Source organism: Vicinamibacterales bacterium (assembly GCA_036012125.1).
Taxonomy (GTDB): Bacteria; Acidobacteriota; Vicinamibacteria; order Vicinamibacterales; family UBA823; genus UBA11600.
The window spans coordinates 1-57,671 of the sequence record DASCOS010000025.1 but is presented as its reverse complement, the minus strand read 5'-3'; the positions used below and the strand labels follow the sequence as shown (position 1 = coordinate 57,671).

Here is a 57,671-nt window from a genome sequence, read left to right as displayed (position 1 = left end):
AAGCTAGTGAGGCTGCTACGGGATGAAGCACGGGTGCTGTGATGGGGCGTGAGCACATTAATTAGCATCCATTGGATGCCAAAATGATTCTTGTTATTGCCGAGCAGAGGGATGGAGCGCTAAACCGCGGGAGTTGGGAAGCTCTAGCGGGAGCGCAGCAGATTGGTGGCAAGGTCAAGGTTGCGATTCTCGGTGTCCGTTTGGACAGAACTGCAGAAGAACTTGCCACGGCTGATGTGGCCGAGGTACTTGTACTCGATAAGGATGCGCTTGAGCAGTACACGGCCGATGGCTTTGTACGTGCCCTAACCTTGCTAATCGAAGCTGAGTCGCCTGAGCTTGTTGTATTTTCCCATACCTATCAATCTAGAGATTTCGTGCCAGCGCTGGCCGGGGCACTCGACCGCGCTCTAATCACCGATTGTGTTTGTGCGGTGCGTCGGGACGACAACCTGATCTTCAGTCGTCCTATGTTTCAAGGTAAGTTGATGGCTGACGTGGTGGCCCTGGGGCCGCCGCCACACATCGTTACGTTCCAAAATGGCGCGATCAGCGCGGATACTCTTGTTTACGGTGACACCTCAGCGCCAAGACGAACTGTTCCTGTGATTTTTGAAGCCGCCGCACTGCGGCAGCGCCCGGAGCCTGCATTTCAAGAGGCAAAACAGGTGGTGGATCTATCGCAGGCAGACCGGATCGTCGCGGTCGGCCGAGGTATTAAAAGCGAAGAGCATCTCCAGTTGGTTCAGCGTCTGTCTGCCGTGCTGGGTGCTGAGATTGCAGCTTCACGCCCGATTTGCGACATGGGCTGGCTGCCGATGGACCGTCAGGTAGGAAGTTCCGGCCAGACGGTGGCGCCGACTCTCTATTTTGCAGTTGGTTTGTCAGGTGCGATCCAGCATGTTGTAGGTATGAAGGGCGCTAGGACGATCGTTGCGATTAACAAAGATGCTGATGCGCCTATTTTTGAGATTGCAGACTATGGTGTGGTGGGTGACTTGTTCGAAATTGTGCCTGCAATAATTTCTGAACTGGAGAGTTTACCTTGAGGCGCGAAACGGTTGAGGTCGACGTCCTGATCGTCGGTGGTGGCCCAGCGGGCATATCTGCAGCCTTGCATCTGGCACAGTTGCAGAAGTCTCGGGGTGGCACCCCACTGGCCATTACCGTGCTGGAGAAGTCTAGGGATAGCGGGTCACACATGTTATCTGGTGCTGTGTTCGATCCAAGTGCGCTCCACCATCTTCTTCCAGACTTTGAATCACTCGGCGCACCGCTAGGGCCAGCGGTGCACGAGGATCGGCTCTTGTTCTTGACTGAGAAGCGCGCGATCCGGTTCCCTTTCACGCCGCCTCCACTCAAGAACCATGGTTGTTACATTATCTCTTTGAACCGGTTTGTAAAGTGGCTAGCTGAGCAAGCGGAGTCTTCCGGCGTAGATGTGATTAACGGTTTCGCTGCTACTGAGGTGCTTTATAACGGCGACCGCGTCGTGGGTGTCCGTACAGGTGATCGTGGAGTTGATCGAGGGGGTGAACGAAAGTCGAACTTTGAGCCCGGAGTTGACATTCGTGCTGCGGTAACGATTTTTGCTGATGGCGTGCGAGGAAACTTATCAAAGACGGTCTTGCGACGGTTTCGGCTTGACGCTGCTTCGCAACCCCAAAGTTACGCTCTTGGGATCAAGGAGCTCTGGGAGGTCCCGACTGGTAGGGTCAAACCCGGGACTGTAATGCACACCCTCGGATACCCACTCCGTTCCGAGGAGTTCGGTGGTGGCTTTATATATGGCTTGGCACCTGACCGGGTGTCCCTAGGTTTCGTGACCGGTCTCGATTATCAAGATCCCTTGTTTGATCCACACATGGCGTTCCAGCGGTTAAAGTGTCACCCCTTGTTATCAGGTCTGCTTGCTGATGGCCAATTGTTAAGGTACGGAGCGAAGGCTCTGCCGGAGGGTGGGTGGCATGCGGTGCCGAAATACTACATCGACGGTGCATTACTGGTTGGCGATGCTGTGGGATTTCTGAACTCTCTGCGTCTAAAGGGGATCCATCTTGCAATGTGGACAGGCATTTATGCGGCGCAGGTGGCACTCGATGCTGTGCTGGCAAGTGATCCATCGGCTGTCAGGTTGCAGGCGTTCCAGACCTTAGTCGATGATGGCCCTGTTCGACGAGAAATGTATCCTGTACGCAACGTACATCAGGGTTTTGGGCATGGACTAATAGCTGGACTTGCTTTTGCTGGACTGTCGTTACTAGCACGGGGTTGGTGGTTCCGCGATCCGGTGCCGAATCTTATCGGTCATAAGCGAATGCAGACGATGGCGGTTTACCATGGGCTGAATGGAGCGACTCGTAACTCCATTAAAGCCCCTGTTGACCGAAAATTGACGTTCGATCGCCTAACAAATGTACATTTTTCAGGAACGCGCCACGAAGAAGACCAGCCAGCACACCTATTAGTTCAAGACTTAGATATCTGCCGTACACGTTGTCGTGAAGAATATGGGAACCCCTGTATTCGGTTCTGTCCGGCTAACGTATATGAGATGGTGGAAGTTGGGGACGATTTACGGTTGCAGATTAATGCATCAAACTGCGTTCACTGCAAAGCTTGTGACATCATTGATCCGTATCAGATCATCGACTGGGTTCCGCCGGAAGGTGGAGGAGGTCCGCAGTACGACGGGATGTGATGTTTGATCGAGTAACTGTATTTCCGTTGGTGCGAGAGTAATGGAAGGTTCGCCGACTCGCCGACTAACGTCATGGCAGCGAGCCAAGGCCGCTGGGATCGCGGCCTTGGCGTACCCTCTCATTGCATTACTCGGCGTGACGCTCAGGTGGCGTGTCAGTGGAATTGAGCATCTTGACGAGATTCGAAAGAGTGGACGACAACCAGTTATGGCTTTTTGGCACGGCCGTATCCTCTCGGCCACCTACTATTTCCGGCGGCGTGGCATCGTCGTGATTACCAGTGAGAATTTTGATGGTGAATGGATTGCTAGGATCATAGAGCGGTTCGGTTATGGGACGGCACGTGGATCGACCTCTCATGGCGGCCAACGCGCGCTACTATCCTTAAAGCGCGCCTTAGTAGAGGGGAAGCCGGTTGGCTTTACTGTCGATGGGCCGCGTGGGCCAACTGGTTCTGCACAGCTAGGCGCTGTGTGGTTAGCGGGTGCCACGGGTAACCCCCTGCTCCCGTTTCATCTTGAAGCGGACCGGTATTGGATGGCGGGAAGCTGGGATCGGACGCAGATTCCGAAGCCTTTCAGTCGGGTTGCTCTCGCGGTGGGCCCGTCGATCGATGTGCCTCAAAATGCTGACGAGCACACACTCGAAACGAAGCGTTCTGAGCTTGAGCGGGCGTTACATGGGCTCACCGATACGACGAACCAACTCCTGGAGGCTTCGTGAGTGAAACATCGTTAGTGTTGTTCGCATCTGAACGATTCGCTGACCATGTTACGCCGCCAGGACATCCTGAGCGCGTTGGACGTGCTGAGGTAATGCAGAACGTAGCAGAAGGATTTGTCCGTGACGGTGGCAGAGTAATCGAACCTCGTCCGGCAACCGATGCAGAACTGGTGGCTGTTCATGCCTCCACTTACATTGAATCGATTGCGGCAACGTCGGGTCTCGCTGTTAAGCTCGATCCCGATACCTATACCTCACCAAGGTCGCATGAAGTCGCGCGTTTAGCTGCCGGAGCGACTGTAGAGGCTGCCTCTCATGCGATGGCTGACGGGAGCCCCGTGCTCGCGTTGGTGCGCCCACCAGGCCACCATGCCGAAACCGACCGAGCGATGGGCTTTTGTTTCTTTAACAGCGTAGCTGTGGCCGCCGCGCACGCTCTAGATAACGGTGCATCAAAGGTGGCGATTGTTGACTACGACGTTCATCATGGCAATGGCACGCAGTGGATGTTTTACGACAATCCACAGGTCCTTTATGTTTCTACGCACCAGTATCCTTTTTACCCTGGGACGGGTGCGATTGCTGATATCGGGCGAGGCGCGGGTGAGGGCAGAACCTTGAATGTACCTCTTCCGGCCGGCGCAACTGACGCCGACTACGAACTAGTGTTCACGCGCCTCGTCCTACCGGCATTACGGGCGTTTTCCCCTGACCTTTTACTTGTTTCGGCTGGATACGATGCGCATGAGCGAGACCCACTTGCCGGTATGGAGGTCACAACCGAAGGCTATCGTGCGATGACACGTCATTTACGAATCATTGCGGACGAAGTGAGTGGTGGTCGTCTGGCGTTTGTGACCGAGGGTGGCTACGATCTTCAAGCTCTTGATGAGTGTCTTGACTCGACAGTTGCTGTTCTTCGTGACCCGTCCATCGGTGAAGCACCGTCGTTCAAGGGTGCAACCGACCGTGCGGAAGCGGTGATGGAGGATATCATTTCGCTGCACCAACCACACTGGCCGAGTGGCGTCTGGTGAAGTAGCGAATAAGGTGAATGTCAGTGCATCCAGTTCAACGGTGCGTAACTAGGGGCCTACGCTATAATGGCGGCATGGCGGATGGTCGTCTCCGTCACTTATTGATCGTGGTAACGAGTTTAACTATCTGGCGTTCCATCGACCCGAGCGGCACCGGCTGATCGCTTGTGCATTACGCCCATCGAGTTACTGCCGGCAACCAGGTTTGCCGGTTCACGCGTATGGCCCCAGTCGTGTCCGAGTATTCCCCGCAGACAATTGAGAAGAAGTGGCAACAGCGTTGGGCTGAATGCCGGACGTTTGAGGTAGAAGCAGATTCCTCTAAGCCAAAGTTTTATTGCTTGGTGATGTTTGCCTATCCGTCGGGTCATGCGCACGTCGGGCACGTCCGTAACTACATGATTGGCGACGTGGTGGCTCGGATGAAACGAATGCAGGGCTACCACGTAATCCATCCGTTCGGCTGGGACGCCTTTGGTCTTCCAGCCGAGAATGCCGCCATTCAAAACAAGGTACACCCTAGGACGTGGACGCTAGACAACATTGCTCACATGAAGGGACAGTTGCAGCGGTTGGGTATTAGCTATGCGTGGGAACGAGAGATAGCTACCTGTCTTCCCGATTACTATCACTGGAATCAGTGGATCTTTCTGAAGATGTTCGAGCGTGGTCTGGCGTATCGTCGGCGTTCTACAGTTAATTGGTGTCCTAGCTGTCAGACGGTCCTGGCCAACGAACAAGTGACCGAAGGGCACTGCTGGCGTTGCTCGTCTGCTGTGGCTGCACGTTCACTTGAGCAGTGGTTCTTACGTATTACCGAATATGCGGACCGATTGCTCGACGGCATTGACCGTCTAACCGAATGGCCAGAAAAGGTGCTGACGATGCAGCGCAACTGGATCGGTAGATCGGAGGGTGCGCGCGTTCGGTTCCTTTTAACCGGTGACAAGGTAGCACCAATTGATGTTTTCACGACGCGTCTCGATACAATTTACGGTGCTACCTTTGTAATATTAGCTCCTGAGCACTCGCTTATTGACGAAATCGCAACCTCTGCAAGGAAGCCCGAGGCATTCCTCGAACGTATCCGCCGTTTCCGGGCTCAGGATCGAACGGCCAGACTTACCGGAGAAATCGAGAAGGAAGGTTTCGATACGGGTCGGCGAGCCACTAATCCTTTTACGGGTGAGGATGTCCCAGTGTGGGTGGCGAATTTTGTCCTCGGTGAGTATGGAACTGGTGCAGTCATGGGTGTTCCCGCACACGACCAACGTGATTTCGAGTTTGCGCAGAAGTACGACCTGCCAATTCGGGTAGTCGTTCAGCCAGTTGAGAACGCGGCCTCACTCTCGGCGCTTGAGGAGGCCTATGTGGGTCAAGGCAGGCTGGTAGCTTCGGAAGAGTTTTCGGGTTTGCCGTCAGCCGAGGCTCGAGACCTGATGACACAAGCGGCAAATGCTCAAAACATCGGCGAAGGTACGGTGCAGTACCGTCTGAAGGATTGGGGAATCTCACGGCAACGCTATTGGGGTACGCCGATTCCGATTATCCACTGCGAATCCTGTGGATTGGTTCCGGTTCCCTGCGACAAACTTCCGGTTGAATTACCGAACGTGACGGCGTTCAGCGGCCGAGGCGACTCGCCACTGGCACAGGTGCCAGAATTTGTTAATACGCCATGTCCGACGTGTGGTGCCGACGCTCGACGTGAGACAGACACCATGGATACGTTTATTGACTCATCATGGTACTACTATCGCTACTGTGACCCGCATAACAAGGTGCTGCCGTTCGACTCTGAAGCTGTAAACTACTGGACGCCGGTCGATTTTTATAGCGGAGGTGTCGAGCACGCCATCCTGCATCTGATCTACTCTCGGTTCTTCTGCAAAGTAATGCACGATCTCGGACTCGTGGAGCACGATGAACCATTTACACGGCTTCTTACCCAGGGGATGGTGCTGAAGGACGGTGCCGTGATGTCAAAGTCGAAGGGTAATGTTGTGGATCCTGACGACATGATGGCAACTTATGGTGCGGATACGCTCCGGCTCTACGAAATGTTTGTTGCTCCTCCCGAGAAGGAAATCGAGTGGACCGACACCGGACTTGAAGGTAGCTTTCGTTTTTTGAACCGTGTGTGGCGACTGGTGGAGCCACTGGCTACACGGGTGCGTGAAGCTGGGCAGCCGCCGGCCAACCTGAATGACGCTGAACGCGCTATCCGCCGTAAGACGAATGAAACGATCCAGCGGGTGTCTAGGGATCTTGACCCCCGTGTCCATTTAAATACGGCCGTGTCGGCACTTATGGAACTCGTGAATGATCTGTACTTATTCTGTGATGAGGTTGGGTGCGGTCCGAGAGTACGGCGGTCGGCGACTTCGGACATCCGCCCGGAAACGGCAGCTGTACTCCGTGAGGCGATTGAGGCGCTCGTGCTGTTGATCGCTCCGTTTACCCCGCATTTCGCTGAGGAGCTCTGGGAGCGATTAGGGCACTCGGATGGTCTTATTGCGGCGCAGTGGCCAAAGTTCGATCCAACGGTGGCTAGAGCCGACACATTGGTTGTGCCAGTGCAGGTCAATGGAAAAGTACGTGCTCGATTAACGGTCGAAGCTGGCCGGAGTGACGCCGACCTTGAGGCTGATGTTCTCGTCGACCCTCAGATTCAAATACACCTTGCCGGTAAAACTATAGTGAAGGTGATTGTTGCTCGCGGCCGCCTTGTTAACGTTGTCACAAAATGATCTGGGTGATGAAGAAGATGTCCAGGTGCACAACTAGTGTGAGAGGTCACAGATATTTTGTTCTGGTGCTTCTTGTTAGCGTTCTGAGCTCAGGTTGTGGCTATGCCTTGGCCGGCCGAGGCTCATTCTTGCCCGATTATGTTGAAACGATCGGTATTCCGCTCTTCGAAAATAATACGGCCTTTTTCGAGATGGAGCAGGTCTTAACTGAGGCAGTACGAACGGAATTCATCGGGAGGGGCAGCTATCAAATAGTGCCTCAGGAGGACGGTGTCGACGCGGTTCTCATCGGGCGTGTTGTGTCGATCAACTTACAGCCATCGAGCTTCACGGACCAGCAGCAAGCGGCCCGGTACACTTTCACGCTCACTTCCAGTATTGTGTTGCGCGATTTACGGACAGAGGAAGCAATTTGGGAGAACGCTTCGCTTGTCTTCACTGAGGAATATGATGTTGCGACGGGTGGCGGCGCGCTCGACGCAAGTGCATTTTTTGGCCAGGATACAAATGCGCTTGAGCGCATGGCCAGCGATTTCGGAACTACAGTTGTCACCTCGATTCTCGAGGCTTTCTAGCTGACTTTATCTATGGCGGCTTCCACCCCGGCCACCGTTCGCAAACAAATTGCCTCGGGTAAGACAGGCCCGATCTATCTGATTATCGGAAGCGATGAGGATGAGAGAACTCGTCTGGCTCGGGAGTTTGCTGATGTTGTCGAGGAAGAGCTTAGACCATTTAACGTTGAGCGGCTCTACGGTGGGGAAACGGAACCAGCGAGGTTACTTCAGGCCGTCCACATGTTGCCGATGCTCGGACCGCGTCGCATTGTTATCGTATCGCAGGCTGAGCTTGTACTTTCCCCGAAGAAGGCGGTCGTCGACTCGAAGCGCGATCTCGAAGCCCTCGAGCAGTACGTTCAGAACCCTTCGCCTCAAGTTACGGTCATCTTTGAATCTGGCGATCTCGACAAGCGGCGACGGGTGGTAAAGGCGCTACTGAAGCACGCCACTGTCGTGACCTTCCCTGGGATTAAGATGGAGGATGGCGCGCAGCGTTGGGTGTGTAATGAGGTGAAGCGGCTTAAGTTGTCTATGGATGCCGAAGCGGTGCGGGCATTCATTGCCAGAACGGGTGCAGACCTACCGAGGCTGAGGGCGGATTTTGAGCGCTTGGTAATCTATGCCTCTGGACAGGCCACGATTGGACGGACCGACGTTGAGGCTGTTGTTGGACCAGCTGTCTTGCAGGACAACTGGGCGATAACGCGAGCAATTGAACAAGGTAAGGCAGGCGCCGCGTTGAGGGAGCTCGCTTTATTATTTAATGCCGGGGTGATGCCTCTTCAGATTCTTGGCCAGCTCGGGTGGTTTGTTCGCGAGAGGTTTGCGTCCAGTAAAGTCAAGGCAGCGGTAGACGCGCTATATCGAACCGATCTGGCCCTAAAGAGCTCTAGGGGGGACGGACGCATCGTAATCGAGCAACTTGTACTGGAGCTCTGTGGGGTCCGCCGTAACTTACGCCGAGGTTGAAAGGTTTGCTAGTTGCTTTGCCAAGCGCGACTTGTAGCGATCGGCTGTGTTGTTGTGAACGATGCCCTTACCGGCCATCTTGTCGATCAATGACACTGCACTCCGGAACTCAGTTTTGGCCGCGCCAGTGTCTCCGGAGCCTAGCGTGGCCCGAATTGACTTCAGCACGGTGCGTAATTGTGTTCGTTGCTGTCGGTTCCGCTCACGCCGTTTGATATCTTGCCGATGCGCCTTAACCGCCGACTTATGGTTTGCCACGAGTTTAGTCCCCAAGAAACTTAGCGTTTGAGCACGCTAGTAAACACGCATTATATCACTGGATGGGTCATCGAAGCGCCCTCTGTTCACCGAGACCGGTTTCAGGGCTTTCCGCTTTTCAGTTGACGGAGGTATCGGCGTTCCCGTTTTGTTGGTGCTATGCCGGACCGGGCTGGAGGGTTAGCACGGTTGGCTAGCCGAACCAATTCCCGCAATTTCGCTTCCTCCTCAGACGGAGGTGGTGTGGCGTCTTCGTAGAGGGTTCGCGCTTTGGTTTTGGCTACGTAACGTTCTCTTAAACCCTTCACAATTACCAGTTGTTGCTCTCGAAAAGCACGCGTGATGGCAATGCGATCTCCAGGAGAAACTTCTCGATGTGGCTTTGCGCGCTGGCCATTGACATCAACTTTACCGCCCTTACAGGCTTGTTGCGCCGCAGACCGTGTTTTGAAGAGGCAGGCGATATCCAGCCAAACATCAAGGCGAAGGCGAGCGGTCGTCGACTCGACGCTTGTGGTCACGGCTTGAGATGAAACTGATCGCCGACCAAAGAGTCGCGATGCAGCACTTGCACGCTCCACTTGCGTCTGGTCACAGCCAAATTGAACGAAAATGGTGTTCGCATCACTCTTTACTGTCTAGGAGACCGCGCACGACGTTTTCACTCTCGGATAGCATGTGGTCGATTTGTCGTGGATCCTTGCCGCCGGCTTCAGCGAAATCAGGTCGACCACCACCTCCACCCCCGCTCACGAGCGGCGCTAGCGCTTTAACGACCTGTCCAGCAGGTATACGAGTCTTAAGGTCAGACGTAACACTGACAATGATTGCCACCCGCCCGCCCGCTGTGGCTGAGGCAAGAATCACAAGGCCCGATTTGATGTTGCCCTTTAACTGGTCGGCGAGGGTGCGGAGCGAGTTTCTATCTAAGCCATCGGCTCGTCGTATTAACAGCGTAACGTCGTCAACGTTGATGCGGGTGTCTGTTTCAGATACCAGTTCCAATTTCATTTTTAGGGCGTTCACATCTCGTGCCAACTGTTTCGTCTGAGCTTGTTGCTCTCTAAGTGCATCCACGGCACGAGCTTCTGGTGAGCTGAGTTCCTGAAGGATCCCATTAAGCAAGGAACGTCTGGCCTGATGCCGTTGGATAGCAGGTGCTCCCGTCACTGCCTCGATCCGTCGGATGCCAGCCGCAGCGCCGCTTTCTTGTTCAATCATGAACGAGCCAATTTCTCCTGTCGCGCCACAATGCGTGCCTCCACAGAGTTCTTTACTGAATTCGGAAATCGACACCACGCGTACACGGTCGCCATATTTCTCTCCAAATAGAGCGATCGCGCCACTGGCAATTGCCTCATCCGTAGATTGCTCAATCGTGTCAACGGGGGTGGCAACCAGGACTTGTTCGTTGACGAGGCATTCGATCTCCTCGATTTCAGTCTGGCTGAGCGGAGTCGGATGAGTGAAGTCGAACCGAAGTCGTTCCGGCGCGACGAGTGAGCCAGCCTGGGTAACGTGGTGACCAAGCAACTTCTTGAGAGCGGCGTGAAGGAGGTGGGTCGCCGTGTGATTTCGCTGGATTGCACTACGACGCGGTGCATTGACGACTGCCGACACCACGTCACCTTGACTCAGGGTGCCGGCGACCACACTTATCCGGTGCACGCGAGGGAATGAGCCCAAGCGAATCATGTCCTCCACGAGGGCTTTTGTCTTGCCGTCATGAGACATGATATGGCCCGTGTCTGATACTTGGCCTCCAGCTTCGACATAAAACGGACTGCGGTCGAGTGACAAATATCCCGTGTCACCCGCATCCAGTTGTGGACAAGGGGCCGGCGCGTCGTTCCACAGCATGAGGATCGTGCTGCTGTCGACTCGCGTTGTCTCGTAGCCCTCGAAGCGGTCCTGAGTACCCAGTAGATTCTTATCGAGGGCCTCGGAGGTCCAAAAGGTATCCCTGTCATCCTGTTTCGGTTTGAAGCCGCTCGCAGCACGAGCTTGGTCACGCTGTTTTGCCATGAGACGTTCGAATCCTTCCCAGTCGATCGAGAGCTGCCGCTCACCGGCGAGGTCCTCAACGAATTCGGCCGGTAACCCGAGAGAGTCGTATAGGCGGAAGACATCCTCACCAGTCACGCGACGGTTACTTGTCTCTGCGCGGTCCAGCACTTCCTCAAGCTTTGAGAGTCCAGCGTTTAATACCGAATCGAAACGATCTTCTTCCCTTCGCACTACTTTGGCGATCATGTCACGGTTTTTCGAGAGAGCCGGATACGTATCACCCATCTCTTCTACGACGACATCAACGAGTCGATGGAGACTCGGTTCAGTAAGACCTAACTTCTTACCGTGTCGCATGGCTCGTCGCATGATCTTGCGCAGCACATAGCCTCGCCACTCGTTGGATGGTGTTACCAAGTCATTTATCAGAAAGGTCATCGCACGAAGATGATCGGCAATAACGTGCATCGATACATCAGTCTCCTGCCGCTTACCGTATGGCGTGCCAACCAGACCAGCGATGCTTTGAAGAAGAGGTTGAAACAGGTCGGTGTCATACACTGAGTCAACGCCCTGCAATACGGCAGTCGCGCGCTCGAGACTCATGCCAGTGTCAATTGAGAGCATCGGGAGCGGTTTCAATGTCCCGTCATCCTGCCGGTCGAATTCCATGAACACATTGTTCCAGAGTTCGATGTAGGTGTGGCAGCTGCATGCTGTACCGCGACAACTGGTTTCGGGACACTTCGGGTCATCGCCTAAGAAGAAGTGAATTTCAGAGCACCGACCGCAAGGCCCAGTGTCACCCATCGCCCAAAAATTGTCGGCCGCGCCCCAAGCATCTATGCGGTCCGCTGGAAGAAATTTTTGCCAAATGTTGTACGCTTCATCGTCTTTCGGCGCATTCTTATCTCCGGAGAAAATTGTCACACGCAGTCGAATAGGGTCGAGTTTCCATTCCTTGGTCAGTAGTTCCCAAGCCATGGCGATGGCTTCAGATTTGAAGTAATCACCGAATGAAAAATTACCAAGCATCTCGAAGAAGGTGTTGTGGCGTGGAGACTTACCCACGATATCCAAATCGTTGTGTTTTCCGCTGACACGCATGCACTTCTGCGAAGACGCTGCCCGTGTATAGTCGCGTTGCTCTCGGCCCTGGAGGACTGATTTGAACTGATTCATTCCAGCGTTTGTGAACAGGAGAGTCCGATCGTCAATAGGAACTAAAGACGCGCTTTCAACGATTTGATGTTCATGCCTAGCGAAGTAGTCGAGGAAACTACGTCGAGTGTCGCGTGCGGTCATAACGTCATTTTACAGCGATCTGCTCAAGGTTATGCTCAGGGGCTGACAGCTGTGTTATTCCTTGATGTTCGTTGCATGCGCTGCTAGTGCGGGGACGATTAGCGAAGTGGGAAATCCCTGCTGCTGGAGAGAACGGTGCAATCGGCGTAAATGTGCGGCATCCTGAATTGGGCCGTCGAGTCGCTTCGCTAACGCACGTGCCAGCACCTTGGCCTCATCCACGTCAGCGAAAGTGACCTCGACAGCCTCGTGGGCAATATCCTTATTAATCCCCCGCGCAACGATTTCCTGAAGGATACGGCGCCGACCGCGTGCTGTTAGTCGAACGGCTGTTCGGGCATATGCGAAGGCCGTGCGTCGGTCATCTAGGGCTCCCTCTTGGCGTAAGCGATCAAGAGCTTCCTCAATTGTTTGAGTTTCAAAGTTACGCTTGCGGAACCGCTCTCGGAGTTGCATTTCAGACAACTCTCGCCTAGCGAGCAGATTTAAGCCGAAGGTGTACGGGTCCGTCGGAGTGCGAGAGGGCACGCAATGTTCACCGGCTGGATTAAAGGTCGATAATTGATTAACTAGTGACTACCTTTATTCGTTCATGCCACGTCGTTTGGAAATAAGGTTCGGCGTTACGATTCCATTGTGACTCAACTAATACTCGTCAATTGACGAGCCTTAACCATACATCGCCGTTTTTTCAGGGTGAATATTAGCGTCTCAATTTTCGGTCTTCACTGTCGTCCGTTTTGAAAGGTTCTTGTTTGCCTCATCAGTGTAAACAGGACGCAACCATCCCTTCTCGTCCGAAACCCGACCATTAACGATATCGAAGAAGGTGCGTTGGATCGCTTCAGTGACTGGACCCCGTGAACCTAAGCCAATTTCGACCTTATCGACAGATCGAATTGGGGTCACTTCAACGGCGGTACCTACAAAGAAAAGCTCGTCTGCGATATAAAGCATTTCACGCGGAATCGCCTGTTCGATAACCGTAAAGCCAAGGTCTCGGGCAATCGTTATGATTGAATGACGCGTAATCCCGGGTAGAATCGACGACGCGACCGCCGGTGTATAGAGCGTATTCTCACGTACGATGAAAAGGTTCTGACCGCTGCCTTCACTTATCGTACCGTCGGGGTCAAGCGCGATTGCTTCACTGTAGCCGTTGACCACAGCTTCCATCTTAATTAGCCCGGCGTTCGCATAATTTGCTGTGGATTTAGCTAGTGCCGGGAAGGTATTCGGCGCGCTCCGAGACCACGAGCTGACACAGACGTCGACACCGTTGGTAATGCTCTCCTCACCTAGGTATGCGCCCCATTCCCACAGCATGATAGTGGCTTCGACCGGACACGGCATCGGGTTCACGCCGAGTGTGTCGTAGCCCCGGTAGATGAGTGGCCTGATGTAGCAGGCGCGATACTGGTTAGCTCGAATTGTGTCGAGAACCGCGTCTTCCAACTGTTCCTGTGACAGCGCATATTTCATACGGTAAATCTTGGCTGAGTCCACAAGCCGGCGCATGTGCGCGTCAAGGCGGAAGCAAGCTGGGCCACGCTCCGTGTCGTAACACCGTGCACCCTCAAACACGCCACTACCATAATGGACCACGTGTGAGGCGATGTGAATCTTGGCGTCGGCCCAGTCGACCAAGGACCCGTTCATCCAGATCTTGCCGGTGCCGGTGAATCCCATGGGAAACTCCTTGGAGCGAAGAGGAGTGGTGAGTGTGTTCTAAACACGCTCAAGAATCATATTAAGTGTAGCACTACGGCTCGATCTCTGCACCGCAGAACGGACACCCTGATGGGGTACCACGCCCGCCCGGAAGCGGTTTGCTACAGTTGTAGCAGAACTTTGGCGTTGGTGTCACCCGTATTCCAATCGAGGGGGTGATTCGGCTGGCTTCAGAGGTGGATGGTGTGTGGGAGGCTTTCGGTCGAGATTCAAATGACCTCTCTTCGTTCAGGGCAGCGTGTAATTCACTAGCCCGTTGGTAGCGGTTGGAAATCTCCGGCGCCATAGCGCGCATGACAATGTCGCTGACTGGAGTTGGAATTCTCTTGTTTCGCAATCTCGGAGCGGTGACAAGCTTGCCGCTCATCAGTTTCTCGAGGTCCGATGGAGTAGGGGTATCGTAGGGAAGAGTCCCTGTCAGCATTTCGTACATCGTTACGCCTAACGAGTAAATATCCGAAGCGAAAACTGCTTTACCGTAGAACTGTTCCGGCGCCATGTAGGGTGGACTACCGATGATAGTTGTCCCATGGGCTGCGGCTTCTAGGTACCGAGAGGTGCCGAAATCAAGGATCTTCACAACGTCGGTGGTCGAGATGAGCACATTGCCCGGTCGGAGGTCACGGTGTAGAACATTTTGCTGGTGTGCATGGTCCACCGCTTTACAAATCTGCCTTATGTATTCGAGTGCGTGACCGACTTCAAGTGCGCCATTTACTGTAATCAGATCTTCAAGTGTTTCACCGGGGACGTATTCCATCACGATGAAGAATACATTGTCTTGTTTTTCGGCGGTCGTGATCCCGACCACGTTGGGATGGTTGAGGGTGGCGAGTAGCCGAGGTTCTTGAAGCTGTTTACCGAAATCAAGATTCTGTCGATGAGGAACTTTAAGGGCAACCTGCTTATCGATAAAAGTATCGTTAGCTAGGTATACTGTGCCGAATCCGCCGCTGCCCAGCGTTTTGAGAATCTTGTACTTACCAAGTGTTTGACCACGAACCAGCATCCTGATAGGGAGTATAGCGTGAAACCAGTGATGTCTTGATGGTTTGACATAGGTCTTGCAACAGGGTCTTTCTGTCTCATCGAGCACTATAATCTTTCCAATGCGGTCACGCTTCTTTGCGCCTGACTTGAAACAAGTCGGTGAGGCTATTGTGCTCTCGCTAGACGAATCCAGGCACCTTTGCCAAGTCCTACGCCTTGGCGTCAAAGACGAAATACGCGTGTTCGATGGTCAGGGTTCCGAATACTTGGCCCGAGTAGAGAGTGTGGGGCGCTTGGGTGTAACCGTCCGGCTCCTTGAGCCAACAGTTCCGGCGCCAGAGGCTTCCGTCACTATTACGTTGGCGGCGGTAGTGCTAAAAGGCCGGAGGTTCGATGTTGGTGTTCGTGAAGCCACAATGCTTGGTGTTTCGGTCGTTCAACCACTTCGGGCAACACGCCAGGCTGTGCATGGGCCGTCGATTCTTCGGAGCGGGGGTGTTGCCAGGTGGCAGCGAATCGCCGTGGCGGCAGCTAAGCAATGCGGTCGGGCCGTGGTTCCTGAGATACGCGAAGTGGCGACGGTCGAAGCGTTCACGTCCACCGATCAATCCAAGTTACGCCTCGTTCTGGTTGAGCCAGGGGTTTCTCGTGCCGATGCAGTTCGCCCAAGAAGCCTAGCTTTGCAACCGCAGCCTCAGTCCGTCTCCCTTGCCGTCGGTCCTGAAGGTGGTTGGGCCACGGATGACCTAAATCGATTCATTTCGGAAGGTTTTCAGGTAGTGACGCTCGGTGGTCGAATTTTGCGCGCGGAGACCGTACCTATCGTTGCTTTGGCCATGCTAGTCTGTCTTTGGGATGACTCGTGACGATAATGTCCTCGGGCGCCGTCATGTTTGTGCGATCCATGTAGAGAGGCAACCCTCCCAAATACTTCCACGCACTTCGATCCCAGTCGGGTGGTAATCGTCTAGCAATGAGACCGCTAGGTTGGCGGCTCGCTGATGCTCCTGAAAAGGGCAGTTCTATTCGAAGCGCGGGCCCATGACTTAACCGAAGATGTTCTTGACTCGCTCGAAGAACGGACGGTCTTCGTCTCTAGCCGCTCGACTGCGTGGCTCCACCTTATGGTCTTCCATTGTCCTGGCTAGCTTTTCTAGCAGCACTTGTTGTTCTTTTGAAATTCGGGTGGGAGTGTCAACCTGGACCTCAATGAATAGATCGCCTTGGCCTCTACCGCTCACATTTGGCATTCCCTTACCCTTCACGCGGAACCTAGCTCCTGTCTGCGTGCCTTTGGGTACAACGACAGATTCATCTCCATTCAGTGTTGGCACTGTGATGTTACCGCCCAAAATCATGGTCGGATATGGAACGGGAACTACGCACAGTAGGTCATCTCCGTTACGTTGGAAGAATTGATGCTCGGCAACGTGCACGACGACATACAGGTCACCTGGCGGCGCACCACGTTCACCCAACTCACCTTCGCCTTGTAATCTTAGTCGCTGGTCGGTTGAGATGCCGGCTGGGATCTTCACCGTGAGTTTTCGATCCTGCGTGATGTGTCCGGTCCCACCGCAGGCTTCGCACGGCGTCGAAATTACCTTACCCGCTCCGCGACACCGACCACATGTGCGGGCAACGGTGAGGAAGCCTTGTTGATAATGGAGTTGTCCGCGCCCACCGCACTGAGAACAGGTGTCAGGGGTACTGCCAGGCGCAGCCCTCGATCCTTTACAGCCCTGGCAGGGTTCTTCCCTTGGGAGCTGTAGCGTGGTTTCTGAACCGTGTGCTGCGTCCTCGAATGAGATGTCTAGGTCATAGCGAAGATCAGCGCCACGTCGAGGGCCTGCACGGCGCCGACCACCGAACATATCGCCGAAACCAAAAACATCACCAAGATTTCCAAGAATGTCGCCGAAATCCTCGAAAATTGTAGGATCAACTCCGCCGCTCGGTGATCCGCTGAGTCCAGCGTGGCCGAAGCGATCGTAGGCGGCGCGTTTCTCATGGTCGGCAAGTATGGCGTAGGCTTCAGCGGCCTCCTTGAATTGTTCTTCGGCCACCGAGTCACCAGGATTTCGATCGGGGTGATATTTGAGGGCGAGCTTCCGGTAGGCACTCTTGATGTCCTGGCCGCTGGCGTCACGCGCCACCCCTAAGACTTCGTAACAGTCTCGCTTACTCACGTTTGGCCACCTTCACCATGGCCGGCCTGAGCAGTCGGTCGCCGAGCATGTAACCCCGACGAAGCTCCTCAGTTACCTCTCCGTCTCGATGTGTTGCACTTGGTTCATGGGCAACTGCCTGATGAAAATGTGGATCGAAGTCCGCTCCGAGCACATCCATCGGTGTTACGCGGTGTTTACTGAGGAGGTCAAGTAGCTGCTGACGGATGATTTCAAAGCCTTTGAGATAAGCGTCACCATCGGTGGTCTCACTGTTCTCGATGGCGTCAAGCGCTCGCTCGAGATCGTCCATGATCGGCAGTAGTTGTTCGAGTATTTCGGCGCCAGCACTTTGAAGCAGTTCACGACGTTCCCGCTCGACTCGCTTACGATAGTTATCGAACTCGGCCGTCTTTCGGAGTAGTAGGTCGTAATACTCATCGCGTTGTTTACCAACTTCTTCCGCAGGAGGAGTGTTGACTGTCTCATCACCCTCTGCTGCGTTATCGTGCTGGGAATCGGATGCCGTTTCAGGCTCAGGAGCCTCCTCGGGAGGTACAGAATGCGCGTCGTCGCTCATCATCTTCTCGTTCAGTTAGCCCAGGTGCCGCCGGTGCCTAGTAGTCGGCTAACTGTACGGGAGACTCCTTCCACAGCCGCAATTGACCGATCGTAACGCATTCGTCTCGGTCCAATGATGCCGACGCAACCGGTCTGATTGCCGTCGAAGTACGTCGAGGCTACCAAGCTAAGGTTCTTAAGATTTTCTGTGCGATGTTCCGCACCGATAATGACGATCATGCCCGGATCATCGATATATCTGTTTAGGAGTCGCACGAGACGATCTTTTTCCTCGATCATCTCGAAAAGGGTGCTCAGGCTTGACATGGAAGATGAGTCGTCATTATCCGTTGCGTTGTCGATGAGGAAGGAGGTGCCCTGGACGAATAATGAGCTTTCCGATAGATTTTCGAGTGTGTTACGAGCGAGGCGTAACGCACGTTTACGTAATGCGTTGCACAAAGTTCGTTCACTTTCGAGTTGTTCAACGATTGCGGTGCGTACTTCGTACAATGGCAGTCCTGCAAATTCCTGATTCAGATAGTTTGCGGCCTGTGTAAGGTCTACGGGTCGTAAGGCTTCAGAGACACTTACGACTTTGTGGGAGACGTGTCCAGAGGCCGACACGACGACGACCAGTACGCGCTGCCTGTCGAGCGGAACAAAGTTAATCTGTTTGAGTACCGATCCTTCGCCTGAGGGTGCCATTGCGAAACCGAGATGATGCGAAGCGCGCGATAACTCGTGTGGCACATTGTTGAGTAAATTGCCAAGCGCTGATGCCTGCCGAAGTCTCGCTTCGACATTCCGAGATGAGCGCGCCGGTCTTCTGGCCTCGAGTAAGAGGTCAACGTAGCATCGGTAACCACGGTCGGTAGGTATACGACCGGCTGAGGCATGAGGTTGGTGGACGTATCCGAGTTCCTCAAGCTCCGCCATGTTGTTACGAAGAGTGGCTGATGAGACACCGAAACGGCTATGCCGAGTGAGCCATAGCGAGGAAACTGGTTCACCGCGCTCGATGTAGCTCCGGACGACAGCCGCGAGGATTGCTCGTGCGCGGCTAGATAATTGTGGCGGGTGTTGTCTAGCGCGGCGGTGTTGTGGAGAGGAAGCTGGGGTCATAAGTTGGTCAGTTGGTCTCAACGCTTTTCGGTGTCCACCGTAGCGAGGAAACAGTTGACTCGGCATTATCGCGGTTGGTTTTGCCATACTTGACGGCAATTAGCTCGGCGAGAATGCTGACGGCGATTTCCTGGGGCGTGACAGCGCCGATGTCCAAACCGATGGGCGCATGTACGCGCTTGAGACATTCGGCCGGCATGGATTCCTCAAGCAGCGCTTCAAAGATCCGGGTCACTTTGGCCCGGCTGCCGATCAGGCCTAAATAGCGCAGGTCTCGCGCTGCCAGAGCACGCAGTGCATCCAAATCATGACGGTGGCCCCGTGTGACGATAACCGCGTAAGCATAGGACGGAATATTCTCACGGTGTAACCAGTCAGGGATTGATTCCACGACCACTTCAACTGCATCCGGAAACCTTTCCGGATTAGCGAATTTCTCTCGATCGTCCACGACATGGATCTGGAATCCAACGCCAGCGGCGATGGAGGCCAGATGGTAGGCAATATGGCCGGCCCCAACGATGTAGAGAGGAGGTGATGGTTCCAACGGTTCGATGTAGATTTCCATCTGCCCACCGCACACCAGCCCGCTCTCCTCAGCAAAGTCGTCGCTTAGCTCATAGTTGGCGATGACTGGGCGTCGGTCTTCTAGGGCTTCGCGAGCTTTCCAAAACGCGTCATTTTCATAGCAGCCGCCACCAATCGTACCAACCGTGCGACCGTCAGCATAGACTAGCATCTTTGCACCGACGCGCTGTGGCGTGGATCCCTGGGTCTTGACGATGGTAACTAGAGCTGCGGGCTCTCCATCCGCCAGCGCTTGGGCAACGGCTTTAAAGACTTCCTGACTCATCGTGGTCTACTGGCCCGAGGGCTATTGGACCATGCTCTCCGCCTTCTGGGCATCAAGCCTGATTATAACAGGGTCACGGAGCGTGGCACGGCCGAGGTCAAGGCGTGATGAGCGCGTGGTTCCTTGGATCCAGAGGTAATTCGTTAAGAAGACCTTCGACTAGTGTAGGTCCTAAGCGATTCACAAAACCCACGAATCCCAATACGCGTTCTTGGGGGTGGCCTTCCGGGAATGCCTGTGTCTGAGTGCACACGAACTGCCGCCGGAGCGTAGCGTCGTTTCGTTTTGCTGCCTTTAGGATTTTCTTGTGAAGAGCTGTGAGGTCGTGGTCCATCCGGCCCAGAGTTGATCGTGCGGCACCGACCAGGGTCGAGTCGACGGCCGGAACGGTTTCAATAATTGTGTCGATGCGGGTCTGAATTGCACGGCGAGCATCGTCAATCGATTGCCTGACCGCTTCCGGTAGTTGTGCCTTTAGCAATTGGTTCAGAGCGGCCTCGTCCTGTGGCTGGAGGGCTTCAAGCGAAAGATTGTTGCGCTTGAGGAATCTCGCACCGGTCGAGTCGAGCAAGGTGGCACTATCACGGGGATAGATAAGTGGCATTGGCACTTCAAAGAGCTCATAGATGTTTCTAAGTTGTGCAAGATATGCGAGCTCGTTGGGTCCGGGAACGTAGCAGACCGTCGGGAATAAAGTGTCTTGCACGAGCGGTCTAAGCAGTACGTTCGGACTGAACTGTTCGGGATGCTGGTCAAGCGTTTTAAGTAGAACGTTGAGTTCCACCGGTGCGTTACCGACGGTGAACCTGTTATTACTCCGACGAATTGAATGCCTAGCACCGTCTACCCGGAAGAGCGCCACGCTCTCTGGATGTGGGGTAACTTGCGCGTGATAGCCCCTTGCGACTAGTTGTTTGCCGGCCTCGGTTGCCAATGCCGCGGTTTGGGTGTTTCGCAGTTCTTGTTCAAAAAGAGTTCTGACAAATGGTTTAGCTGCCGGGTCAGAGGAATCGAAGAGGATAAGACCCTCCGCACCAAGAACCGTTTCCAGCCAGAGACTGAACGCCTTAGACATGGTCGTACCGCTCTGGTACGTCCGACGTAGGTCCTTGATTGTTGTCGCGGTGAACTCGCTCGGTGGGAGTGCGTTAGCTATAGCGTCGATAGCGGTTGAGGCACCGTCGCCTAGCTTGAGAGAACCTACGGGCATCTCACCGGCGCCTGGCGGTGGTTCTGCCACTACTCGTCTGACCTGGCAGTCGGCATCGAGAACAGCACACGAGGCAACCTCGTTCCAGTCGTGGTCTTCTGCGTCGACCCAGAACACGGCGACAACTGGCACACTCTGTTCCTGAGAGAGTCGCCTGGCCAGCTTGATGGCCGTCACTGCCTTTAGCAGAGTGAAAAGGGGGCCACCAAATAAGCCGGCCTGCTGGCCGGTGACGATGGCTACGGTATCTGGTCGCCCTAGTTTCTCGGTAGCGGCTAGAGCCTCAGATGGAGCTCCACGTGATTGTTGTTGCGCGGCGAGGACCTCAGTAAAGGCACTCGGAGGACGTAAGTTATGACGGCGCGTGATCGCTTTCCGCCACGCCTCCGGTGTAGAGGGATCTCCAGCAAAGAATGGTGCTAGGGAGCTGTAATTGAGAGCGTAATCTACGGCGAGACGCCGGATCCAGGGGAACCGACCGATATCGATAGAGTGTTGCACAAAAGTTTCTGAGGGAATCAGAGCGATTCAGCGAGCTTTACGTCCTTGCCGTTACTGTTTCAGAGGCTTGCGCGATGTGTCAAGCTTTGCCTCTCAGTCTTGCTTTTCCCAAGCCGAACGCGTTGAAGCGATGAAGCTTCCATGCTAGCATTCCGATACCCTCCGGAGGGGTATCTGCACTGACACGAGACGAAGCGAGTTCATCCCCAAAGCCTAGTGCGTTCGGCCCGTTTCTTGTGGAGCACCAAATCGGAATGGGCTTTTCTGGTCCCGTTTTTCGAGCTTATGAACCAGAAAATGAGCTGCCTGTTGCTATAAAGGCATTCCAGCTTGATATCACGCCGGAGCAGGCTCATACGCTGGCTGAGCATTTTAATCGGATCGCTCAGATCGGTCTGTCCGAGCCTGGAGTAGTTACGCCCCTCAGCGCTGGAGTCGAGGATACCGTCGCCTACCTAGTTCTGGAGCACGTGGCGATGGAATCACTAGATGTCGTGATGCGGGACTATGCGCCAGATGCAATAGACAGATCAAATAAGCTAATCGCTCAACTGGCCGGTGCAATCGATTGTGCACGCACAGTTGGTGCGCTCCATGGCGCGCTGCACCCGCGCGACGTGTTCGTAGCCAGGGATTCAGTAAAGGTTAGTGGGTTCGGTGTCGTACCAGGCTTGGAAGAAATTGGGTTACGGGGACCCGTTAGGCGCCCCTACTCTGCACCGGAACGAGTGAAAGGTGGTGACTGGGGTCCGACCGCCGATATTTTCTCGCTTGCGGTGATCGCATACGAATTGCTAACAGGAATACGTCCTGTGGGAACGGGACGTGAAGCGATCGCGAAAATACGTAATAGCGGGTCAGCGAAGAACGCCGCTGCACTCAAGAGGCTCTTCTTGGCCGCGATGTCCGACAACCCCGATGAACGTCCGCGCACTGCACACGAATTTGCGAGTGCATTTGAGGGTATTACCTCCACTACTAGTACCGTTGGTAAGACCGAGGCAACGAGTGCGACCTCGGCGGCTGATTCTGAGGTCAATGGAGGAGCGACCGAACCGGTCAGCGAACTGGTTGTCGAGTCGACTGCCGACTTCGAGGAGGGCGGGGCTGTTGGTGAAGCTTGGAATAGCAATTCACAGGAGCCCGCCGAGTGGGTAGGTTCTGAGGAAGATGAAGTTGTGTCAGACCTGCCGATGTTAGACGAAAAGTCTCGTGGAAACTCAAGAAGCGAGCCTTCGACGAATGAACCTGAACCTGAACCTGTTACGCTGGTCGAAATGCTGGACGTATCGGAGGACTCGAAGCCATCAGACAATATAGTGAGGGCTGAGGCTAAGAATAAATTGAGTAATCAGGGGCGTAAATCTCCTACTCCGGCTGAAGTCGAAAGTATCCTTAGTACTCCTGAGGCGAATGCGGCTCAAAACGAGTCGCCTATTGTAGAACCTGCTCCGAGCCAGTCCTCTGAGCCAGCAGTTCCCGTTTCATATGCGCGAAACCGTTCACTTTTCGATACTGCCCAAGTCCACGGTAACCAACACGCCCAGATTGATTCGGAATCGACAGAGGACTCACCATCTCAACTCGAGGAGGCTTCTTCTGAAAGTGAAGCCAATAGGCGATTGTTGGGGTTGCCGGTTGCCCCAACGTTCATTGTGGGGTTAATTGTTTCGTTTCTAGCTGGTTATGCACTGCGTTCACCGGATTTGGCTAGACCTGTCTCTGAGACAGGCGCTCTGCCAGGGGCGATGGTAACGGAAGAGCCTTCACCTATTACTACTACGGTTGAAGCACCGGCAGCAGCAGAGAGTGGCGCCCTACTGAACGCAGAAAAGCCAGACGCATCAATGGAGACTCTGGAAACCAACGCCGAGGTCGCCGCCTCGCCGATTCCTCGTAGCGAGGTAGCTCCGTCCATCTTATCGGAAGAGGGGCTTCCTTCTCCGGTAGAGACCTTACCGGAGTCTGCGTCGACTGACCAAAGCTTTGTGTCCTTGGAGTCCAGCACAATTGAATTTGAAACGCGCCCGCCTGGTGCTGAAGTATATGTCGATGGTCGAAGTCTTGGTGCGACGCCCATGTTGGCGCCTGATATTTCGCCGGGGAGCCACACGATCCGATTCATAATTGAGGGGTATCGTGAATGGACGACCATCGTTGAGGTGGTGGGCGGGCAGTCGATCCGAGTAGCTGCTTCGCTTGAGGGTGTGCGATGACGAAGGCGATTCTTGCGCTTGAGGACGGTTCATGGTTTGCAGGAGTCTCGGTTGGTGCAAAGGGAGACTCCGGTGGGGAAGTGGTTTTCAACACGAGTATGACCGGTTACCAAGAGGTGCTGACAGACCCGTCGTATGCGGGACAGCTAGTGATGATGACCTGTCCAGAGATCGGGAACTACGGTGTGTCAGAAGAAGACATCGAGTCGCGTGGACCTCAAGTCGCTGGTTTTATCGTCAGACAGGCTTCAGCCATTGCTAGCAACTGGCGTGCTTCGGGTACGTTGAGTGACTATTTGTCGAGTCATGACATCGTCGCAATTGCGGATATTGACACGCGTGCAGTCACGCGCACCCTGCGATCGAGTGGCGTGATGCGGGGTGTTATTTCCACGGGCAACGTGGAACCCGAAGAGGCGATCGATCGGGCACGGAAGGTTCTGCCGATGGAAGGCGCGGACCTGGTAACACGTGTGACTTGTCAAGCACCGTTCGATTGGGCGCCTGACTCGTCTGGGCCGGGCTCCTCGTTTCCCGAGGAGTTTAGCCTGCCGCCGGAGCGCCGCGCTGATCGTCCGTTACGCATCGCGGCCTACGACTTCGGCATCAAATGGAACATACTACGCCGACTTAGCGCATACGGTTGTGACATCCGTGTGTTTCCTGCCAGTTCCCCAGCGAGTGAGCTATTGGCAATTGATCCTGATGGCGTATTTCTTAGCAACGGTCCCGGCGATCCCGCGCCGCTTGATTACGCTATCAAGAACGTACAAGCACTGGTCGCAGCTGAGGTGCCGACTTTTGGTATCTGCCTTGGTCATCAAGTGCTGGGTCTTGCGCTTGGTGGCAAAACCTATAAGTTAAAATTCGGCCACCGGGGAGCCAACCATCCGGTTAAGCACTTAGCAACGGATAAGATCGAGATCACATCACAGAATCACGGCTTTGCCGTTGATCCTGACTCGCTACCGAGTGATGTGATGGTGACACACCTCAATTTATACGATGGTACGGTTGAGGGATTACGTCACAAGTCGCGACCTGCATTCGCCGTGCAATATCATCCAGAGGCTTCGCCCGGTCCTCACGATGCTGACTATCTGTTCGGTCTGTTTTTGGATGTAATTGACGAACGACATTAATGACGGAGAATTCATAACCAGGTGTGACTATGCTTGGGTGACATCGGCGCTCCGTCCGATTTAATGACGTAGTTTTGCAATGCCAAAGCGTGCTGACCTAAAACGTATACTTGTGATCGGCTCTGGCCCGATTGTCATTGGGCAGGCTTGCGAATTTGATTATTCCGGTACACAAGCATGTAAAGCACTGCGCGCAGAGGGACTTGAGGTTGTCCTCGTTAACAGTAACCCCGCGACGATCATGACTGATCCTGAAGTCGCTGATCGGACTTATGTAGAGCCTCTAACGCCAGAAATAGTTACGCAGATCATCGAGTGCGAAAGTCCAGACGCTCTTTTGCCAACTGTAGGTGGGCAGACAGCACTTAACCTTGCTGTAGCCCTAGGCGAAAAGGGTATTCTGAATGCGCATGGAGTTGAGTTAATCGGTGCGTCAATTGAAGCGATTAAGGTGGCTGAAGATCGACTCCAATTTCGTGAAGCGATGCACTCAATCGGCGTTGCTGTTCCAGACAGTGTTTATGTTAAGTCTTCGGACGAGGCGATGGCCGCGGTCGAGAAACTCGGATTTCCGGTAATTATCAGGCCTTCATTCACACTTGGCGGTGTTGGTGGTGGCATCGCTTACAACTTGGCTGAGTTTCGCGAGATGGTCGAAAGGGGTCTGGGTTTTAGTCCTGTCAGTGAAATTTTGCTTGAAGAGTCAGTGCTTGGGTGGAAAGAGTTCGAACTCGAAGTCATGCGTGACGTAGCGGACAATTTTGTTGTGATCTGTTCAATCGAAAATATCGATCCGATGGGCGTGCACACCGGCGATAGCGTTACGGTTGCCCCAGCACTGACGTTGACCGATAAGGAGTATCAGCGACTCCGTGATGCAGCTAAGCGGATTATTCGGCGAGTGGGTGTCGAGACCGGCGGTTCAAATATTCAGTTTGCCATTCATCCTGAGAATGGTCGCGTCGTAGCTATTGAAATGAACCCGCGCGTTTCCCGTTCCTCGGCGCTTGCGTCGAAAGCCACCGGGTTTCCAATCGCGAAAATCGCTGCAAAGCTGGCGCTCGGTTATCGTCTTGATGAAATCCCCAACGATATAACTCGTTTAACACCGGCATCGTTCGAGCCAACTATCGACTATGTAGTTGTCAAGATTCCCCGCTGGGCCTTTGAAAAATTTCCACGGGCCAATCCGACACTTACAACGCAGATGAAATCAGTTGGCGAGGTCATGGCCATTGGGCGAACTTTTAAGGAGGCTTTTCTCAAAGGATTCCGCTCGCTCGAATTGGGGCGTTCAGGACAGTTATTTGCCCAGTCGGAAGGCGAGTCGGAGGACGATGCGACGCTTCAAAGGCAACTCGCCGTACCCACTGACAGAAGGCTATTTGCCACTTTTCGTGCTTTGCAGCGTGGTTGGACAGTTGAGCAGGTACATGACATTACCAAGATTGACCGTTGGTTTTTGTCCCAATTCTTGGAAATGATTCAGCTCGAACAAGCGGCTGGACTTGTGGGCTTGCGGGAAATGTCCGTGGAGCTATTAACTACACTGAAACGTTCTGGTTTTAGTGATGCCGATATCGCGGTAATTACCGGAGCCGATACGGCGTCAGTCTTCGACCGACGAAAGGACGCCGGTCTGCGGCCGGTGTATAAGCGAATTGATACCTGTGCGGCAGAATTCGAGTCATTCACTCCTTACCAATACGGTACTTACGAGGAAGAATGTGAGGCAAATCCAACCGATCGGCCGAAGATCGTAATTTTGGGTAGTGGGCCGAACCGGATTGGGCAGGGCCTCGAGTTCGACTACTGCTGTTGTCACGCTGCGTTTGCTCTCCAGGAACAGGGCTTTGAGACCATTATGATCAACTGTAATCCGGAGACCGTGTCCACTGATTACGATTCGGTGGATCGACTCTATTTTGAGCCACTTACCTTCGAGGATGTTGTTGCAATTATCGATCGTGAGCAGTCAGGTGGCGGTGATGTGTCATGCCTGGTGCAGTTTGGAGGACAGACGCCACTCAAACTCGCGTTACCGCTGCAAGCTGCAGGCGTAAAGATCTTGGGCACGTCACCGGATTCAATTGACCTTGCGGAAGACCGCGATCGTTTTTCGCGGCTCCTCTGGGACCTTGGTATTTCCCAGGCCCCCAGCGGAATCGCCACGTCGCGTGAGGAAGCACGTGCCGTCGCATCGTCCATCGGATTCCCGATCGTTGTCCGACCGTCCTACGTACTTGGTGGGCGGGCAATGGCTATTGTCTATGATCTGTCGGCGCTGGATCGGTACGTTACGGATGCAGTTGATGCGTCGCCTGAGAGGCCAGTCCTAATCGATAAGTTTTTGGAAGATGCCTTTGAACTCGATGTTGATGCGGTAGCCGATGCGGAGGGTGCGGTGGTAATTGGCGGCATCATGGAGCACATCGAAGAGGCCGGCATTCATTCAGGTGATAGCTCTTGCGTAGTGCCGCCTTATCTTGTTCCCGAGCGACAACTTGCAGTAATTCGTGATTACACCCATCGAATCGCGCGAGCGCTAAATGTTGTTGGTTTGATGAATATACAATTTGCCATTAAGGATGACACGGTGTACGTGCTTGAGGTGAATCCTCGTGCGTCCCGTACGGTACCGTATTTATCGAAGGCCACTGGTGTACCTCTCGCGAAAGTGGCGGCTAGGGTCATGGCGGGGACGAGCCTTGCTGACCTCGAGCTAGTAGACGATCTAAAAGTGTCTGGCGTGTTCGTTAAGACGCCTGTGTTTCCCTTTGTGAGGTTTCCTGGTGTTGACACCTTGCTAGGGCCAGAGATGAAGTCAACCGGTGAGGTCATGGGCGCTGCAGAAACGTTTGGTGCTGCGTTCGCGAAAGCCCAGTTGGCTGCTGGTAACCGCCTTCCCGACAAAGGGACGGCGTTTATCAGCGTGAACGACCACGATAAGGCTAGTGTTGGTCAGGTTGCTAAGGATTTGACTGCTCTCGGTTTTTCAATTGTCGCGTCGCGTGGGACCGCTGCCTATCTGCGCGCACACGGTCTCGACGTGGAGGTGGTATTTAAGGTGAATGAAGGGCGTCCACACATAGCCGACCAAGTACTTAATGGACAAATTGACCTGATCATTAACACTCCACTCGGTCGGGAGTCATTTTTCGACGACTTGGCTGTCAGGCGAGTTGCGATGTTGCACTCTGTGCCGTGTATTACTACCCTGACGGGCGCAGTGGCTGCTGTGAGTGCAATCCGCGCGCTCCGGTCTGAAACTATCAAGGTGCGACCTCTCCAGGACTATCACGAGGAAGCCCTCACCGACCGGGCATAGTTGAATCGAAGGGCTGGTTTCAAAGAAACAACGCCTCATGTTAGCACTCGCGAATCTAGCAAAACAGGCGGTTCCCTTGTTCTTGTGTGGACTGGTACTTGTTAATGGCTCTTGCTCGCAACAGGTGCAAGCTCCAACCGTTATCCTCGGCCTAAGTACGAGTTTTGGAAACAGTGGTCTGTTTGAGGTGCTGCAACCGGCTTATGAGCAGTTGTCTGGTGCCAGGCTGCGTTCTCACCTTGTTGGTAGTGGTGCCGCCCTTCAGATGTTGGAGCGTGGGCAAGTGGATGTTGTGATTAGCCACGCACCCGAGATGGAGGCCAGATATATCAAGGCACACCCTGAATGGTCGTACAAGAAGCTTATGTATAATGACTTTTTATTGGTCGGACCCCCAGACGATCCAGCAGATGTACTGTCCTCTCCACTAGTAGAAGTAGCGGTCCAGCGCATCGTCGAACACCGTGCTAGTTTCGTCTCGCGTGGCGATGAGTCTGGCACGCATACTCGTGAACGGCAGCTCTTCACATTGGCCGGAGTAACGCTCTTTCCTCAACAAACTGTCGTGTCCGGTCAGGGGATGTCTCGAACTCTTCGTTTGGCAAGCGAGTTGGAAGCCTACACCTTAACTGACGCAGCGACTTTCATGGCTATGAATCAGATCCTGTGTTTGCGGCCCGTCTTTCAAGGTGGCACTAACCTCTTGAATACATATTCTGTAATCAGCAGCACAATGAATCCCAACGAAGCCTCACGGGCCGACACACGGTCCTTTGTTAGATGGCTTACAGATGGTGGTGGACGAGAACTAATCAAAGGTTTTGGCCTAAGTTCAGGTGTGCCTGCTTTTACGGTCTGGCCGTTGGGTGGACCACGTGACCAGCCAGAGGACCTTCCGTTCTAGTTGTAGTCCTGATACTTCAAAAGGGATGTGTTATTAAGCCTAGGTTTCATTTTTCACTGCCTGCCACGCAGCCTCCATCTGTTCGAGTGTAGTTTCTTGCAGGTGCCGACCTTCTACACGAAACCTTTCTTCCAATTTGCCAAATCGACTGCAGAACTTTCTATTGGCGCAGCGAAGTGCAGCTTCCGGTTCGACTCCGAGCTTCCGAGATAGGTTGGCAATGGAGAAGAGGAGGTCGCCCATTTCCTCCTCTCGCTGTTCAGATGAATCTACGTTGATGGCCTGTCTAAGTTCAGAAATTTCTTCCTCAATCTTGTCAACGACATCAGCATCTGTCTTCCAGTCGAATCCAACTGCGGCAACACGCGATCCGATCTCAAAGGCGCGTAGGAGCGACGGAAGCTTTGTGGGTACACCATCCAGTAAACCTCTTCGAGACTCTTTCTTGGCCCGTTCTTGAGCCTTCAGTTCTTCCCACTGTCCACGGACCTCACTTGATGTGGAGAGTGTGGTTTTGGCCGTTGTGCCGTTGTCGGGACCGAACACATGGGGATGGCGACGCACGAGCTTCTTGATAATTTTCTCGATTGCGTTATCAATAGTGAAGGCTCTGGATTCCGCTGCGATCTGACAGAGAAATACCACTTGAAAGAAAAGGTCTCCAAGTTCATCCTCGAGCTCAGCGAGGTCCCCTCGGTCAAGGGCCTCAAGCACCTCATAAGTTTCTTCAAGAAGGAAGGACCTGAGTGACTTTAGCGTCTGCTCGCGGTCCCACGGACAGCCCTCACGTGATCGGAGCTTGGTAGTGATGCCGATAAGTTGTTCGAACCGCTGGCCGGTCGTTTGACCGGTTGCTGATGTGATTGGTCGTTTAGAATCAGTCATGTACACCTCTTGGCCCACTGTTTAGAGGGGGTAGTCTATGCTAGCATCGAGGGGATGCAGGTAGACCTCGCCGAGGTTTCGTTTGACATGCTAGTGCAGTCACTTGCTGCCTCGGCCTTGGTGCACCTAGGGGACCTGTCTGATCGTGCGACCGGTGCTAAGGTGCCGCCGAATCCGGCTGCGGCGGTCCAAATGATCGAGTTACTCGCACTTCTGGAGGAGAAGACCCAGGGTAATCTTGATGACCGAGAGATGCAATTGCTTACTAGGACCGTCCAGGTGTTGCGAACAAGGCTGTTAGAGGTCAAGAAAAATTCCGCTTCTGGTTCGACCTCAGTCACCTGAAATCTTCAACGGAAACCTACCGTGCGTATAACTTTTCTCGGTACGGGCACGTCATCTGGTGTTCCAGCGATCGGTTGTGACTGTGCCACGTGCCGGTCCAACGATCCGCGTGACCAGCGCTGGCGTCCGTCTATCTACATCGAATTAGTCGACGGTGTTGCGGTTCTTATCGATGCCGCAACAGACCTACGGGCGCAGGCGCTTCGCTTTGGTATAAGTCGGGTCGACGCAGTTCTTTTCACACACAGTCACGCCGATCATGTGCTCGGCCTTGATGAGGTGCGTCGCTACAACTATTTACAGGGTAAGCCTATTCCATGCTACGGTGATTCCCGCACGTTGTCCGATGTCAGACGAATGTTCGCCTACGTTTTCGACCCATCTGAGCAGCTGGGTGGTGGCCTGCCTCAACTCAAATTGTTTACTATTGGTGGTCCGTTTTGCCTTGGTCGCGCGACGTTCGTGCCCGTGCCTCTGTTACATGGAAAACGACCGATCTTGGGTTTCCGTGTTGGCTCCTTCGCATATCTGACTGACTGTAATGCGATTCCCGATACCTCGTGGGCGCTTCTTGAAGGACTGGACGTACTGGTCATTGATGCGCTCCGGTTGCGGCCACATCCAACCCATTTCTCAGTCGATGAAGCAATCGCGGTGGTAACCCAGGTCAGACCATCGCGCGCCTATTTCACGCACATGTCCCATGACCTGCCTCACGAAGCTACTTGTATGAACCTGCCGGGACAAATAGAGCTGGCGTATGATGGATTGAGTTTGGATTTACCAGATTGAGTCCTTGTGGGTAGCATCGGTGCTTTCTGACTTCGTGTCTATAACCTTTCGCCACAGTGAATATTATTTATTTTCCTGATAACGACTGTCCCTCGATGTGGCAGCGACCTGTGCTGGCACTGGGCAACTTTGACGGGCTCCACCGAGGTCACGTCGCAATCATCGACCGCGTACGCAGTCGTGCTTACGAGCGGGGTGTGTTGCCAATTGCACTGACATTTGATCCGCATCCGCCTCGCGTCATTCGTCCCGACAAGGCGCCGGAACTCCTGATGACTGTGACTCAAAAGTATGAGGCGTTGACCGCCGCCGGCATCGGCGGGATCGCGGTTTTGCGGTTCACGGAAGAGATGTCTCAATGGGAACCTGAGCGTTTTGTTATTACCGCTCTGGTTGAATGGCTTAAGGTGAGCGAGGTGTGGGTTGGTGCGAATTTTCTGTTCGGTCATGAGCGGGCTGGAAACTTTTCACTCCTTCGTGAATTCGGCGCACGACATGGCTTCAGGGCTGAGAAGATTGAACCAGTTCGTTACAAGGATTTTGTTGTTAGCAGTACCAGGGTCCGCCGACTGGTTTCAGAGGGAAGCGTGGATGAGGCGGGTGCCCTTCTTGGCCACCACTATGCCGTTGATGGAGCTGTTGTGCGCGGCGAGGGACGGGGTCGAGAAATAGGTGTGCCAACCGCCAACATGCGTTCCGATAATGAGCTCTTACCTCTCGATGGGGTTTACGCGACGCTGGTTACGCTTGATGGGATTGTATATCCCGGTGTGACTAACGTGGGGTTCCGACCGACGTTCGGTAAAGGGAAAAGGGTGCTTGAGACACACATCTTTGATCTGACACGTGATCTTTACGATGTGTCGCTGCGTCTGTCCTTCGTTCGAAGGTTGAGGGACGAGATGGAATTCGATGGAGTTGAAGCACTTCGTTCCCAGATTGAGGTTGATTGTCGGCAAGCTAGGGAGCTGTTTAGTCAGATTTCACTGTAAACTTGCGAGGTTAGGAGCAGCGAAGTCGACAGAGCCCCCCCCCCACCGACGTGTGCTCGACTGAAGATGTGACGGCAAAGCGTCTCTTAACCCAAACGTCCGATGCGTTTCTACAATACGCTTACTCGTCGTGAAGAGCAGTTCGTCCCGCTTCGTGGGCGACAGGTGCGGATGTATACCTGTGGGCTGACGGTTTACGCGTATGGCCATATTGGTAACTTTCGAACCTTTGTCTGTCTCGACGTCCTCCGCCGCGCCTTAAAGTATTTGGAAGGTTACGACGTCCGACAGGTGATGAACTATACCGACGTTGACGACCGAACAATCGTTGAGTCGAGCAAAGCCGGTTTACCGCTTCACGAATACACCAACAGGTATATCTCAGCTTTTCAGGAAGATGCGGTGAGGCTTGGTCTCGAGCCGGTGGAGGAAACGCCTCGGGCAACCGACGAAGCTAATCTTCGTGCGATGACCGGAATGATCGAGGCTCTTGAGAAGAACGGACATACCTATCGTAGCGATGGCTCAATCTATTTCAAGATTTCCACGATGCCTCATTATGGACAGCTGGCGAGGCTCGACCACGAAGGGATAAAACCCGGAGCTCGGGTCGATGCCGACCGGTATGACAAGGAGGATGTCCGGGACTTTGTGCTCTGGAAAGCCACTCAGCCGGGAGAGCCCACGTGGGACTATGGTGTAGGGCCGGGCCGTCCAGGCTGGCATATTGAGTGCTCGGCGATGGCACTCCGGTTGCTTGATGGGCCGCCAATTGACATTCATGCCGGGGGTGTTGACCTGGTGTTTCCGCATCACGAAAACGAGATCGCGCAAAGTGAGGGCGCGACCGGCACGCAGTTTTCGCGGTTCTGGTTTCATGTCGAACATCTTTTGCTGGGCGAAGGCGGCAAGATGTCAAAGTCGCTCGGTAACGTTTTTACCGTGCGTGACGTACTCGAGAAGGGATTTCGAGCGTCTGCGTTGCGCTACGTGTTGCTGTCGGTCCATTACCGCAAGCAACTCAAATTCACCTGGGATAGTCTAAGCCAAGCCGATGAGGCACTCACCCGGCTAATGGATTGTCTTGTACGCCTCGACACGGTACCGCAGTCCAGCGTTGAAACAACCCTAATCGAAAAAGTTGAGGTGGCCCGCCGTGATTTTTCTGAAATGATCAAGGCCGATCTCAACACCCCAGGTGCGCTTGGCGTTATGTTTGAGTTTGTAAGGATGGTGAATGCTGCGATAGATGCCGGAGAAATCAGTAGTTCCGACGTAACCTTAGTGCGGGAGACTTTCGAATATTTCGATGAGGTGCTTGGGGTCATTCGAATTCGCCGTGCTGAGGATGCAGCCCCACCTGTTCCGGTCGAAGAGATCGAAAAACTTATTGGCGACCGCAAAGCAGCCCGGGGTAACAGAGACTTTACTAAAGCTGACCGCATTCGGGATGAGTTGGCTGAGCGTGGCATTGTGCTTGAGGATGGACCAGCTGGCACACGGTGGAAACGGAAATGACCGGTATGCTAAGGTGGCGGAATCCATTTTATTGTGCGGGAGTAACTCAGTGGTAGAGTGCGACCTTGCCAAGGTCGAAGTCGCGGGTTCGAATCCCGTTTCCCGCTCCATTTGTTCCTTCGATTTATCTACGTCAAATAGGCGTAGTCCAATCGGCGCCGTCGCCAAGTGGTAAGGCAGAGGTCTGCAAAACCTCCATCCCCGGTTCAAATCCGGGCGGCGCCTCCAGTTTCTCTAATGATCTTGTAGCAGGTTCCGGGATAATCTAAGGGTGCTTATCGAACCTTAAGGCTGGCACTGTGGACATTAACTGAGTAGACCATGCTGAGTTTCATTCACGAGTTACTAATACCACCGGGCTTGGGCGAACAAACTACAGAGCTTCTCACGATATCGGTCGATGTCGTTGCAGTCCTTACGCTGGCGTTTATCGCCGACGTTGTGGCCAAGCGGATCATTGTCCGTGCAGTTGTAACCCTGGCGGCCCGAACGTCGGCGCAGTGGGACGACGCTGTGCTACAGCATCGGGTAGTGCATCGGCTGGCGCATTTTGCTCCGGCGATTGTCATTTACCATTTCTCGGTGCCGGTGCTAGGTGGTTATGAAACCTGGAGCGTAGCCATCCAACAGGGCTGCCTCTTGTATATGTTGTTCGTGGCGGTGCTAGTGAGTGATGGCGTGCTCAACGCGGCCGTCGACATTCTGAGCTCGTCGGAACTGTCACGTAGCGTCCCGCTCACGAGCATCGTGCAGGTCGTCAAGCTGGTCATCTACTGCGTCGCCGCGATTGCCGCACTGTCGCTCGTCCTGGGCAAGTCGCCGGTCTTGCTGTTGAGTGGACTGGGTGCGATGACCGCTGTGCTCATGTTGGTCTTCAAAGATCCGATCCTCGGCTTCATCGGGGGGATTCAGCTGTCTGCCAACCAGATGGTCGCGCCAGGTGACTGGATTGAGATGCCGGCGTACGGTGCCGATGGGGATGTGCTTGAGGTGGGGCTGACGTCGGTGAAGATCCGCAACTTCGATAACACGATCACGACGATTCCAACCTACGGGCTCATCAGCGGATCGTTTAAGAACTGGCGAGGGATGTCGGAGTCGGGCGGACGGCGGATCAAGCGGGCGATCCACGTCGACATGAACTCGATCCACTTCTGCGACGACGAGACACTGGTACGGCTCGCGAAGATTCCGCACATGGCGGCGTATCTGGAACGCAAGCAGCATGAGCTTGTCCGCTGGAAGGCTGAGCACGATGCTGATGCCAACCGACCCAGTAACCTTCGGCGGCTCACCAACGTAGGCACGTTCCGCGCCTACATCGTTGCCTATCTTCGGAACCATTCCATGATTCATCAGGAGATGACGTTCTTGGTTCGGCACCTTGCGCCGAGCGCCCAGGGATTGCCGATCGAGATCTACGTGTTCAGCCGTGATACGGACTGGGTTCGATATGAAGACCTCCAGGCGGACATCTTCGACCACATACTGGCGATGGCGCCAGAGTTCGGCCTCAGCGTGTATCAAAGCCCGTCCGGGAGGGATGTTCAGGACACGGTGCAGGTCATGCGAGGCAGGGGTAAGCCGCGATGAGCTTTCGACGATGGACGCTTGTGTTCGCGATGGCCGGGCTGGCGGTGGTTTCCGTCAGCGGGCAGGAAACGGGCCAGCCGGCCAGCGACGTGCTGCTGCAGTTCGACCCGTGGGGTAATCCCACTCCCCGCGGAGGTGTGACTAACAACGGACCCAATGCCCATAGTGTGTGGTGACCGGGGTCGGTGGCGCTGGATCGCGTCAATCACCGCATGTTCGTTCCGGAACCGGGCAACATCCGGGTCCTCGTCTACCAGTTGGATGAAGACGGCCGGCACATTCGCCACACAGCCGACCACGTTATTGGACACCGCACGCTACTCGGTCGTCCGCTCGACGTTATCTTGAGATGACTGAGGTTTCACTATGAACTTCCCGACAGATCTTGGTGCCACACCGCGTGTATCCAGCAGTTGGTGGATCGTGTTCGCCGGATTCATTAGTATCGTTTTTACTTTTGGTGTGCCCACGCTGGTGATGCCGGTAATTTATGGACCGATCATTGACGAGTTCGGATGGACGAGGACACAGGTGACATTGGTGGTGACCTTGAAATTCGGTGCGGGCGCGGTATTTGGAATTTTCTTTGGCGCGCTCATCGACAGATTTGGTGTCCGCCGCATTGTTACGACCGCTTCCATCGTCTCAGCTGTGGCGATGGCGAGCTTCCTTCTCGTTCAGTCGCTCTGGCAGTTTTACGCTGTCGGGTTGATACTCGGGTTGGGTTCGATCACGGTGATGATCGCGGTGAAAGTAATTGTCTCGAAGCGATTTATGCGTCAACAGGGACTCGCCATTGGTGCAGCCCTTTTAGGAACTGCCGTTGCCGGCACGTTCACACCGAGATTGGCAACCATGCTAGTTGGTCTCTATGGTTGGCGGGAAGCCCTTGCGTTTCTCAGCGTTGGGATCTGGGTCGTGGCGTTACCAACGTTCCTTTGGATCGTTAAAGATCTCGAGCAGGACGAGCCACAGGTCGAGTCTGATGCTAGGTCACCTGCGGTGATGCCAGAACAGTTGGCCGCCGCCGGAATGAATTTCAACGATGTGATCCGAAGTCGTTCGTTCTGGATGATCGGCTTGGCCGTCATGCTCATTGGATTTGTTGACCAGTCAGTGGGTCAACATATGGTGATGTATCTCGACAGGGATGTAGGGCTAGGACCGGTGGTCGCTGCGAATGTGCTCACCGCTGTCTTTACTATCAGTATTGTGGGCAAACTCGGATTCGGGTGGCTCTACGACAAGCTGTCGGTTCGTGGTGTGATGGTGTGCTATTTCCTAATGGCCGTGGCTGTAGTGTTGTTGTTTCCGGCCCAGGTGCTGTCAATACTGATTTTATTTAGTATCGTGCGGGGCTTGGCCCACGGAGGCGCCATAGTTGATATTCCGGTGTTGTCGAAACACTGCTTCGGACCCAAGGTGCTTGGGAAAACGATTGGCATTTTGACCGCATGCGTTACAGTCGGGTTTGCTCTCGGACCACCGATTGTCGGGTTTTTGTATGACACCCAAGGGAACTACAGAATCGCCTTCTTTCTTCTTATCGGGGTGTCTATCGCTGCTGGGCTCTCCCTGTTGGGTGTCAAGGCGACCTACCGAGAACGCGTTGTGGCGCTGGAGCGAGCTGCAGAGGAGGGCACATCTGAGCCTGAACCAGCGTGGAACTCACTTAGTCGTGAGCGAGGCAAATCGTCCGGTTAGCGTTTAGTCCAGATTATTCGATGGGCAAGATCAATATTAACCAGGCTAAGCGTCCAACTCGCACCCAACAGGAAGGGATGATGACTTCCGGTGGGTCGGGGTTTCGTCGGCGGATGCCGGCATCGGCCCAACGCCATATCTTCCTCCGTCGAGAGGTGCTTTGGCCAGCGCGTGAGGCTCTCGTCAATCCCGACCGAACCGAGATTCAAGATGTTGACGGAAAGACTAAAGAGATCAAGCGGCTTGTCCTGGAGATGGGGGCTGAACTGGTCGGCGTTGCAGAGTACGATCCGAGATTCTTGTTCACTGATGTTTCAGAGCGCGCGCATCAATTTGTGATTGTCTTTGGCCTTTCGATGGCCTTCGACAGCATGATCGATATTGGTCCTCGGTCGCAGGCTGAGGTGCACCGGGTTTACTATCGTCTTGACGATATGGCTAATCGCCTTGCCCATCAGATAGGCGCCTATGGCTACAGTGCTTGTGCCCAGACGAACCGCGGAGATTTTCCACTGCCGGCTTACGCATACTTGGCTGGACTCGGCGAATTAGGAAAGCACGGTTCACTCATTTCACCAGAACTTGGTTCCTCGTTCAGACTGGTGGCTGTTTCAACGGAGATGCCACTCAAGCCGGACGGGCCTAAGGATTTTTGGTTTGATGAGGTGTGCGCATCGTGCAACATCTGCACCCGTTTCTGTCCGGGTGATGCTATCAAGCCGGATAAGCAGGAGGTAAACGGAATTGTTCGGTGGCAGGTTGATACGCCAGCGTGTAAACCTTGGTTTCTTAAGTTGCATGGGTGCAAGATCTGTCTGATGGTCTGTCCGCTTAATACGCGGGGAAAGCTTAAGACTGCATTTCAGGCTGTTGCAGAGGACATCCGTCAGGTTAAGGATGCCACTGGAATGGTCGAGTTGATTGAGCAGCGAACAGGTGAGGATTACGCAAACGTTGATGTCGAAGATGAGTAGCCCCCATGTATAACGCATACGATCAACCACATCAAGACTTACGTGATCTACTGAAGCGTGCGGAAGCGGTAAACGAACTTCTTACAATCGACGGCGTGAATTGGAACCTTGAGATGGGCGCATTAACGGAGGTTATTCACCACGCCAGACCGAATCCGCCAGCAATTCTCTTCCAGCGCATTCCGGGTTTCCCAGAAGGCTTTCGCGTGGTATCGGGTGCCTCGAATTCAAGTCGACGACTTGCCATTACCCTTGGCTTTCCGGAGCCGAAGACGCCCATGGACGTTGTGCATGCCTATCGGAACCGGATGAAGACGCATACGCCGCTTTCACCGGAGACCGTCGATCAGGGTCCGATCCTCCAGAATATCGACCGTGATGATGCCGTGGACGTGCTGAAGTTTCCTGTGCCGTTGCTGCATGAACGAGACGGCGGACGATACATTGGAACGGACGACCTAGTCATCATGTACGACCCCGACGACGATTGGGTGAATGTGGGCACCTATCGGTCGATGGTTCATGATCGCCGAACGGTAGGACTTTGGATGTCCCCCGGGAAGCATGGTCGGCAGATTCGGGAGAAATATTTTCGCGAAGGAAAACCGTGTCCGGTTTTGATTAGCTGTGGCCACGACCCGCTGCTGTCTCTCGGAGCGGGTAATGAGCTGCGTTTTGGCCTTTCCGAGTTCAGCTGGGCTGGTGGTCATCGAGGACTCCCGGTGCAGACGATCCGGTCCGAGCGGTATGGGCTGCCGATGCCAGCGCATAGTGAGATCGTTCTTGAGGGTGCGATGTATCCTGATGATACGAAGTCAGAAGGGCCCTTCGGTGAGTTCACCGGCTACTACGCTAGTGAGGTTAGCGATGAGCCGGTTGTGCGCATTGAACGTGTCTATTACCGTGACGACCCAATTTTGACGATGGCAAGCCCAATGCAACCTCCCTCGGACTTCTCGTTTAGTAAGTGCGTCATGAAGTCTGGCATGATCTGGGACGAGATCGAACACGCTGGCTTGAATGGTGTACAAGGCGTTTGGTGCCATGAAGCGGGTTCCGCCAGGCTCTTCAATGTCGTATCGATTCGGCAGGCCTACGCCGGCCATGCGAGACAGGCTGGGTTACTGGTATTGTCCTGTCAATCAGGTAACTATCTCGGCAGGTATGTTGTGGTTGTCGATGAGGATGTTGACCCAACTGATATGTCTGAAGTGCTTTGGGCAATGTCCACGCGGAGTAATCCGGCGGAGGATATCGAGCTAATACGTCGGACCTGGAGTGGGCCACTCGACCCAATGCTTCGGCCGGGTGAACGATTGAACTCAAGGGCGATCATTGATGCGTGCCGCCCGTTCGAGTGGCGCGATGAATTTCCACCTGTGACGCGAGCCAGCCCCGAGTTACGGGAAGCAGTGTGTAAGAAATATAAAGCAGTTCTTTCCAAATTCGATATCTAGTTAGGTCCTGAAGGTTCGGAAAGATTCGAATTGTGAGCGGAGTAATTAACATGCATGAGGAAACGGCATCGCAACGAAATATTCCGGCTATGGATGTTGCTAAAGGCACAGGTGCGCTCGATGGCAAGCGGTATTTAGAGGGTTTGCGCGATGGTCGCGAAGTCTGGTATCGGGGTGAGCGAATTGACGATGTGACGAGTCACCCTGAGTTTGCCCAGATGGCAAAGAGCATCGCACGTATCTACGATATGCAGCATGCTCCAAAGACGCGGGATGTGATGACCTATGAGCAGGATAACGGCCTTCGCGCTTCATACTCCTACTTTCTACCGACTAAACCAGAGCATCTGTTGCTTCGGCGGCGGAACACCGAAGTGTGGGTCCGCGAAGTCTTTGGCATGTGCGGGCGATTGCCTGATTTTTGTGCCTCGATGGTGATTGGCTACTACGATATTCGCCATGAGCTCGCTAAACTCAATCCAGACCTCGCTCGGAATACCGAAACATATTTGAAGTATGCGCGGGACCATGATCTGTGCCTATCGCATGGTCTCCACGACCCTTGTATGGATAAGTCGCTGCGGCCGTCGCAGGACCCCGACCGGTGTGTGCGTGTTGTCAAAGAGCGGGACGATGGGATCGTGGTACGAGGAGCCAGATTCAATACCTTCGGCGTGTTCTCGAACGAAATCCTAATCTCTCCAACCTACATGTTCACTGAGGACGAGCCTGAGTTTGCTCTTTGGTTCACCATTCCGTGCAATGCTCCAGGTCTCAAACAGGTGACTCGCGAGGTGTTCTCAGGGCGGAATCCGTTAGATCATCCGGTGTCTGCACGTTTTGATGAGGTCGACTCGTTGGTAATCTTCGACGACGTTTTCGTACCCTGGGAGCGGGTATTCCTTTATAGGGAGCCGTTGGGTGCTAACCGCCTGTTCCGTGGCAATGTTATGTCGTGGGCGAGCTATGCGGGGTCGGTGCTGACGCAACTCAGGATGGAAGTGCTGGTGGCTGTGGCACACCTGTTGGCTACGACCTCTGGGGTGGATAAGCGACCGAATGTCTTATCTACCCTCGGTGAGATGTGTACCTACCTGTCGTTAGCCCGCACGAACCTCCGCGCAGGCGAGATTGACTGTGAACGCACCCCTGGTGGACATTACCGCACAGCAGCAGCACCAGAGCGTCGTGCATTGGTGACGATGGTTTCAGAGCGGTTCGTCGAACTGGTCGAGCACATCGGCACAAGCTCGATTATCTTTCTGCCGACGGCCGAGGACTGGACGGCGCCAGAATTGAAGAAGCATCTTGATGTGTACATGCGAGGTAAGGGCACGTCACCGCTTGATCGCTACAAGCTCTGCAAATTGGCTTGGGACCTCACTGGCGACGGCTATGGTGGTCGTCAGCAACTCTACGAGAGACTGCATTCTGGTGACCCAACCATGGTAGTCCAGAATGCGTACCGTCGATTCGACTTGTCGGCGGGTATTGACTTGGTCGCAAGATTTCTTGAGCTAGAACAGCCTGTAGAGGGTGCGTCAAAGTAGTCGTGTTCACTTGTGGAATACGAGTTAGGATAGATTCGGTGGAGAAATTTATTATCGTACCGCACATGCGGCTTCAGGAATGGGTAGCCGAGGAGCACGGTTATTTTGAGGCTGAAGGGTTGGACTACGAGTTCCGCCTAGGGCGAGACCAGGTAGCTAGTGTCAAGACGGCTGAGGAGTTACCGCCTGACCAGTGGAGTGGGGCGTATCAGACGTTTGAGGGACAGGGGCGTGGCTGCTCGGTTAGTTCAGCCTGCCACTGGACGGTGAATATGGCGGCCTCATCGGGTCGTGGGCGTTTATGGGGAGAGGCTTATTCGGTCAGTCCATCGGGCATTTACGTACCACCCGATTCGTCAATCAAGCGGCCAGAGGACCTCGCTAACGTGCCGATCACTGTGGGCTACCAGTCCGGAAGCCACTATTCGACGATTCAAAGTCTTGAACCGTTTTTGGACCGTTCCGAGATCAAACTGCACTTCGGCGGGATGTTGTTTCAGCGGCTGGAGTTGCTCGTCGACCGTGCCGTGCCTGCGGGTAATGCGTTTGGTGGTCCGTCCTATCTGGTTGAGCAGCTCGGCTTCCGGAAGATCGTCGATACGACGTTTATGGTTGCGGCAATGGTGGCTGATGATGCGAACCTTGAGGATGTCCGCAAGTGCTATCGAGCTTTGAAGAAGGCGCAGGTTGATTTGGACCTGCACCCTGAACTGTACACTCACTACTATAAGAAAGACTTTCCTGAACGGTTCCACGGCATTATGGATACTCGGCTCTTCGGGCCCGGGGAGCGGGTTGTCTTCGAACCGTATACTGAGGAGATGTTCAACGCCACTCGAGTGTGGGTTGAGGATTGGCAGATCTTTCCCGAGGGCAAAGGTGGCGACGCTGACTATGAGGCGTCGGTCCTCAGGGTCAGCTAATTACTTGGAGGTTGTTCGCAAATGGCAATGATCACATTCGCCCTAGGAACGTCACACGGTCCGTTGCTTTCGACTCCGCCAGAACAATGGGACCAACGTGTGGAGGCGGATCGACAGAATCCTAAGCATCCATTTCGTGGAGGAACTTATACATTTGATGAACTTGTTGCTCTGCGTGCGAAAGAGGACCTCGGGGCACAGGCAGCGCTCGATGTGCGAACTGAGCGTCATGCATCATGCCAACGGGCAATCGGGGAACTTGCGGAGCAATTTTCAGCGGCTGCAGTCGATATTCTTGTAATCATTGGTAACGATCAACGTGAGATTTTTAAGGACGAACTTACGCCAGCTCTCAGCGTGTTCCACGGTGAGTCGGTGGACAATGTCCCGCCCTCGAAGGAGAGGCTAGCAAAAATGCCACCCGGACTTGGCGCGTCGCACTGGGCGAATAGTCCACCTGAGGGAGCCACCTACCCCTGCGTACCTGAACTAGGCGAGCACATTCTCAGGTCGACCGCAGATGCAGGCTTCGACGCCGCGGCGATGAAGGCGCTGCCGGAAGGGCCCCGTGGTCGAAAAGGGATCCCGCATGCGTTTGGGTTTGTCTACCGCCGCATCATGAACGATCAAGCGGTGCCCGCGGTTCCGGTCGTGCAGAACACATTCTTTCCGCCCAATCAGCCTACAGTTGGTCGCTGTTTTGACTTCGGCCGTTCGATTGGCCGCGCTGTGGCGTCCTGGGATCGCGATGCGCGGGTTGGTGTCATCGCTTCCGGTGGACTCAGCCATTTCGTAATTGACGAAGAGTTCGATGCCGAGTTGCTGAAGGCGCTTAAAGGTGGCGATCGCGACCAACTTACCCGCATCCCAGCCGATCGATTCCGTTCGGGTACTTCGGAGAGCAAGAATTGGATCACGGTGGCTGGGTTATTGGCCGACAGCGGACTTCAGATGCGCGTCGTCGACTATGTTCCCTGCTACCGGTCCGATGCTGGTACCGGGAATGCGATGGGCTTTGCTGTTTGGGAGTGACCGTAGGTAAAGAAGGTATTCAAGTTCAACCGAAAGTTTTCGCTTTGACCTGCTGATCGGTCATTACTGTCGTGAGCCGACAGGTCTCAAGGTAACAATTCTTTCAGACCAGGGCGTCGGGGAGGCCTAGGTCGTCTCTCAGTTGGTGATGACCAAGCCACTAGCGGTGTGGTTAGGTAACCAACTCCACAAAGTGTCCTGCCCATCCATTCTAAATCCGACAACTTTTGACGAAACGCTATACTGAACCGTATGGCTTACCCGCGACCTTCTCTACTATTTGGATTGGCGGCGCTCGCTATCATTATCTTTGTCCCGTGGTTTCTGGTATCCCGAGAAGCTGAACGGCAAGGGCGTTCGGTCAATGAACTGATCGGCCTAATCGTGGCCCTGCGCGACGATCGGGCCGTCTCGACTCCAGTTGATAAGAGGGCAGAACGTCGTTTTTTTGAACGCCGTTCGATCGGGCGTTCCCTCGGAGGTTCGCAGCCATGGATTAGCCATGTCAACATTGTCGATCTTGATCAGGATGGTTTTACCGATGTGGTGTTGTGTGATGCCACCATGAATCAGGTTGCGTGGATCCGTCAGGAGGTGGGTGGTTCCTTTACTGAGACGCTCCTCGGCGACGCAATTCTGGCACCAGCTCATGTGACGCCAAGCGATGTTGACTTGGATGGTGATATTGATCTCCTTGTTGCGAAGATGGGAGCGATTCTTCCGAATAACGACAAGATTGGTAGTGTCGTTGTGCTTGAGAACGATGGTCAAGAGGAGTTTACGACACGCATTCTACTCGACGGTCTAGCACGTGTTACAGACATCGAGCCTGGGGATTTTGATGGAGATGGTGATATCGATCTTGTGGTTGGTCAGTTTGGCTATGACGATGGTGAAATTCGGTGGATGGAAAATCTTGGAGGGTGGAATTTCGAGAGCCACAGTTTACTAGAACTTTCGGGAACCATCCATACGCCGGTCGGTGACCTCGACGGTGATGGAGACCTGGACGTCGCGGCTGTCGTTTCTCAGGAATGGGAAGAGATCTATGTATTCGAGAATGATGGCAAAGGTATGTTCGATCGACACTTGATTTATGGTGCGACGAATGATGACTTCGGCAGTAGCGGTATCTCTTTAGTTGACTTGGACCTTGATGGCGATCTGGACGTGCTCTACTCGAATGGCGACGCCTTTGACTACATTCCGCCTGGGCCACGTCCGTGGCACGGAGTGCAATGGCTGGAAAATAAAGGTGACTTGAGGTTTACCTACCATCGGATTGGTGACTTTCCTGGAGCTTATTTTGCGAACGCAGTTGACGGCGACCTCGATGGTGATTTGGACGTGTTCGTCGTTAGTGCCTTTAACGATTGGGATTCTCCGGAAGCTGCATCGCTTGCATGGTTTCAAAACGACGGTGAAATGGAATTTGCTCGTCGAATATTGGCCACAGAGCCAACCCATTTACTAGCACTCGCTAGCGCTGACATGGATGGTGATGGACTTGTCGACCTAGTTACAGGCGCAATGCACGTTTCGCCGCCCTACGATCGGATGAGCCGGGTGACACTTTGGCGAAACACCTGGAGAGATCCGTAACAGGGAGGGAAACATCAACCACGAGCAATATGGTTAAAGCTGCAAAACGACAGGCACACGCTGGTCGTCAAGCCGGACCGGCGACGACACGAGATGCTAGGTTGCCGTTAAGGGTGTTGCTAATTGCCCTTGTCCTTGTCGTTATGGCTGGGTCCGTGGCGTGGTTCACCTCGAAACTCCTGATGAGGGTTGAGCTGCCTGAACAGCTTGCTGAGTCGGCATTGCTCACTACGGTTCCGGACCTGCCTGACACAGTAGGTGCTCTGCCTGCCTTTGAGCTTGCTGTTACTGAGGGCGATCGACTTTTACGCCAAGCTATTCGCTCTGGTGCATCACCCGACACCGTGGGAGAGATGGCGGGCCGCCTTGGCAACCTTTATCAGGCCAATACCCACGGTGAACTTGCGGAAGCATGCTACAGGCTGGCGACTGATCTCGCCACGGACAACCCGCGGTGGCCGTATCTACTGGCATACAGGCTACAAGAGCGCGGAGAAACTGAGACAGTTACTCCACTTTTAGAACGTACGGTCGAGCTTGAGCCGAATTATGCCCCGGCCTGGTTGAAACTTGCCGAGAACCGCTTTAAACAAGGAAAGTTTGACGAAGCTAAGGCTGCCTACGAGCGGCGGCTTGCGCTGACGGCAGGTGACCCGTGGGCACTTTTGAGTCTCGCGCGTTTGGCTATTGAGGTCGGTGAGTGGAGCCAGGCTGAATCTCATCTCCTGGTTGCTGTTGAGGCGGCACCTCAGTTTGCTGCCCTTCACCGATTACTGGCCACGGTACATGAACATTACGGGCAAACGGCAGCCGGGGACGCTTCACGCCAGCGGGCGAACGAGTTAGGTCGCTTCTACGCTGCGCCTGACCCTTGGGTTGATGGCCTGATTGCTCAATCGTTTGATGTCGATTGGCTGTTGCTCAACGTTTCGCGCTATGCCTTGCTAGACCCCGACCTCTCGCGTCTGCTCTTCGAGCGGGCTCGTCGCTTGGCACCAGAGGATCCGGATGTCTATGTCGTTCTTCACGAGCATGTGGAAACGTTAGAAGAGGCACGCCGGGCACTCGAAACAGCCATTTCATTGGACAACTCGCACCCTTTGGCGCACATGCGGCTCGGCGAACTTCTTTATCGGCAAGGGGAGCATGCCCAAGCGGTCGAACTTCTGGGTCGTTCTATACACCTTGGTGCTGACACGGCCGATGCGCACAGGTATTTAGGACTTGCGTTGACTGCGCTGGGAAGGCTCGATGATGCGGTGGTATCTCTGGAACAGGCAGTCGCTCGAGCCCCTGGGGATGCCGACATTCACTACAGCTTTGCCTATGTCCTTGAACGGGCCGGTCGTCAGGTTGACTCAACACGCGAACTACGGAGAGTTCTAGAACTTAATCCTGGACACGAACTTGCGGAGCGCGCCCTCGCGATCAGTAATTCTGGCAACGAGCGCTGACCCGAAGGTGAGGGCTAAGGTGTTGCTGGACTGGCGTCGCGGTCAGCAAGGTAGGCAACTATGCTGGCCGCTTGTTCGTCGCTCAGCCACGCCCATCCAGCCTCCCGCTGCATGCGACGCACAGTTTGCGCCCACCAGTACCGGTCCCGATGTGTTACCTCGATGCGTGTGCCTGTATGGCAACGCGTGCACTTTATCTGCATCAGATCAAGCGCGCCCTCGGGTTTGCCACCATTCACTATTGGGCCTACTGACAATTCGTGTAACTTGCGCATCAACGGAGTCTCGATTCCAGAACCGTAGTCACTCAGAGATAGATGGTGCTCTGCCTTATCAGGAAGACCAAGGTTGACGTAGGCGCGTGCCAAATACTTATGGCACAGCGAGAGTCGCGGGTGTGTATCTAGGATCGGAATTAGTAACGCGAGAGCCTCATTCCACCTTTCAGCGATGAGTGCCAGGCGCGCTTGGCCTAGTGCGGCCAAGGGTTGTGACCGTTCAAGGGTGAGTGCCTTGGTGAAGTGTATGGCGGCATCGTCAGGCCGGTTCCACTTTAGGTACAGGTCGCCTAATTCGGCCAGCACCTCTGCGCTATCCGACTTATATTCGAGAGCTTCCTGAAAGAATGTTTCGGCCTTCTGGAAATCAAAAACAGATTTTTCCAAGAAAGCTTGGTAATAGACCCATCGATATTCATTGGGCGCAATGTTTCTAGCCAGTGCATAGGTTTGCCGTGCCTCATCCGTGAATCGATAAGCGTGGTAGGTCATGCCAAGACGACCGATCCGCTCAGCTGACAGCGGTTCCTGTCGCGCGAGCCGATCAGCCTCGTGAAACAATTCAATCGATGATTTGTTCTGATAGACAAAATTAGGAAGTAGGGGCAGTCGAGAAATTAGGGGTTCGCGTTCACGCTGACAAGCCGCGCTAAAAGGTAAAACTACAAGCAATAGCAGGGCGGTGAGACTAGTGCACCATCTGGGCATTGTATTGGAGCAAGTGTATAACCGTCTCATCGTAACATCGCTGATCGATCAAACTTCGGCGACATTCTAGCGACACCATCGAATGGTGGCCGGTCTCAATTGGGTCTCCGAGTTATCTCAGTCGTTTCACCAACGACGAAGAGGACCTCCCCGGGCACGATGAGACCCATCTCTCCTCGCGCCACACCTTCGATTGCCTTGGAATCACGGCGTAAGCGATCCTCTATTCCTGACAGTCGCCGGTTTTCGACCTTTACCGCTGTAACAGCGTCGGTGAGTGCACGACGCTCACGTGATGCTTGCAACATGTCAGTTAATCCGCCGTCTCCAATGAACGTTTGCGTGACGAAAAACGCAGTAGCGAACCAGAGCACCAAGCGAATAATTTTCCAGGCTCCGATTGATTCTACTTGACCGGTTCTAACCTGAGCACCAGGTTCCATAGCGATTCTCACTCCGCACGACCTGTGTCGACAACGAGTTCCTCGAGGGTTGAAGCGATCCTTCTTATGCCACGTATGTCTGCACGAACCGATCGGCGGATGATTTTGTTTTCGAGGGCGTGCAATGCCGTGCGGATAGCTTTAGCTGGAATGGTCCCAGCCAGCGTTAACTTAACGTTAAATGATCGCCGGTCGGTCCGGCTTGTCTCACGGGTTATAAAGCCACGAGCAACTAATCTGTCGAGAATGCTGGTCAGGGTAGACGGCTTATGGCCCAAGGTATGGTGCAGATTACGAATTGTGATTTCTCCGCGTACGTGGAGCACAGCTAGTACATGCGCTTCAGGTTGAGTGATGCCGTAATCCCTTCGAAACTTGCCCAGGTAAAGCGTCACAAGCTGTGCAGACCTTTGCAGATTTGAGGTTAAATCGAGCATTGATTGTCGCCAGCAGACACTTCAAGATAATACGGTACCAAATAATACAATATCGTAATATATAAAAACAACTGGATCAAGTGGCGTTTGTAGGAGTTCTTTTGCGGCCGGATGCTAGGGGTGGTTAAGGGTAGAGTTCAACGATTCTTTGCAGGAACCAGTAGAGGCCGACCAGAGCTATTGCAAGTGAACAGGGCAGGCTGACGCGTGTTCGGTACCACCTTCGATGTTGAGTCCAGCCAAGTAATAGGAACACTGCGAGGAGGACGGTCAGTCGTTTATTGAGGGATGATTTTTGCATGGTGGCTAAAGTACATGCCAAGGTAGCTGAATTCGCGCCCAAACCAACGCCTAGTGCGAGCGCGTCCAGGTCAGTCGTGACATCGATTTGATACTTGCCATCCGCTCTTATTACGAGAACAATGATCAGTGGTGGCTTGTTAGTGCCACCGAACCGGTCGAGATTACTGAGGAGGTGCCACCAGAACCGGAAGTTGCCACGGTTCTGGGTGCTGGGCGGCTTCGGTTGATCGGCACGCTCGATGAGTTCGGTGTAAGTAACCACGCGGGTCACAAAATTCGCGTCAAAGGCATTCTGCTTAAGGACGATGACGAGACGCGTCTTAACTTAACCTCAATCAGACACATGCTGCCATCTTGTGAATAGGATGCCCGTCCGATGGAGCCGAAGGTGTTTTCACGCCTTCCAGAGCTTTGTCTGAAGTCGGGTGTTACAACTATGACGTTGACTTACGGCCGTCTGCATCGGTCGGCGTGGGAACTCGGATATAAGCTATGACACGACTCAGCGTGAACCTGAATAAGGTAGCGCTACTGAGAAACACGCGTGATGTTGGAGTGCCTGACGTCTTGCGTGCAGCACGCATTGCGGTTGATGCTGGTGCCTCTGGCGTGACAGTACATCCACGACCGGACGAACGGCATACCCGACCATCCGACGTTTTTAACTTATCGAGCTTTACCCAAGATGCTGGAGTTGAATTCAATATTGAAGGTAATCCGACCAAGAGTTTTCTTGCACTGGTGCACAAGGTAGTGCCGGCGCAGTGCACTTTGGTGCCTGACGCCCCAGATCAACGAACGTCGGACCATGGCTGGGATCTTGGATCGGACGGTGACAGACTACGCCCGATAATTTCGGACTTACGATCTCGAGGAATTCGGGTATCGTTGTTTATGGATCCTGATCCGGTGGTTATTGCCAATGCTGCAAAAGTCGGCGCTGACCGAATTGAGATTTATACGGAGCCTTATGCGAAGGCCTTTGGAACACAGGATCAGGCATCAAACCTCGACGCATGCGCCAAATGTGCGGAGGAGGCCGAGCGCATGGGACTTGGCGTCAATGCTGGTCACGATCTAAATTTGCACAACTTGCCAGCATTAGTTCAGAGCGTGCCAGGTATTGTTGAAGTGTCGATCGGGCACGCATTAATTGCGGATGCGCTGGAGCTCGGTCTGCGTGAGACGGTAGGGGCTTACCTAAGTGCGCTTTCCTCGGCCAAGTAACCCTCGGCGCGAGGTAGAAATGAGTATTACGCGACGTGACTTTCTCGGCTCTTCGATCGGCGGCTCCGCTGCGTTGGCTGGAATGACGACTGTGGAAACCGGACAGCTTCACCGTGCCATTCCACTCCCTGAAGAGACGCGGCTTTGGGACTTAGCCACACCGGCCTTGGTTGTCGACGCAGATAGCCTGGAGTCGAACTTACGTAAAATGCAAGATGTTTACAGTGGCAATTCAGCAGCACTTCGCCCCCATGCAAAGACCCACAAATGTCCAGTGATTGCTCGCCAGCAACTTGACCTCGGAGCGATAGGTATTGCAGTCGCTAAGATCAGCGAAGCTGAGGTGATGGTTGAAGGTGGTATCGAACCTATTCTCATTACCTCTCCCATCGCTACCCGTGGCAAGCTCGCGAGACTCCTCGCCCTGGCACGGCAAGCCCCGAACTTACAGATCGTAACAGACCGATTGCAGAATGTTCGGGATCTCAATGACGGTGCCACTGCGGTCGGCATTATGTTGCAGGTTTTTGTCGACCTGAATGCGGGTGATGATCGTACGGGCATTATGCTTGGTGAGTCGGCTATCACATTAGCCGGTGAAGTGGCGCGTGCCGAATCACTCGAGCTGGTGGGGGTGCAGGCTTATGCTGGGCGCCTCCAACACGTGGTCGGTTGGGAGGCCCGGCGCAAGCAGTACGTTCAAATGATGGGACAAGTCATGGAGACGGTGACCGGGATGCGGCAGGCTGGACTTGATGTGCCCGTCGTCACCGGTGGTGGAACCGGTACCTACGATATTAATAGTGAGATTGATGGAATGACCGATATTCAAGCCGGTTCTTACATTTTCATGGATGATAACTACCAAGACATCGGTGGGCGATCAGGCCAAGTCTTCAACGATTTTGACTCATCACTCTTCGTATTAGCCACGGCGATCAGTCAACCAATCCAGGGACAGGTTACGGTCGATGCGGGCATTAAGGCCTTTGCAACGGACAAGGAGCCTCCGCGCCTTCGGGATATTAAGGGGGTGGACTACAGGTTTGGCGGTGATGAGCACGGCATTCTCAATCTTACTGAGCCATCAGAGCCAATTGCTGTGGGAGATAAGGTGCGGCTAACGATCCCGCATTGTGATCCCACCGTGAATCTCTACGACCATCTGCATGTTGTGCGAGGTGAGAAAGTTTCAGAAGTCTGGCCAATCGCGGGGAGAGGGCGATCGCAGTAGTAACCGATTCCCACGGTTCAGTCGGTAAACAAGAGGTTCTTGTGTCCGAAATGGGCTTTTCGGATAAGTTCGGGGATGGCTTCTTCCACCAGCAAGTGCCGGGAGGCTATAATTAGCGCTATGTGGACCAAGATGATGTCGGGGCCTCGGAAGCGGGCTCCTAAGAACGTTGCGGTGATCGACCCGGATCGCTGTTTCGGTGCGTTGGCCTGCTCTATCTGTCAGGCAGCGTGTCCGATTGAGAATTGCATCATTGAGGAGCCCGATCGAGACGGACGGCTGGTTTGCGCAGTTCGGGTTGATGCGTGCATCGGTTGTGGGTTGTGCGTTGCGTTGGGGAACGAGACCGCCCCCCAGGCGCGTGACTTCGGCTGTCCGGCTGACTTCGACGCTATTGATATGATGACCTACGATGATGTGGTGAAAAGTTTAGAGATGGTCTCAGAGCCTGACGTGGAAGCAAACGTCAGTGAAGTGGTGGGCCCCTGATCCTCGCTGATAGCTCGCTTCATTCACCAACCGCAACAATCGGATTTGAACCGGCACGCTGGACATCGCCAGACAGAGTGCATTCTGAACATCTCGGCACCGCAGCGCTCGCTGATCGCCGGTTCGTCTCCGGTTTGACGGGCTGATTGACTCGATTTCAGCCTTCTTGGTTGATCCGCTGATTTTCCTTCCGATGTTTCTGACATGGTAGGGATTATACTCATTCACTTCGTTCTTGACGTTCCATGCCATGTGATTTTCCTCGCTCCTGTAAGTAGGCCTGAGCAAGCTGAGTTCGAGGATCGTGTCTAAGATTCCTAGAGGTGAAGCCTTCGCCGACGAGGCATTGACTAACCTCCGATTGGCGATGGTGAGTGAGCAAATTGCTGGCCGAGGTATTCATGACTCGCGCCTACTGCAAGCGATGCGCGAAGTGCCCAGGCACGAGTTTCTTCCCAAGAGCGCTAGGGACAATGCCTACGAAGACCGCCCGCTTTCAATCGGTGAAGGTCAGACTATCTCTCAGCCGTATATCGTGGCTGCCATGATCGAGCCGCTTGATTGTGGCTCCAAGGATCACGTACTTGATGTTGGCACGGGATCAGGTTACCAGGCTGCGGTATTGGCACAACTGGTTCGTAGTGTGGTTTCGATCGAATATAGGCCATCGCTAGCGGCTAGGGCTAGAAAGACCCTGGCCCGGCTGGGGATCTCAAACGTTACGGTTCTCGATGGTGACGGTAGTGATGGTTCACCAGTCTTTTCGCCCTACGATGCTATTGTAGTTGCCGCCGGTGCACCCGAGGTGCCGTCCGACCTCATTTCCCAGCTCAGCAAGCGTGGAAAGATGGTCGTGCCTGTGGGTACAATCGATTTACAGCACCTAACATTTTTTCGTCAGTCCGGTCAGGGTTTAAGTGAGGAGGTAAGGGAGGGTTGCGTGTTTGTGCCTCTGGTTGGTCGACAAGGGTGGAGGCATTCGGGAGCGAAATAACGTAAGCTGGAAGGCAGTGCTCTACTAAGGATGTGAACTCGGGAGGGCTTCATTACTGATTAGACGAGGCCACCAGCTAGCGTAATTAGAGAGTGCGAGAGGAAGGAGCACGATCCATGCGTATCGCATTTCAAGGCGCGCCCGGAGCCTACAGTGAGGCGGCTGGACTTCGGTTTAAGCCGTCAGCTGAGCCGATGGCCTGTAAGAGTTTTGAGGAAGTTTTTTCGGCAGTCCAGGACAAGAAAGCCACTCATGGGATCGTGCCGATTGAGAATACCATCGGTGGCACCATCAGGCGTAACTACGATCTACTGCTTAGACATGAGTTGCCGATTGTGGGGGAAGTGCATCTACCGGTCATTCATAATCTGGTGGCGTTAGAGGGAACGACCCTTACAGATGTCAAGCGTGTCTATTCGCATCCCCAAGCACTGGCCCAGTGCGAACGTTTTCTCCTAGGTTTAGAGGGCGTTGAGGTCATCGCGAATTATGACACTGCCGGTAGTGCGAAGATGATTAGTGAGTCCAACCTGAGAGATGCTGCGGCCATTGCGTCAGATCGGTCGGCCGAAGTATTCGACTTGTCGATTCTTAAATCTGGCGTCCAAGATTTTTCTGAGAACATTACGCGCTTTCTTGTTATTTCGCGCGAAGCTCTCACGCAGGGCAAGGCTGACAAGACCACGATCGCGTTCACGGTGCCAAATGAGCCTGGCGCGCTGTTTAAAGCGCTTAGTGTTTTCACGTTGCGGAACATCGATTTAGGTAAACTAGAATCTCGTCCGATTCCCGCTAGGCCTTGGGAGTATCTATTTTTTGCAGATTTGAAAACGGACCGTGAAGATTCCCGCTGCGCTAGAGCGCTTATGCATCTTGCCGAATTCGCACCCCTCGTCCGGACTCTTGGCTCATATCCAAGTTGGAAGGAACCTGAGTTAAGCGAGTGAGGAGTCGAAGTGAGGTATCAGACTACATAGTTCGTTAAGAGTTTGGGACGCCCCACAACAGTCGTCAATGGTTCTCATTTTTGGCGTGTGAAGCACTACGGTGGGGTGTGGCGTCAGATGCGCGCATAGTTTATTGAGTGACAGGATGCCGAATCGGTTAGCGGGTGAGGATTTGTCTGTGCTACTCAGACTGAGGGAGGACTACGATGGTGCGGAACCATCAGCCAGTTGACCGGAGACGAGGTGTGGGTCAACCAGATCGAGAAAACACTCGGCCGTCTGAGCGGTAACAATGGGTCTTTGGCGCGCATTATGCCGATGATGATGGCGGGGCCCTCGGTGTATCATCAGCCTCGGCCGCAAGTTGTGATTGTTTGTCACCGCGATGGTGTGAGCACGCGTGCAATGCTGGCTGCGCTAGCTTCGTGCTACATACCTGCTACGGTTGTCCTATTGGTTGAGCCAGGTGACCATCAATCACGTATGGTCGATCTGCTGCCATTCGTAGGTAATATGAAAATGCTCGATGGTTCAGCGACGGCTTACGTGTGTAAGGATTTTTCCTGCGATGCACCGACCACGGACATTACCGTGCTTGTAGAAGCGATCGATCCACGTTCGACCGAGGCAAAAAGTAGTTCGTGAGTGTGTTACCTGACCATGGCTGAACATGTGAATCTGTCGGTTCGCCAGGATGAAATGCGTGCCCGAATTGTCCTTAATAGTCCGAAAGGTAACGTTCTCACAACGGCGGTCGCTCAAGCGATTCGTACGAAACTAGCCTTGCTCAATGAGGTCATGTCGCTTCGGCTCGTGACGGTCGAAGGCGCCGGTCGGGATTTTAGCTTCGGTGCTAGTATCCAAGAGCACGCTTCGGATCGGGTAGAACGGATGCTGCCGGAAATGAACGGCATGATCCGTGACCTGCTCGATGTGCCAGTCCCGACGGCAGCCGTGGTGAAGGGTCGTTGCTTGGGTGCTGGATTTGAGCTTGCACTTGCGTGCGACTTTATTTTTGCCGCTGATGATGCGGTCCTTGGACTACCCGAGGTCAGGCTTGCCGCGTTTCCGCCGGCGGCCTCAGCACTGTTACCTATGAGACTTGGATACGCGCGTGCAACCGACGCTATTCTAACGGGCGAAGCCCACTCCGGAGCAGAGTGGCACGCGGCTGGGTTGGTGGCCCAGGTGTTTGCGCTAGACCAAATTGACGCTGAAGTTGAGGCTTGGTTTGATCGGAACCTGTCAGGACGATCAGCGTCAGGGTTGCGCCACGCTGTAGCTGCCTCTAGGCTCGGGCTGCGCAAGCACGTCGCTCAGGTTTTGCCAGTTTTGGAGCGACTTTACCTGAATGAACTCATGCAAACGGCCGATGTTAACGAAGCCGTCACGGCTTTTCTTGGGAAGCGCGCTCCTAACTGGACCGACTGATTCGATCGTTCTACCGTAACCGGCTACAATGAAAGGCTGAAAAAAATCGCCTAGGCACGCGTCCGCATGAAAGGACGCTTGTCCACTTTGATTCTGGACCATTGTTCTTGGCCCCGTTCTCTTCTGCGGCACTAGGTATTCTCTAATGACTACGCGGCGTCTTATTTCGGTTGGTTACACCGTCTGCTTCCTCCAGCTTGTCGGGGCCTCATCACTCGCATATGGGCAAAATGAATCGTCGAATTCACCGCGCTCCTTTGAGGCGCTGAGACTGGACCCCGAGGAACGAATTGAACTCGACGGCATTCTGGCAGAGTCAGCATGGGATCGAGCTGAACCAGCAGGGGAATTTGTTCAGCAAGAACCCAACGAAGGCGGTACACCGACTGAGCGGACGGAGGTATACGTCGTCTACAACCGTGATTTCCTTTACATTGGAGCGATCCTTCACGATAGTGAACCGCAGGCGCTCCTCGGCCACCAAAAGCAGCGAGATCAGGGTCTTGGGTCGGACGATCGATTCATGTGGATTTTAGATACGTTTCTGGATGGACGAACCGCATATTTCTTTGAAACCAATCCTGCTGGTCTGTTGGGTGATGGTCTCATGCGCTCTATGAGTGGGCGGCGTGGTTTGTCGAAGGAATGGGACGGGATCTGGAATGTTAAGACTGCCCGTGCTGACTACGGTTGGTCGCTTGAAATCGAAATTCCATTTCGGACGCTCAATTTTGACGAATCACTTGATACCTGGGGAATAAACTTCCAACGAACTGTCCGTCGGAAACAGGAGGAAATGCTCTGGACTGGATACCAGCGTAATCAAGGATTGTTTAGGGCGATTCATGCTGGGCGGGTCACCGGTCTTCATGGCATATCGCAAGGTACGGGGCTTGAGGTAAAGCCTTATGGAGCTGCGGCCTGGCGTGAAGTTAACGACGAAGCTGTTGTGCCAACTGACATAGGGTTTGACCTGAACTATAACCTTACGTCGAGCCTCAAGGCTGCTGTCAGTGTCAATACCGATTTCGCGGAGACAGAAGTGGACCGCCGGCGGGTCAATCTCACAAGATTTCCGTTGTTCTTTCCTGAACGACGAGACTTTTTTCTCGAGAACGCCAGTCTTTTCCACTTTGCAGGTTCTAATGGCATAACACCTTTCTTTAGTCGCCAGATTGGGCTGGCTGGTGGCAAAGAAGTGCCGATCATTTTCGGTAGTCGATTAACCGGACAGGCGGGCCCATACGACCTGGGACTCTTGCAGGTGAGGACCGACCAGAGTGATGGACTGGGTGCAGAGGATTTCACGGTTGCTCGTTCGAAGTTCAATTTCTGGAGGCAATCTACTATCGGGGGCATCTACACGCGTCGGGCGACTGCAGGGATCGGCGAGAATCCTGCTCAGTGCGATCGCGCTACCGTTGGTGCAGACTTGGATCTATTCACTTCAACTTTCCTCGGTGATAAGAACCTGCAATTCGAGGCGTTCTATGTATGGCACAACGATCCTGAGCGTAACGGAACGTCGACAACGGGCGATCGGTCATCTCGGGGTATCCGGCTCAACTATCCGAATGACATCTGGCGTGCCCATGTGTCCTACCGAGAGTTCGGAGACGAATTCAAGCCGGCCTTAGGTTTCACACCACGTAACGGTTTTCGCCGTGTCCAGCCGACGATCACGTGGGCACCAAGGCCGCTAAGGTGGAAGAGCGTTCGCCAGATGGAGTTCCAAGTTTTCTATGAGCATCTACTTAATCTTGAGAATGTGTTGCAGACGCGGCAGACAAACTTCACGTTGTTCCAGGTTCGATTTCAAAGTGGAGATTGGTTTGGGATCCGGTCGAATAACACGTTTGAAAGGCTCAACAACCCTTTCGAGATTAGCGATGGTGTCGTGCTGTTGAACGGAGAGTATCAATTTAGTGAGTTCCGAATCGACGCGCGCACGGCGACTCAGCGGGTTGTATCGGGGCACCTCGGACTTAGCAAGGGAGAGTTCTGGTCCGGTCATCGGACGTCGGCGAATGTCAATGTCGACGTAAGGCCATACCAAGGAATCACAATCTCGGCTAACTTCCGTCGAGACGATGTCGACCTGCCTGCGGGTAGGTTTGCAACCGAATTGGTGCGAATGTCTGGCGCATGGCACTTGAGTCCCTGGACGTCTGTAACGGGAAACGTTCAGTACGACTCGGTTAGTGAGGTTGTAGGCCTATTTACTAGGCTGCGATGGATTTTGAGGCCTGGCAGCGAGTTCTTCCTCGTCTATACTCAGAACTGGCAATACGATTTGACTAAGAGTCATGATCGTTTCCTGACTCTGTCACGTGGCGCGACTACAAAAGTGAATTATACGTATCAATTCTGAATTAGTTGGGAGAGGATGGCTAATTAGCTAAGATGCGGACGGGCATTCTATGTGTCTGTCGACCGAGTTAGTTGGGAGAGTCGAAACCCAGTGAATTAAATGGATTAGCTGTCTTTATGCCGGGGTGGCGAAACTGGCAGACGCTCAGGACTTAAAATCCTGTGGCTCTTACGGGCCGTGTGGGTTCGATTCCCACCCTCGGCACTTTGGTTTCGCTAGCGGCATGGCATGCGGTACGAGTAGTGGTAACTGGCGGTACAGAGTTCGTGACGAAGAGTATTTGTCGTTTGTTAAGATGCCGGTGTATGAAGCTTTAGTGTAGGTTGTCCAGATGCAAACCCCGGTTAAGGCAGAGAGTGAGGAATAACGATGAGAGTTAGGCATCGAACTTTCCGGATGAGAACCCTTCTGTTTTGCTTCGGCCTTGTCAGTGCGGTTTTGATGGCGCCCTCTGAAAGCGCCCTCGCTCAGGGTTTGCCGGGCACAGAGGACGGCGAATGGCGTTATTTGGGTGGTGATGCGGGACACACCAGGCACTCAGCGCTGGACCAAATTCATGCTGGCAACTTTGAGGACCTTGAGGTGAAGTGGGTCTGGCGTAGCGATAACTTCGGTCCAAACATCGACTACTTTTCCCGGTCAACCCCAATCTACGTTGACGGAATGCTCTACACGGTTACGACGCCGCGTCGTCAGGTAGTGGCGATCGACCCAGCGACGGGTGAAACGCTCTGGACTTTTCGTGAGCCCGAGACCACCAGACGTAGGCGCTCTCCGAGGCAGGCTTACGGAAAGGGAGCCGCCTATGGTGAGGTGGATGGACGGGGTGTGATTTACATCACGACGCCAGCCTTTTTTCTGTGGGCACTCGACGCCAAGACCGGTCGGCCTCTGGAGAACTGGGGTGCCCCCGTATCGTTGGAAGGTTTTTCCGAAGGAGGTGTCCTT

At 54.0% G+C, this 57,671-nt stretch carries 53 protein-coding genes and 3 tRNA genes (1 of these 56 running past the window's edge); 40 read left to right on the top strand and 16 right to left on the bottom strand.

Going from position 1 to position 57,671, the window contains the following annotated elements; all coding sequences use genetic code 11:
• The 8 genes from QGH09_08780 to holA form a co-directional block, all read left to right on the top strand.
• A protein-coding gene (locus tag QGH09_08780; GenBank protein ID HJO18276.1) for an electron transfer flavoprotein subunit beta/FixA family protein crosses the window boundary here: on the top strand, window positions 1-42 show its end. The gene continues 720 nt to the left of window position 1, outside the view; the window shows 42 of its 762 coding nt (coding positions 721-762); the start codon falls outside the window, past its left edge; it ends in the stop codon at window positions 40-42.
• Window positions 43-83: 41 nt separating this feature from the next.
• On the top strand, window positions 84-1,049 hold the full coding sequence (locus QGH09_08775) for an electron transfer flavoprotein subunit alpha/FixB family protein (GenBank protein HJO18275.1): 966 nt from the start codon (window positions 84-86) through the stop codon (window positions 1,047-1,049).
• Window positions 1,046-2,701 carry an electron transfer flavoprotein-ubiquinone oxidoreductase gene (locus tag QGH09_08770; protein ID HJO18274.1) on the top strand — a complete coding sequence of 552 codons (1,656 nt, stop codon included), beginning with the start codon at window positions 1,046-1,048 and terminating at the stop codon, window positions 2,699-2,701. Before QGH09_08775 ends, QGH09_08770 begins: the two co-directional genes overlap by 4 nt.
• 40 nt (window positions 2,702-2,741) lie before the next feature.
• Complete coding sequence (locus QGH09_08765; protein ID HJO18273.1) at window positions 2,742-3,425, top strand: lysophospholipid acyltransferase family protein; 684 nt, start codon at window positions 2,742-2,744, stop codon at window positions 3,423-3,425.
• Entirely contained in the window at window positions 3,422-4,462 is a 1,041-nt protein-coding gene (locus tag QGH09_08760; GenBank protein ID HJO18272.1) for a histone deacetylase, read from the top strand. Before QGH09_08765 ends, QGH09_08760 begins: the two co-directional genes overlap by 4 nt.
• Before the next feature lie 221 nt (window positions 4,463-4,683).
• Complete coding sequence (leuS, locus tag QGH09_08755) at window positions 4,684-7,212, top strand: leucine--tRNA ligase (GenBank protein ID HJO18271.1); 2,529 nt, start codon at window positions 4,684-4,686, stop codon at window positions 7,210-7,212.
• A 38-nt stretch (window positions 7,213-7,250) separates the two neighbouring features.
• Entirely contained in the window at window positions 7,251-7,787 is a 537-nt protein-coding gene (locus tag QGH09_08750; GenBank protein HJO18270.1) for an LptE family protein, read from the top strand.
• 12 nt (window positions 7,788-7,799) lie between these two features.
• Window positions 7,800-8,741, top strand: a complete 942-nt coding sequence (gene holA / locus QGH09_08745; protein HJO18269.1) for a DNA polymerase III subunit delta — start codon at window positions 7,800-7,802, stop codon at window positions 8,739-8,741.
• On the opposite strand, the gene rpsT is transcribed toward holA, so the two are convergent.
• The 6 genes from rpsT to QGH09_08715 all read right to left on the bottom strand — a co-directional run bounded on the left by rpsT (window position 8,727) and on the right by QGH09_08715 (window position 15,051).
• The gene (gene rpsT / locus QGH09_08740) at window positions 8,727-8,999 is read right to left on the bottom strand and encodes a 30S ribosomal protein S20 (GenBank protein ID HJO18268.1); all 273 of its coding nucleotides are present in this window, start codon (window positions 8,997-8,999) and stop codon (window positions 8,727-8,729) included. The genes holA and rpsT overlap by 15 nt on opposite strands.
• Before the next feature lie 101 nt (window positions 9,000-9,100).
• On the bottom strand, window positions 9,101-9,520 hold the full coding sequence (locus QGH09_08735) for an RNA-binding S4 domain-containing protein (protein HJO18267.1): 420 nt from the start codon (window positions 9,518-9,520) through the stop codon (window positions 9,101-9,103).
• Window positions 9,521-9,623: 103 nt separating this feature from the next.
• Complete coding sequence (gene alaS, locus QGH09_08730) at window positions 9,624-12,311, bottom strand: alanine--tRNA ligase (GenBank protein HJO18266.1); 2,688 nt, start codon at window positions 12,309-12,311, stop codon at window positions 9,624-9,626.
• A gap of 54 nt (window positions 12,312-12,365) precedes the next feature.
• Complete coding sequence (locus QGH09_08725) at window positions 12,366-12,839, bottom strand: RecX family transcriptional regulator (GenBank protein ID HJO18265.1); 474 nt, start codon at window positions 12,837-12,839, stop codon at window positions 12,366-12,368.
• A 183-nt stretch (window positions 12,840-13,022) separates the two neighbouring features.
• Complete coding sequence (locus tag QGH09_08720; protein ID HJO18264.1) at window positions 13,023-14,000, bottom strand: branched-chain amino acid transaminase; 978 nt, start codon at window positions 13,998-14,000, stop codon at window positions 13,023-13,025.
• 73 nt (window positions 14,001-14,073) lie between these two features.
• A complete protein-coding gene (locus tag QGH09_08715; GenBank protein ID HJO18263.1) occupies window positions 14,074-15,051 on the bottom strand; it encodes a serine/threonine-protein kinase in 978 nt (325 codons plus the stop codon).
• Between the two features lie 100 nt (window positions 15,052-15,151).
• Between QGH09_08715 and QGH09_08710 the strand changes: the two genes are divergently transcribed.
• Entirely contained in the window at window positions 15,152-15,898 is a 747-nt protein-coding gene (locus QGH09_08710) for a 16S rRNA (uracil(1498)-N(3))-methyltransferase (GenBank protein HJO18262.1), read from the top strand.
• 180 nt (window positions 15,899-16,078) lie between these two features.
• Here the strand turns inward: QGH09_08710 and dnaJ are convergent, their stop codons facing one another.
• From dnaJ to bshC, 5 genes are all read right to left on the bottom strand, one after another.
• The gene (gene dnaJ / locus QGH09_08705) at window positions 16,079-17,221 is read right to left on the bottom strand and encodes a molecular chaperone DnaJ (protein HJO18261.1); all 1,143 of its coding nucleotides are present in this window, start codon (window positions 17,219-17,221) and stop codon (window positions 16,079-16,081) included.
• A complete protein-coding gene (locus tag QGH09_08700) occupies window positions 17,214-17,783 on the bottom strand; it encodes a nucleotide exchange factor GrpE (protein ID HJO18260.1) in 570 nt (189 codons plus the stop codon). The genes dnaJ and QGH09_08700 overlap by 8 nt, the downstream gene beginning before the upstream one ends.
• A gap of 8 nt (window positions 17,784-17,791) precedes the next feature.
• Window positions 17,792-18,886 (bottom strand): heat-inducible transcriptional repressor HrcA, encoded by a 1,095-nt coding sequence (hrcA, locus tag QGH09_08695; GenBank protein HJO18259.1) that lies wholly within the window; start codon window positions 18,884-18,886, stop codon window positions 17,792-17,794.
• A gap of 7 nt (window positions 18,887-18,893) precedes the next feature.
• A complete protein-coding gene (locus QGH09_08690; protein HJO18258.1) occupies window positions 18,894-19,739 on the bottom strand; it encodes an XdhC/CoxI family protein in 846 nt (281 codons plus the stop codon).
• Window positions 19,740-19,836: 97 nt separating this feature from the next.
• Window positions 19,837-21,450, bottom strand: coding sequence for a bacillithiol biosynthesis cysteine-adding enzyme BshC (gene bshC, locus QGH09_08685; GenBank protein ID HJO18257.1), 1,614 nt, complete (start codon window positions 21,448-21,450; stop codon window positions 19,837-19,839).
• A gap of 236 nt (window positions 21,451-21,686) precedes the next feature.
• Between bshC and QGH09_08680 the strand changes: the two genes are divergently transcribed.
• The 4 genes from QGH09_08680 to QGH09_08665 all read left to right on the top strand — a co-directional run bounded on the left by QGH09_08680 (window position 21,687) and on the right by QGH09_08665 (window position 29,040).
• The gene (locus QGH09_08680; protein HJO18256.1) at window positions 21,687-23,666 is read left to right on the top strand and encodes a protein kinase; all 1,980 of its coding nucleotides are present in this window, start codon (window positions 21,687-21,689) and stop codon (window positions 23,664-23,666) included.
• The gene (gene carA / locus QGH09_08675) at window positions 23,663-24,808 is read left to right on the top strand and encodes a glutamine-hydrolyzing carbamoyl-phosphate synthase small subunit (protein HJO18255.1); all 1,146 of its coding nucleotides are present in this window, start codon (window positions 23,663-23,665) and stop codon (window positions 24,806-24,808) included. The genes QGH09_08680 and carA overlap by 4 nt, the downstream gene beginning before the upstream one ends.
• A 79-nt stretch (window positions 24,809-24,887) precedes the next feature.
• The gene (gene carB / locus QGH09_08670) at window positions 24,888-28,136 is read left to right on the top strand and encodes a carbamoyl-phosphate synthase large subunit (protein HJO18254.1); all 3,249 of its coding nucleotides are present in this window, start codon (window positions 24,888-24,890) and stop codon (window positions 28,134-28,136) included.
• Window positions 28,137-28,173: 37 nt separating this feature from the next.
• A complete protein-coding gene (locus QGH09_08665; protein HJO18253.1) occupies window positions 28,174-29,040 on the top strand; it encodes a substrate-binding domain-containing protein in 867 nt (288 codons plus the stop codon).
• Between the two features lie 39 nt (window positions 29,041-29,079).
• Here the strand turns inward: QGH09_08665 and mazG are convergent, their stop codons facing one another.
• Complete coding sequence (mazG, locus tag QGH09_08660; protein ID HJO18252.1) at window positions 29,080-29,925, bottom strand: nucleoside triphosphate pyrophosphohydrolase; 846 nt, start codon at window positions 29,923-29,925, stop codon at window positions 29,080-29,082.
• Window positions 29,926-29,979: 54 nt separating this feature from the next.
• Here mazG and QGH09_08655 point away from each other — a divergent pair, with 54 nt between their 5' ends.
• The 17 genes from QGH09_08655 to QGH09_08575 all read left to right on the top strand — a co-directional run bounded on the left by QGH09_08655 (window position 29,980) and on the right by QGH09_08575 (window position 45,861).
• Window positions 29,980-30,270 carry a DUF1844 domain-containing protein gene (locus tag QGH09_08655; protein HJO18251.1) on the top strand — a complete coding sequence of 97 codons (291 nt, stop codon included), beginning with the start codon at window positions 29,980-29,982 and terminating at the stop codon, window positions 30,268-30,270.
• 21 nt (window positions 30,271-30,291) lie between these two features.
• On the top strand, window positions 30,292-31,062 hold the full coding sequence (locus tag QGH09_08650) for an MBL fold metallo-hydrolase (GenBank protein HJO18250.1): 771 nt from the start codon (window positions 30,292-30,294) through the stop codon (window positions 31,060-31,062).
• 56 nt (window positions 31,063-31,118) lie between these two features.
• The gene (locus QGH09_08645; protein ID HJO18249.1) at window positions 31,119-32,054 is read left to right on the top strand and encodes a bifunctional riboflavin kinase/FAD synthetase; all 936 of its coding nucleotides are present in this window, start codon (window positions 31,119-31,121) and stop codon (window positions 32,052-32,054) included.
• A gap of 102 nt (window positions 32,055-32,156) precedes the next feature.
• Entirely contained in the window at window positions 32,157-33,572 is a 1,416-nt protein-coding gene (gene cysS, locus QGH09_08640) for a cysteine--tRNA ligase (GenBank protein ID HJO18248.1), read from the top strand.
• A gap of 35 nt (window positions 33,573-33,607) precedes the next feature.
• Window positions 33,608-33,682 (top strand) — tRNA-Gly (locus QGH09_08635).
• Between the two features lie 44 nt (window positions 33,683-33,726).
• Window positions 33,727-33,800: transfer RNA gene (locus QGH09_08630), tRNA-Cys, on the top strand.
• Window positions 33,801-33,893: 93 nt separating this feature from the next.
• A complete protein-coding gene (locus QGH09_08625; GenBank protein ID HJO18247.1) occupies window positions 33,894-35,165 on the top strand; it encodes a mechanosensitive ion channel in 1,272 nt (423 codons plus the stop codon).
• Entirely contained in the window at window positions 35,162-35,341 is a 180-nt protein-coding gene (locus tag QGH09_08620; GenBank protein ID HJO18246.1) for a hypothetical protein, read from the top strand. Before QGH09_08625 ends, QGH09_08620 begins: the two co-directional genes overlap by 4 nt.
• A 36-nt stretch (window positions 35,342-35,377) precedes the next feature.
• A complete protein-coding gene (locus tag QGH09_08615) occupies window positions 35,378-35,518 on the top strand; it encodes a hypothetical protein (GenBank protein HJO18245.1) in 141 nt (46 codons plus the stop codon).
• Between the two features lie 13 nt (window positions 35,519-35,531).
• A complete protein-coding gene (locus QGH09_08610; GenBank protein HJO18244.1) occupies window positions 35,532-36,869 on the top strand; it encodes an MFS transporter in 1,338 nt (445 codons plus the stop codon).
• A 20-nt stretch (window positions 36,870-36,889) separates the two neighbouring features.
• Window positions 36,890-37,843 carry a reductive dehalogenase domain-containing protein gene (locus QGH09_08605; GenBank protein ID HJO18243.1) on the top strand — a complete coding sequence of 318 codons (954 nt, stop codon included), beginning with the start codon at window positions 36,890-36,892 and terminating at the stop codon, window positions 37,841-37,843.
• Window positions 37,844-37,848: 5 nt separating this feature from the next.
• A complete protein-coding gene (locus QGH09_08600) occupies window positions 37,849-39,300 on the top strand; it encodes a UbiD family decarboxylase (protein HJO18242.1) in 1,452 nt (483 codons plus the stop codon).
• Between the two features lie 50 nt (window positions 39,301-39,350).
• A complete protein-coding gene (locus QGH09_08595; protein HJO18241.1) occupies window positions 39,351-40,850 on the top strand; it encodes a 4-hydroxyphenylacetate 3-hydroxylase N-terminal domain-containing protein in 1,500 nt (499 codons plus the stop codon).
• A 38-nt stretch (window positions 40,851-40,888) separates the two neighbouring features.
• Window positions 40,889-41,773 (top strand): hypothetical protein, encoded by an 885-nt coding sequence (locus QGH09_08590; protein ID HJO18240.1) that lies wholly within the window; start codon window positions 40,889-40,891, stop codon window positions 41,771-41,773.
• A gap of 21 nt (window positions 41,774-41,794) precedes the next feature.
• Window positions 41,795-42,805 carry a hypothetical protein gene (locus QGH09_08585; GenBank protein ID HJO18239.1) on the top strand — a complete coding sequence of 337 codons (1,011 nt, stop codon included), beginning with the start codon at window positions 41,795-41,797 and terminating at the stop codon, window positions 42,803-42,805.
• Between the two features lie 252 nt (window positions 42,806-43,057).
• On the top strand, window positions 43,058-44,407 hold the full coding sequence (locus QGH09_08580) for a VCBS repeat-containing protein (GenBank protein HJO18238.1): 1,350 nt from the start codon (window positions 43,058-43,060) through the stop codon (window positions 44,405-44,407).
• Window positions 44,408-44,436: 29 nt separating this feature from the next.
• Window positions 44,437-45,861, top strand: a complete 1,425-nt coding sequence (locus QGH09_08575; protein ID HJO18237.1) for a tetratricopeptide repeat protein — start codon at window positions 44,437-44,439, stop codon at window positions 45,859-45,861.
• A 14-nt stretch (window positions 45,862-45,875) separates the two neighbouring features.
• On the opposite strand, the gene QGH09_08570 is transcribed toward QGH09_08575, so the two are convergent.
• The 4 genes from QGH09_08570 to QGH09_08555 form a co-directional block, all read right to left on the bottom strand.
• Window positions 45,876-46,877, bottom strand: a complete 1,002-nt coding sequence (locus QGH09_08570; protein ID HJO18236.1) for a hypothetical protein — start codon at window positions 46,875-46,877, stop codon at window positions 45,876-45,878.
• Between the two features lie 65 nt (window positions 46,878-46,942).
• Complete coding sequence (locus tag QGH09_08565) at window positions 46,943-47,290, bottom strand: septum formation initiator family protein (protein ID HJO18235.1); 348 nt, start codon at window positions 47,288-47,290, stop codon at window positions 46,943-46,945.
• Between the two features lie 8 nt (window positions 47,291-47,298).
• Window positions 47,299-47,727 (bottom strand): MarR family transcriptional regulator, encoded by a 429-nt coding sequence (locus QGH09_08560; protein ID HJO18234.1) that lies wholly within the window; start codon window positions 47,725-47,727, stop codon window positions 47,299-47,301.
• A gap of 124 nt (window positions 47,728-47,851) precedes the next feature.
• The gene (locus QGH09_08555) at window positions 47,852-48,292 is read right to left on the bottom strand and encodes a hypothetical protein (GenBank protein HJO18233.1); all 441 of its coding nucleotides are present in this window, start codon (window positions 48,290-48,292) and stop codon (window positions 47,852-47,854) included.
• A gap of 230 nt (window positions 48,293-48,522) precedes the next feature.
• On the opposite strand from QGH09_08555, the gene QGH09_08550 reads away from it, so the two are divergent.
• The 10 genes from QGH09_08550 to QGH09_08505 all read left to right on the top strand — a co-directional run.
• On the top strand, window positions 48,523-49,257 hold the full coding sequence (locus tag QGH09_08550) for a pyridoxine 5'-phosphate synthase (protein HJO18232.1): 735 nt from the start codon (window positions 48,523-48,525) through the stop codon (window positions 49,255-49,257).
• Window positions 49,258-49,276: 19 nt separating this feature from the next.
• Window positions 49,277-50,491: a DSD1 family PLP-dependent enzyme gene (locus QGH09_08545; protein ID HJO18231.1), complete on the top strand. Its 1,215-nt coding sequence runs from the start codon at window positions 49,277-49,279 to the stop codon at window positions 50,489-50,491.
• A gap of 120 nt (window positions 50,492-50,611) precedes the next feature.
• Entirely contained in the window at window positions 50,612-50,980 is a 369-nt protein-coding gene (locus QGH09_08540; protein HJO18230.1) for a hypothetical protein, read from the top strand.
• A 304-nt stretch (window positions 50,981-51,284) separates the two neighbouring features.
• Window positions 51,285-51,974, top strand: coding sequence for a protein-L-isoaspartate(D-aspartate) O-methyltransferase (locus QGH09_08535; GenBank protein ID HJO18229.1), 690 nt, complete (start codon window positions 51,285-51,287; stop codon window positions 51,972-51,974).
• Window positions 51,975-52,090: 116 nt separating this feature from the next.
• Window positions 52,091-52,921 carry a prephenate dehydratase gene (gene pheA / locus QGH09_08530; protein HJO18228.1) on the top strand — a complete coding sequence of 277 codons (831 nt, stop codon included), beginning with the start codon at window positions 52,091-52,093 and terminating at the stop codon, window positions 52,919-52,921.
• A gap of 243 nt (window positions 52,922-53,164) precedes the next feature.
• Window positions 53,165-53,566 (top strand): hypothetical protein, encoded by a 402-nt coding sequence (locus QGH09_08525; protein ID HJO18227.1) that lies wholly within the window; start codon window positions 53,165-53,167, stop codon window positions 53,564-53,566.
• The gene (locus tag QGH09_08520; protein ID HJO18226.1) at window positions 53,567-54,352 is read left to right on the top strand and encodes an enoyl-CoA hydratase/isomerase family protein; all 786 of its coding nucleotides are present in this window, start codon (window positions 53,567-53,569) and stop codon (window positions 54,350-54,352) included.
• A gap of 145 nt (window positions 54,353-54,497) precedes the next feature.
• Window positions 54,498-56,723, top strand: a complete 2,226-nt coding sequence (locus QGH09_08515) for a carbohydrate binding family 9 domain-containing protein (GenBank protein ID HJO18225.1) — start codon at window positions 54,498-54,500, stop codon at window positions 56,721-56,723.
• 118 nt (window positions 56,724-56,841) lie between these two features.
• Window positions 56,842-56,927 (top strand) — tRNA-Leu (locus QGH09_08510).
• 192 nt (window positions 56,928-57,119) lie between these two features.
• The coding region (locus QGH09_08505; GenBank protein HJO18224.1) for a PQQ-binding-like beta-propeller repeat protein at window positions 57,120-57,671 on the top strand (552 nt) is incomplete at its 3' end.

Coding starts and splice junctions, on each gene's coding strand:
- QGH09_08560 (HJO18234.1), bottom strand. CDS start 47,727: ATGCTCGATTTAACCTCAAATCTGCAAAGGTCTGCACAGCTTGTGACG.
- QGH09_08655 (HJO18251.1), top strand. CDS start 29,980: ATGCAGGTAGACCTCGCCGAGGTTTCGTTTGACATGCTAGTGCAGTCA.
- QGH09_08775 (HJO18275.1), top strand. CDS start 84: ATGATTCTTGTTATTGCCGAGCAGAGGGATGGAGCGCTAAACCGCGGG.
- QGH09_08700 (HJO18260.1), bottom strand. CDS start 17,783: ATGATGAGCGACGACGCGCATTCTGTACCTCCCGAGGAGGCTCCTGAG.
- QGH09_08690 (HJO18258.1), bottom strand. CDS start 19,739: ATGAGTCAGGAAGTCTTTAAAGCCGTTGCCCAAGCGCTGGCGGATGGA.
- QGH09_08515 (HJO18225.1), top strand. CDS start 54,498: ATGACTACGCGGCGTCTTATTTCGGTTGGTTACACCGTCTGCTTCCTC.
- carA (HJO18255.1), top strand. CDS start 23,663: ATGACGAAGGCGATTCTTGCGCTTGAGGACGGTTCATGGTTTGCAGGA.
- QGH09_08720 (HJO18264.1), bottom strand. CDS start 14,000: ATGGGATTCACCGGCACCGGCAAGATCTGGATGAACGGGTCCTTGGTC.
- QGH09_08600 (HJO18242.1), top strand. CDS start 37,849: ATGTATAACGCATACGATCAACCACATCAAGACTTACGTGATCTACTG.
- carB (HJO18254.1), top strand. CDS start 24,888: ATGCCAAAGCGTGCTGACCTAAAACGTATACTTGTGATCGGCTCTGGC.
- hrcA (HJO18259.1), bottom strand. CDS start 18,886: ATGACCCCAGCTTCCTCTCCACAACACCGCCGCGCTAGACAACACCCG.
- pheA (HJO18228.1), top strand. CDS start 52,091: ATGCGTATCGCATTTCAAGGCGCGCCCGGAGCCTACAGTGAGGCGGCT.
- QGH09_08715 (HJO18263.1), bottom strand. CDS start 15,051: ATGCTGGTTCGTGGTCAAACACTTGGTAAGTACAAGATTCTCAAAACG.
- leuS (HJO18271.1), top strand. CDS start 4,684: ATGGCCCCAGTCGTGTCCGAGTATTCCCCGCAGACAATTGAGAAGAAG.
- QGH09_08570 (HJO18236.1), bottom strand. CDS start 46,877: ATGAGACGGTTATACACTTGCTCCAATACAATGCCCAGATGGTGCACT.
- QGH09_08575 (HJO18237.1), top strand. CDS start 44,437: ATGGTTAAAGCTGCAAAACGACAGGCACACGCTGGTCGTCAAGCCGGA.
- QGH09_08605 (HJO18243.1), top strand. CDS start 36,890: ATGGGCAAGATCAATATTAACCAGGCTAAGCGTCCAACTCGCACCCAA.
- QGH09_08550 (HJO18232.1), top strand. CDS start 48,523: ATGACACGACTCAGCGTGAACCTGAATAAGGTAGCGCTACTGAGAAAC.
- QGH09_08665 (HJO18253.1), top strand. CDS start 28,174: ATGTTAGCACTCGCGAATCTAGCAAAACAGGCGGTTCCCTTGTTCTTG.
- QGH09_08625 (HJO18247.1), top strand. CDS start 33,894: ATGCTGAGTTTCATTCACGAGTTACTAATACCACCGGGCTTGGGCGAA.
- QGH09_08585 (HJO18239.1), top strand. CDS start 41,795: ATGGCAATGATCACATTCGCCCTAGGAACGTCACACGGTCCGTTGCTT.
- holA (HJO18269.1), top strand. CDS start 7,800: ATGGCGGCTTCCACCCCGGCCACCGTTCGCAAACAAATTGCCTCGGGT.
- QGH09_08595 (HJO18241.1), top strand. CDS start 39,351: ATGCATGAGGAAACGGCATCGCAACGAAATATTCCGGCTATGGATGTT.
- mazG (HJO18252.1), bottom strand. CDS start 29,925: ATGACTGATTCTAAACGACCAATCACATCAGCAACCGGTCAAACGACC.
- QGH09_08620 (HJO18246.1), top strand. CDS start 35,162: ATGAGCTTTCGACGATGGACGCTTGTGTTCGCGATGGCCGGGCTGGCG.
- QGH09_08580 (HJO18238.1), top strand. CDS start 43,058: ATGGCTTACCCGCGACCTTCTCTACTATTTGGATTGGCGGCGCTCGCT.
- alaS (HJO18266.1), bottom strand. CDS start 12,311: ATGACCGCACGCGACACTCGACGTAGTTTCCTCGACTACTTCGCTAGG.
- cysS (HJO18248.1), top strand. CDS start 32,157: ATGCGTTTCTACAATACGCTTACTCGTCGTGAAGAGCAGTTCGTCCCG.
- QGH09_08615 (HJO18245.1), top strand. CDS start 35,378: ATGTTCGTTCCGGAACCGGGCAACATCCGGGTCCTCGTCTACCAGTTG.
- QGH09_08545 (HJO18231.1), top strand. CDS start 49,277: ATGAGTATTACGCGACGTGACTTTCTCGGCTCTTCGATCGGCGGCTCC.
- QGH09_08565 (HJO18235.1), bottom strand. CDS start 47,290: ATGGAACCTGGTGCTCAGGTTAGAACCGGTCAAGTAGAATCAATCGGA.
- QGH09_08765 (HJO18273.1), top strand. CDS start 2,742: ATGGAAGGTTCGCCGACTCGCCGACTAACGTCATGGCAGCGAGCCAAG.
- QGH09_08710 (HJO18262.1), top strand. CDS start 15,152: ATGCGGTCACGCTTCTTTGCGCCTGACTTGAAACAAGTCGGTGAGGCT.
- QGH09_08610 (HJO18244.1), top strand. CDS start 35,532: ATGAACTTCCCGACAGATCTTGGTGCCACACCGCGTGTATCCAGCAGT.
- QGH09_08540 (HJO18230.1), top strand. CDS start 50,612: ATGTGGACCAAGATGATGTCGGGGCCTCGGAAGCGGGCTCCTAAGAAC.